At 33.8% G+C, this 57,671-nt stretch carries 54 protein-coding genes and 1 pseudogene (1 of these 55 running past the window's edge); 10 read left to right on the forward strand and 45 right to left on the reverse strand.

The genetic code is table 11. The annotated features are described in order from the left end of the window. Positions 1-256 precede the first annotated feature (256 nt). The gene (locus tag BN349_RS10140; protein WP_019242193.1) at positions 257-925 is read right to left on the reverse strand and encodes a hypothetical protein; all 669 of its coding nucleotides are present in this window, start codon (positions 923-925) and stop codon (positions 257-259) included. Then, entirely contained in the window at positions 926-1,897 is a 972-nt protein-coding gene (locus tag BN349_RS24880) for an HNH endonuclease (RefSeq protein ID WP_019242194.1), read from the reverse strand. A gap of 207 nt (positions 1,898-2,104) precedes the next feature. Between BN349_RS24880 and BN349_RS10150 the strand changes: the two genes are divergently transcribed. Further along, the gene (locus tag BN349_RS10150; protein WP_081591223.1) at positions 2,105-2,776 is read left to right on the forward strand and encodes a DUF1643 domain-containing protein; all 672 of its coding nucleotides are present in this window, start codon (positions 2,105-2,107) and stop codon (positions 2,774-2,776) included. A 178-nt stretch (positions 2,777-2,954) separates the two neighbouring features. Here the strand turns inward: BN349_RS10150 and BN349_RS23785 are convergent, their stop codons facing one another. Next, positions 2,955-3,131 (reverse strand): helix-turn-helix domain-containing protein, encoded by a 177-nt coding sequence (locus BN349_RS23785; RefSeq protein WP_019242196.1) that lies wholly within the window; start codon positions 3,129-3,131, stop codon positions 2,955-2,957. 161 nt (positions 3,132-3,292) lie between these two features. Between BN349_RS23785 and BN349_RS10160 the strand changes: the two genes are divergently transcribed. The 3 genes from BN349_RS10160 (at position 3,293) to BN349_RS26350 (ending at position 5,195) form a co-directional block, all read left to right on the forward strand. Continuing rightward, entirely contained in the window at positions 3,293-4,021 is a 729-nt protein-coding gene (locus tag BN349_RS10160) for a helix-turn-helix domain-containing protein (RefSeq protein ID WP_019242197.1), read from the forward strand. Between the two features lie 49 nt (positions 4,022-4,070). Further along, a complete protein-coding gene (locus tag BN349_RS24885; protein WP_019242198.1) occupies positions 4,071-4,391 on the forward strand; it encodes an Arm DNA-binding domain-containing protein in 321 nt (106 codons plus the stop codon). A gap of 255 nt (positions 4,392-4,646) precedes the next feature. Continuing rightward, positions 4,647-5,195, forward strand: coding sequence for a site-specific integrase (locus BN349_RS26350; protein ID WP_081591224.1), 549 nt, complete (start codon positions 4,647-4,649; stop codon positions 5,193-5,195). Positions 5,196-5,493: 298 nt separating this feature from the next. On the opposite strand, the gene BN349_RS10175 is transcribed toward BN349_RS26350, so the two are convergent. The 5 genes from BN349_RS10175 to BN349_RS10190 form a co-directional block, all read right to left on the reverse strand. Beyond that, positions 5,494-5,691, reverse strand: coding sequence for a hypothetical protein (locus BN349_RS10175; RefSeq protein WP_019242200.1), 198 nt, complete (start codon positions 5,689-5,691; stop codon positions 5,494-5,496). 251 nt (positions 5,692-5,942) lie between these two features. Beyond that, positions 5,943-6,233: a DUF3139 domain-containing protein gene (locus BN349_RS10180; protein ID WP_019242201.1), complete on the reverse strand. Its 291-nt coding sequence runs from the start codon at positions 6,231-6,233 to the stop codon at positions 5,943-5,945. A 165-nt stretch (positions 6,234-6,398) separates the two neighbouring features. Further along, positions 6,399-6,926 carry a hypothetical protein gene (locus BN349_RS10185; protein ID WP_019242202.1) on the reverse strand — a complete coding sequence of 176 codons (528 nt, stop codon included), beginning with the start codon at positions 6,924-6,926 and terminating at the stop codon, positions 6,399-6,401. A gap of 53 nt (positions 6,927-6,979) precedes the next feature. Continuing rightward, positions 6,980-7,045, reverse strand: a complete 66-nt coding sequence (locus BN349_RS26895; protein WP_425457718.1) for a CD1375 family protein — start codon at positions 7,043-7,045, stop codon at positions 6,980-6,982. After that, the gene (locus BN349_RS10190) at positions 7,045-7,344 is read right to left on the reverse strand and encodes a hypothetical protein (protein ID WP_019242203.1); all 300 of its coding nucleotides are present in this window, start codon (positions 7,342-7,344) and stop codon (positions 7,045-7,047) included. Before BN349_RS10190 ends, BN349_RS26895 begins: the two co-directional genes overlap by 1 nt. A gap of 105 nt (positions 7,345-7,449) precedes the next feature. Between BN349_RS10190 and BN349_RS26645 the strand changes: the two genes are divergently transcribed. Next, complete coding sequence (locus tag BN349_RS26645) at positions 7,450-7,584, forward strand: hypothetical protein (protein ID WP_269719699.1); 135 nt, start codon at positions 7,450-7,452, stop codon at positions 7,582-7,584. 213 nt (positions 7,585-7,797) lie between these two features. On the opposite strand, the pseudogene tnpA reads toward BN349_RS26645, so the two are convergent. From tnpA to miaA, 7 genes and pseudogenes are all read right to left on the reverse strand, one after another. Then, a pseudogene (gene tnpA, locus BN349_RS23795) lies at positions 7,798-8,279 on the reverse strand (IS200/IS605 family transposase). Between the two features lie 192 nt (positions 8,280-8,471). Then, entirely contained in the window at positions 8,472-9,806 is a 1,335-nt protein-coding gene (gene glnA, locus BN349_RS10200; RefSeq protein WP_019242205.1) for a type I glutamate--ammonia ligase, read from the reverse strand. Between the two features lie 41 nt (positions 9,807-9,847). Beyond that, a complete protein-coding gene (locus BN349_RS10205) occupies positions 9,848-10,225 on the reverse strand; it encodes a MerR family transcriptional regulator (RefSeq protein WP_087960625.1) in 378 nt (125 codons plus the stop codon). Positions 10,226-10,466: 241 nt separating this feature from the next. After that, positions 10,467-11,735 (reverse strand): methionine gamma-lyase family protein, encoded by a 1,269-nt coding sequence (locus tag BN349_RS10210; protein WP_019242207.1) that lies wholly within the window; start codon positions 11,733-11,735, stop codon positions 10,467-10,469. Positions 11,736-11,877: 142 nt separating this feature from the next. Continuing rightward, positions 11,878-12,822: a stage V sporulation protein K gene (gene spoVK / locus BN349_RS10215; RefSeq protein WP_019242208.1), complete on the reverse strand. Its 945-nt coding sequence runs from the start codon at positions 12,820-12,822 to the stop codon at positions 11,878-11,880. A 377-nt stretch (positions 12,823-13,199) separates the two neighbouring features. After that, entirely contained in the window at positions 13,200-13,433 is a 234-nt protein-coding gene (gene hfq / locus BN349_RS10220) for an RNA chaperone Hfq (protein WP_019242209.1), read from the reverse strand. Between the two features lie 25 nt (positions 13,434-13,458). Continuing rightward, positions 13,459-14,415, reverse strand: coding sequence for a tRNA (adenosine(37)-N6)-dimethylallyltransferase MiaA (miaA, locus tag BN349_RS10225; protein WP_425457711.1), 957 nt, complete (start codon positions 14,413-14,415; stop codon positions 13,459-13,461). A 227-nt stretch (positions 14,416-14,642) separates the two neighbouring features. On the opposite strand from miaA, the gene BN349_RS23800 reads away from it, so the two are divergent. The 3 genes from BN349_RS23800 to BN349_RS10240 are packed head-to-tail and all read left to right on the forward strand — an operon-like array spanning position 14,643 to position 18,398. Beyond that, positions 14,643-16,178, forward strand: a complete 1,536-nt coding sequence (locus BN349_RS23800; RefSeq protein ID WP_019242211.1) for a spore germination protein — start codon at positions 14,643-14,645, stop codon at positions 16,176-16,178. Further along, positions 16,175-17,296 carry a GerAB/ArcD/ProY family transporter gene (locus tag BN349_RS10235; protein WP_019242212.1) on the forward strand — a complete coding sequence of 374 codons (1,122 nt, stop codon included), beginning with the start codon at positions 16,175-16,177 and terminating at the stop codon, positions 17,294-17,296. Before BN349_RS23800 ends, BN349_RS10235 begins: the two co-directional genes overlap by 4 nt. Continuing rightward, entirely contained in the window at positions 17,286-18,398 is a 1,113-nt protein-coding gene (locus tag BN349_RS10240; protein ID WP_019242213.1) for a Ger(x)C family spore germination protein, read from the forward strand. The genes BN349_RS10235 and BN349_RS10240 overlap by 11 nt, the downstream gene beginning before the upstream one ends. A 133-nt stretch (positions 18,399-18,531) precedes the next feature. Here BN349_RS10240 and mutL read toward each other — a convergent pair whose 3' ends face one another. The 6 genes from mutL to miaB all read right to left on the reverse strand — a co-directional run bounded on the left by mutL (position 18,532) and on the right by miaB (position 27,727). Then, positions 18,532-20,460: a DNA mismatch repair endonuclease MutL gene (gene mutL / locus BN349_RS10245; protein ID WP_019242214.1), complete on the reverse strand. Its 1,929-nt coding sequence runs from the start codon at positions 20,458-20,460 to the stop codon at positions 18,532-18,534. Positions 20,461-20,549: 89 nt separating this feature from the next. Continuing rightward, complete coding sequence (gene mutS / locus BN349_RS10250; RefSeq protein WP_019242215.1) at positions 20,550-23,168, reverse strand: DNA mismatch repair protein MutS; 2,619 nt, start codon at positions 23,166-23,168, stop codon at positions 20,550-20,552. Between the two features lie 452 nt (positions 23,169-23,620). Further along, entirely contained in the window at positions 23,621-24,154 is a 534-nt protein-coding gene (gene cotE / locus BN349_RS10255; protein WP_019242216.1) for an outer spore coat protein CotE, read from the reverse strand. Between the two features lie 754 nt (positions 24,155-24,908). Then, complete coding sequence (locus BN349_RS10265; protein ID WP_019242218.1) at positions 24,909-25,556, reverse strand: DNA alkylation repair protein; 648 nt, start codon at positions 25,554-25,556, stop codon at positions 24,909-24,911. Between the two features lie 198 nt (positions 25,557-25,754). After that, positions 25,755-26,186, reverse strand: a complete 432-nt coding sequence (locus BN349_RS10270; RefSeq protein ID WP_019242219.1) for a RicAFT regulatory complex protein RicA family protein — start codon at positions 26,184-26,186, stop codon at positions 25,755-25,757. Between the two features lie 2 nt (positions 26,187-26,188). Further along, positions 26,189-27,727: a tRNA (N6-isopentenyl adenosine(37)-C2)-methylthiotransferase MiaB gene (gene miaB, locus BN349_RS10275; RefSeq protein WP_019242220.1), complete on the reverse strand. Its 1,539-nt coding sequence runs from the start codon at positions 27,725-27,727 to the stop codon at positions 26,189-26,191. 577 nt (positions 27,728-28,304) lie between these two features. Here miaB and BN349_RS10285 point away from each other — a divergent pair. Next, on the forward strand, positions 28,305-28,994 hold the full coding sequence (locus BN349_RS10285) for a YjjG family noncanonical pyrimidine nucleotidase (protein ID WP_019242222.1): 690 nt from the start codon (positions 28,305-28,307) through the stop codon (positions 28,992-28,994). A gap of 131 nt (positions 28,995-29,125) precedes the next feature. Here the strand turns inward: BN349_RS10285 and BN349_RS10290 are convergent, their stop codons facing one another. Continuing rightward, positions 29,126-30,301, reverse strand: coding sequence for a glycine C-acetyltransferase (locus BN349_RS10290; protein ID WP_019242223.1), 1,176 nt, complete (start codon positions 30,299-30,301; stop codon positions 29,126-29,128). Between the two features lie 26 nt (positions 30,302-30,327). After that, complete coding sequence (gene tdh, locus BN349_RS10295; RefSeq protein ID WP_019242224.1) at positions 30,328-31,356, reverse strand: L-threonine 3-dehydrogenase; 1,029 nt, start codon at positions 31,354-31,356, stop codon at positions 30,328-30,330. A 280-nt stretch (positions 31,357-31,636) separates the two neighbouring features. Between tdh and BN349_RS25885 the strand changes: the two genes are divergently transcribed. Next, positions 31,637-31,882 (forward strand): hypothetical protein, encoded by a 246-nt coding sequence (locus BN349_RS25885; RefSeq protein WP_157381027.1) that lies wholly within the window; start codon positions 31,637-31,639, stop codon positions 31,880-31,882. 99 nt (positions 31,883-31,981) lie between these two features. Here the strand turns inward: BN349_RS25885 and BN349_RS10305 are convergent, their stop codons facing one another. The 22 genes from BN349_RS10305 to BN349_RS10410 form a co-directional block, all read right to left on the reverse strand. Next, the gene (locus BN349_RS10305; protein WP_019242226.1) at positions 31,982-32,848 is read right to left on the reverse strand and encodes a 2-oxoacid:ferredoxin oxidoreductase subunit beta; all 867 of its coding nucleotides are present in this window, start codon (positions 32,846-32,848) and stop codon (positions 31,982-31,984) included. A gap of 1 nt (position 32,849) precedes the next feature. Next, positions 32,850-34,580: a 2-oxoacid:acceptor oxidoreductase subunit alpha gene (locus tag BN349_RS10310; protein WP_019242227.1), complete on the reverse strand. Its 1,731-nt coding sequence runs from the start codon at positions 34,578-34,580 to the stop codon at positions 32,850-32,852. A gap of 400 nt (positions 34,581-34,980) precedes the next feature. Beyond that, entirely contained in the window at positions 34,981-35,241 is a 261-nt protein-coding gene (spoVS, locus tag BN349_RS10315) for a stage V sporulation protein SpoVS (protein WP_019242228.1), read from the reverse strand. 295 nt (positions 35,242-35,536) lie between these two features. After that, positions 35,537-36,334, reverse strand: a complete 798-nt coding sequence (locus BN349_RS10320; protein ID WP_019242229.1) for a TIGR00282 family metallophosphoesterase — start codon at positions 36,332-36,334, stop codon at positions 35,537-35,539. 183 nt (positions 36,335-36,517) lie between these two features. Beyond that, complete coding sequence (rny, locus tag BN349_RS10325) at positions 36,518-38,080, reverse strand: ribonuclease Y (protein WP_019242230.1); 1,563 nt, start codon at positions 38,078-38,080, stop codon at positions 36,518-36,520. A gap of 405 nt (positions 38,081-38,485) precedes the next feature. After that, complete coding sequence (gene recA / locus BN349_RS10330; protein ID WP_019242231.1) at positions 38,486-39,532, reverse strand: recombinase RecA; 1,047 nt, start codon at positions 39,530-39,532, stop codon at positions 38,486-38,488. A 295-nt stretch (positions 39,533-39,827) separates the two neighbouring features. Next, a complete protein-coding gene (locus BN349_RS10335) occupies positions 39,828-41,072 on the reverse strand; it encodes a competence/damage-inducible protein A (protein WP_019242232.1) in 1,245 nt (414 codons plus the stop codon). A gap of 18 nt (positions 41,073-41,090) precedes the next feature. After that, positions 41,091-41,669 (reverse strand): CDP-diacylglycerol--glycerol-3-phosphate 3-phosphatidyltransferase, encoded by a 579-nt coding sequence (pgsA, locus tag BN349_RS10340; protein ID WP_019242233.1) that lies wholly within the window; start codon positions 41,667-41,669, stop codon positions 41,091-41,093. 145 nt (positions 41,670-41,814) lie between these two features. Beyond that, positions 41,815-42,717 carry a helix-turn-helix domain-containing protein gene (locus tag BN349_RS10345; protein ID WP_019242234.1) on the reverse strand — a complete coding sequence of 301 codons (903 nt, stop codon included), beginning with the start codon at positions 42,715-42,717 and terminating at the stop codon, positions 41,815-41,817. Positions 42,718-42,736: 19 nt separating this feature from the next. Continuing rightward, entirely contained in the window at positions 42,737-43,528 is a 792-nt protein-coding gene (locus tag BN349_RS10350; RefSeq protein ID WP_019242235.1) for a DUF3388 domain-containing protein, read from the reverse strand. Positions 43,529-44,087: 559 nt separating this feature from the next. Then, the gene (locus tag BN349_RS10355) at positions 44,088-44,342 is read right to left on the reverse strand and encodes a DUF3243 domain-containing protein (RefSeq protein WP_019242236.1); all 255 of its coding nucleotides are present in this window, start codon (positions 44,340-44,342) and stop codon (positions 44,088-44,090) included. Between the two features lie 134 nt (positions 44,343-44,476). Then, entirely contained in the window at positions 44,477-45,202 is a 726-nt protein-coding gene (gene ymfI / locus BN349_RS10360; protein WP_019242237.1) for an elongation factor P 5-aminopentanone reductase, read from the reverse strand. Positions 45,203-45,349: 147 nt separating this feature from the next. Continuing rightward, on the reverse strand, positions 45,350-46,639 hold the full coding sequence (yfmH, locus tag BN349_RS10365) for an EF-P 5-aminopentanol modification-associated protein YfmH (RefSeq protein ID WP_019242238.1): 1,290 nt from the start codon (positions 46,637-46,639) through the stop codon (positions 45,350-45,352). Then, complete coding sequence (gene yfmF / locus BN349_RS10370) at positions 46,639-47,919, reverse strand: EF-P 5-aminopentanol modification-associated protein YfmF (protein ID WP_019242239.1); 1,281 nt, start codon at positions 47,917-47,919, stop codon at positions 46,639-46,641. Before yfmF ends, yfmH begins: the two co-directional genes overlap by 1 nt. 263 nt (positions 47,920-48,182) lie before the next feature. Next, positions 48,183-49,106 (reverse strand): ABC transporter permease, encoded by a 924-nt coding sequence (locus BN349_RS10375; RefSeq protein WP_425457719.1) that lies wholly within the window; start codon positions 49,104-49,106, stop codon positions 48,183-48,185. 39 nt (positions 49,107-49,145) lie between these two features. Further along, positions 49,146-50,192: an ABC transporter permease gene (locus BN349_RS10380; RefSeq protein ID WP_019242241.1), complete on the reverse strand. Its 1,047-nt coding sequence runs from the start codon at positions 50,190-50,192 to the stop codon at positions 49,146-49,148. After that, a complete protein-coding gene (locus BN349_RS10385; protein ID WP_019242242.1) occupies positions 50,185-51,720 on the reverse strand; it encodes an ABC transporter ATP-binding protein in 1,536 nt (511 codons plus the stop codon). The genes BN349_RS10380 and BN349_RS10385 overlap by 8 nt, the downstream gene beginning before the upstream one ends. A 299-nt stretch (positions 51,721-52,019) precedes the next feature. Beyond that, positions 52,020-53,111 (reverse strand): BMP family lipoprotein, encoded by a 1,092-nt coding sequence (locus BN349_RS10390; RefSeq protein WP_019242243.1) that lies wholly within the window; start codon positions 53,109-53,111, stop codon positions 52,020-52,022. Between the two features lie 46 nt (positions 53,112-53,157). Further along, a complete protein-coding gene (locus tag BN349_RS10395) occupies positions 53,158-53,880 on the reverse strand; it encodes a GntR family transcriptional regulator (protein ID WP_019242244.1) in 723 nt (240 codons plus the stop codon). Between the two features lie 202 nt (positions 53,881-54,082). Further along, a complete protein-coding gene (locus BN349_RS10400; protein WP_019242245.1) occupies positions 54,083-56,461 on the reverse strand; it encodes a DNA translocase FtsK in 2,379 nt (792 codons plus the stop codon). 325 nt (positions 56,462-56,786) lie between these two features. After that, complete coding sequence (locus tag BN349_RS10405; protein ID WP_019242246.1) at positions 56,787-57,017, reverse strand: YlzJ-like family protein; 231 nt, start codon at positions 57,015-57,017, stop codon at positions 56,787-56,789. After that, a protein-coding gene (locus BN349_RS10410; RefSeq protein WP_019242247.1) for a ClpP family protease crosses the window boundary here: on the reverse strand, positions 57,014-57,671 show its 3' portion. Its footprint extends 83 nt past the window's final position; the window shows 658 of its 741 coding nt (coding positions 84-741); its start codon lies beyond the right edge, outside the window; the stop codon is at positions 57,014-57,016. The genes BN349_RS10405 and BN349_RS10410 overlap by 4 nt, the downstream gene beginning before the upstream one ends.

Genomic DNA, 57,671 nt, shown 5'->3' on the forward strand with positions numbered 1-57,671 from the left:
ATTTAATAGATTAGATATATACATGGAAAAGTTTAAAAATATGTAAATGTAAACGTAACAGTTTAGTGTTCATTTTCAAATGGTCAATTTTGATGAAAATTGAACGTGCAAATACTGTATCTTATTATGTATCTTATTATGTATCTTTATGTATCTTTAATATAACTTCTGCATTTCTTCCTCGTTTATTCTGCATTTTCATTTTTTTATTCTGCATAAAGAAGACTTAGACAAAACTCCCTTTTAACCAATGTTTTTAGAACATCGATTTATCCACATAATAATGGTTCTGGTATCGATCATATACAAGAGCGTCAAATTCATCATACTCAGATGTTGGTGCTAATTTGTGCTTTTTAATTTTGATTAATTTAGCTTTTTCTAACATCTCATTAGCTTCTGATATTTTGTCTTTTGATACCATCAATCTATCCGATAGTGTTTCAAAAGAAACGAAACAATAATCATTACCAGTTTTCCGATTAATATGACTCATATAGTAAAAAATCTGACGCAGTGAGTAGTCATCAATCTGACCATTCTTATAGTATGTAAGAATAGATCTACCCACCTTAGTAAAATTTTTCTCACATTCTTTGAGGTACTTTTCTTCATTAAAATGTATAACAATTGTACCTCTTGGAGGAACCCTTGTTATTTCATTTTTTATAAGATCAGCGTTATACAATTCATTTAATCGTCTTTTAAATGTACGAGTATCACTTATTTTACAATTAAGCATTATGCTTTTATGGTCTAGGATTAACTCTGATTTATTAGTAGATTTATTAATAAAATAGTTCCAAACTAAATTGACATATAATACAAACGCTCCGTTTTTTAGTTCATATCCGTCATTTCTTACAACATTAGTAGGTACTTTGATGAAAAAATTTGTGATTTTTTTTTGAACTATATCTCCCATTTAATCTCCCCTTTTAAATATATTGCTATTATGATAATTTATATTTTCTTGGTTTACTGTATGCTGCAAAGATATCTTTCTCATATTTAGCCGATTATTAGGATCAACATGGGATATTCTCATAGTTCTAGAATCAAACGTTATAGCTCCTCGATCAAACATGGCATGATGATTAGGACAAACTACAATCATATTGTCTACTGTATCAGAACCCTTATGTTTCCCTAATGGTCTAATATGATGTACTTCTGACATGTATTCATGAATTCCAACTTGAACTTTTTCACCACAAATTTGACATCTGTTAGCATACAATTTTTTCAACTTTTTTACTAATGATATATTACGGTTCGTAACACTAACGTATTTATCAATTTTAATAGGATTCATCGAACCTTCATTATACAAATTGTTTTTCTGATCTTTTGTGATTTTTGCTTTATTTTTTTCTTTTTTTATTTTTGATTTTTCAATTACACTATTTAGTCTAGCAATTTCATCATTAATAATGGAATCCATGTTATTTTCTTTATTTTTTGACGAAATATCACTTGAATAATATATTTCAACTTCTTCTTCCGGTCTTAATGTACGATTATATCTATCCAATTCTAAACGAAGGAGAACTTTTTCAATACCAAATCTACTTATTTCATTCGGAACCATGTATAAAAAATCGTACACAGAGATTTCAGATTTATACGGTATCCGCAAATAATTTAATCCTCGATAATATTCAAAAACATATTTCATACCACCAAATCTTGCATTTAAAATCTTTTGCAATTGTTTAAGTTCTATTTGATTAAATAAAGATAATAGTTTTTGTTTATCCTCATAAGAGATTTGTTTTTTAGTATTTTCCTGAGAAACAAAAACATATGGATATGTATAGACATTATTGTTTTTCAGATTCTTACCATTATTTCTTCTTACATTCGCTTGATGTATTTCTATATTGTCTCTTTTCATTGTATGAAAACACCTCATTCTAGTAATAAAGAAATTAACTTTAAATATTTATTGAATATTTAAAATAAAACCTAATCTCTTTATATATTAATATGTCATATAGGAATAAACAAAACTAATAGTTCATCAAAAATCATAATAAAAACCTCGTTCCAAGCAAAAATTTCCAACTGTGCTATAATAATAAAAAGAGAGGAATGATTATAAATGAATGAGACTTACCCCAGTTATGTAATAACACCGACTAATTGTAGTGTTAAAAAACTGAAAAATACTGATCTGAGGTATCGAGCGCTCCTCACAGCAAAATTCAAAAATAATTTTTCAAAGAAGATTCTATTCATAATGATGAATCCAAGTGCAGCTAATAAAAGCGAATCAGACAAAACTATTAACAAATGCGCTCATGTTGCCTATTATGATTTAAAGGATTATAAAATTGGTGAACTCAGTGTAGTAAATGTTTATCCTTATTTTCAATCAAAATCAGCTAAATTACAGGAAACATTAAGCATGGTTAAAAGTCTCTCATCTTCATATTATTATCGAAAAATATTGGATAATTTAAATTTAATTCGTAATCAAATTGTAAATAGTGATTATGTTTTTTTATGTACTGGTGGAATACCCGATAGTATAGATGATGTAGCTGAATATGAATTTATTTTGAATACTATTCATAGCTATGTTGAATCTATACATGGAGTTGCCTTTTTAGGTAAAGCTGATACATATAAAAGTTATGTTAATAATGATAAATACTCATATCATATATGTCCAAAAGGTATGCCAAGCAAGATTAATTCAGCTAAACTATTTAAATTAGTAAAAGGTAAATTTTTAGATAACCCAAATTATGATCCAATTCCATTAACATAATGTACTGAGAGTGATTTATTTCACTCTCTTTTGTTTTACAATAAAATGCAATTTTCATTTATTCGTTAATTTAATCTAACGACTGAAGCACCCGTACCTAACTCCACCTTAAAATATGTACTACCAAAAGCGTTACTTAATTATGTATTATATGAATCTACTAAACTACGTTATATAATTAATGCTCTCCATTTAGCCAAGATTCAAAGACTGGACGAGAAACTTTTATAAGTTTTCCAATCCTAACCACAGGAAACTCACCAGAATTAACAAGATCATATGCTTTTGATCTTCCGATACCTAAGTACTCTTGAATATCCTTTACATCTAAAACATTTTTATTTTCAAAAGCCATATATTTCACCTCCTTTACTTAATAATATAATATATAATTGTAACTTTCAATAAGTTTTTGTAACCTTTTTTAATCAAAAACACAAAATAATATCTTTTTTGTAACTTCCAACAATTTGATGTAACTTACTGTATATGTTAATATAATTTTGAGGTGATAAAATGCACAATCCTAGATATACTCTTAGTTTTGATGGTACGATTGGTGAATTTGTTAAATTAATGAGGAAACATAAAAAAATCAATTCGAAAGATTTATCGTTAAAGATAGGTAAAAGTAATGCTTACATTAGTCATTTAGAAAATAATCGCTACAAGAATTTGGATTATAATGTTCTCTATAAAATATTTTTAGAATTAGGAATTGAAGATAAGAGAATAGAAGATTATCTAGCTCATTTTGGTTATATATCACCAGAAAGATTAGAATCAGAAGCAATGTTTGTTAAAAGACAAATAGAAATTCTAGAAGATCCAAACTATCAAGAGCACGAATTACAAAGAAATATAGAACTTGCTGAACAATACGAAGAAGAAAAAAGACTAGGTTTTGCAACACCAGAATTTAAGTCTGAAATGTCAGCAAAGGATATTGAAAAACTCGAAGAAGACTTAGCTTGGTACGAATTACTTGAAGAATCAGCAAAAAAAGAAGCAAAGGACATTTACACTGAACTCATGTTCTTTCTCGAAAGAAATATAGATACATTTCCAGAAGTATTAAAGAATTTACATTCGCTAGTTTCTTCTATGAAAACTGATTTAGATAATTATAAATTTTTTACTAATATATTCAGATACGACATTTCAAGCATAAGCTCTGAGGGGAAAGAAGCGATTGTAAAATTAATAAAAAACGAAGCAAGAAAAGAATGGGAAAGAAATCATTAGAGTAAATCAACATAAAAATTTAAATGAAATTTCAAAGGAGGATTCATACATGGCTGGATCAATCCATAAATATAGCACTAAACAGGGCACAAGATGGATGGTCATGTTAGAGATAGGTACAAGTGGCAAAAGAAAACAAAAGAAAAAGAAAGGTTTTAAGACTAAAAAGGAAGCATCCGCTTATCTTGCTGAAAATCAAACGGCTATTAATAAAGGAATAAATGTAGAACCTTCTAAAATGTTGTTCAAAGATTACCTAGAAGATTGGTTTAAAATTAAAAAGACTGAACTTAGTGAACAAACTATAGATACCAACAGAAGAAACATAGATAATTGGATAATACCTCAACTTGGGGATTTAATTTTATAAAGTATTACTCCACTTGATTTAAAAGAATATGTAGCAAGTTTAATCGAAGAGGAATTAGCACCCTCTACAATTAAAAGGATATTCGTTATTGTAAAAAATTCACTTGAATACGCAGTAGATGAAGAAATAATATATAGAAATCCAGCGAAGAAAGTTAAACTACCTACGATTACTATAAATGAAGAAGCTGTATGGTCAGAAAATGAGGCTATTAATTTTTTAGCACAAGCGAAAAAAGGTAACCCTAATTTTTATATCGTTTACTATCTAGCGTTTTATAGCGGATGTCGTCAAGGTGAAATACTAGGACTCACATGGGAAAACGTTAATTTTGAAAACAATACAATTAGAATTAATCAAACTTTAATTAGTGGTGGGAAAATTTCAAATAAACTTAAAACAGAAAAAAGCAAGAGAACAATAACTCTTCCTAAATTCGTTATGGACGAATTAGAATCACATAAAAAATTAATAGAAGAATACAAAGAAAAACATGGTAAAGCATATTCTAATCTTGATTTAGTATGCTGCACTACACTAAGTACTCCACTTGATCCTACAGATGTTAGAAAAAAGATGAAAAAAATAATTGATGATAATGGTTTTAATAAGCTTAAATTTCATGGTCTAAGACATACACACGCTTCAGTTCTATTATCTAGGGGTGTTAATATAAAAATGATATCTACACGCTTAGGTCATGCAAGTGTAAAAATCACACTAGATACTTATTCGCACATCCTACCAACTATGGAAGATCAATTAGTAAATCAACTTGAAGAAATAAATAAAACAGACCACTAAATTACAAATAAAATAGTGGTCTGTTTTACCCTTAATATTCGCCAAAAAAGGTAACAAAAAAGGTAACGAATTAGTCAATTTTATATAAATTGCAATAACACCAGATAATAAACAAACGGCTTTATATCAACATATATAACATATCATAATACAAAAAAATATTAAATTCGTACACCAACAGTGTCAAGGGTTCTATTTCTTAATACATTGTCATATATAGATCGAATTCCCATGGGTGAACTTGCGTGCGGAACATGTATTATATATGCGATTAGCTTTCGTTAATTTTCCAATGTGTTTAACATCCGTAATGTCCATGATGATGATAACCATGATGAATTGGATAGCAACACTGACTATGATAATGATGGTGTGGGTAACCGCCATAGCCCATGCCGTATCCATGATGACCACCATAGCTCATTCCATAACCCATACCATAACTTGGATAACCACCATACCCCATGCCATATCCTCCGTATAATTGTGTATTCATCTTATATCTCCTCCTCAAATTGGTTCAAAATATTATATGTACCCGTGTTCAAGGAGGTATAGATATCTGCCTAATTGTAAAATAACACACTCTAACAACGACGCATAATAATCCTGATACACACTAAAAAAGCCAACATTAGGCTATTGGCTTCGTTAACATGTTAGAATCATACGCAAAAAATTTTATTATTATTTTTTATCTTCATGTTTTTGGTTCGATATCTCCATTATTCGCAAATCCAGCATGTATTACTTCCTTACTTTTTTTCGAATATGATAAATATATTCATTAGACGGTTCATCAGAATAAACAACATAAGCAACCCACTTATTGTTAATTCCTGTTGCTTTACCATCATATTTTAGTTTTATACTTTTTATATCATCTTTTTTGTATTCTTTATCCTGATAAAGAAAATGTTCTATTGCATTTCTAGCTACTTCTTTATCTTCCTTTTTTTCTTTATTTTCCCCATAAAAATACATTGATGCAATTCCAATTACAACTAGCACTGACAAAATTATTATAGTTTTTTTCAAAAAATCCCCCCTATATTTTCAAACTAAATTAAAATTCATCTAACACATTACTTCTCTATATAGTAAGGATTTTCCTATTTCCTTTCATTTCTTCAGTCGCATCATTTTTGCTCCAGATGTGAAATGAGTCAGAAACGTTTGATAAACTACTGACCTAAATTAAAATCAATCTACAAAATCATTTTTTGCTTTCAATAAAAACTCAATACCCGCATCTATTGCTTTGAAAATTTCATTACCCACAAGTCTTTCGTTGTATCTTTTCTTTTGGAAAACAAAATTTTTATTATCATCTAATTTAGAGTTAGGTAATGTGTCAACTTCAACCCACTCCACTTGGATTATTCCCATTTCAATACCTTCCTCCGGTATTTCTAATGGGAATTCAAACATTGGAACTGTGGTTACTTGTTGTACTTCGAAGCAAATTCTTTCATGCTTTAATAGATTCACAGCATATCTTAAACCATTTAAATATATACCTTTTTTGTCGTTGTCTCGTCGTTTAAAATATCCCTTTCTTTCAAAATGCATCTCATCAGCACTGAAAATTAAATCCAACAAACTTTTTAAAGCTATAAAGACCTCATCGCTATTATCGCTATAAAGTACATCTTTCAACTGTTGGTATGCGGTTCCAATTGAACGTTGATATAACTCTAACCTTTTAACCTTTCTTTCATCGATATTCATTTAACTCCCTCGGCCGCGTTTTGGTTTATCAATGCTTGTACATCTGCACGCCATCATGTAGGGACGTTATCAATTGACCACTGATCTGCTTTGATTAAATTGAAATAGATTTTCGCCATTATTCAACACCTCCCGTTACGATATTCGCAAGTTCTGCAATCGCTAGTTGAGTTTCAATTTTGTCTTGCTCTGCTGCTAGTCCTAATTCTGCGATTGCAATGTTTAATTCAACTACTTGTTCTTCTAAAGTAGGTTGTATTGGTTTATTACCTTCTTCAATAATTGTATTAATATGATTTTGTGCTGATTCTTCTAAGGTTGTACCAGGATAAGGAATATAAGCTTCTTGTACAATCCAAGGTATACCATTGTTTAGTATTGTGTATTTTTCCCCTTCTACTACATACGTTAAATTCATTATATTCACCTCTAGTTTTTAAATTTAATCCATTGTGAACCGTTACCATAATATGATGGAAGTTCTTTTATTTCTTGATTAGAAAATATCCAAGCATCCGCTAACATGAAATATGTACAAGAACGATTAGGCCATGGAAGTATGCAAATTACGGCAGATGTTTACTCACACATTTCTAAAAAAATCGAAGCAGATACAATGGCTAAATTTGAAAACTATACAAAAGATATCTTGAACTAAAAAAGATAAATGTGATTTTGTGTGGGTGTTTTGTGGGTGGACAAGCTATAAATTATTACTCACTAGTTTTTACCCACAAGGTCAAAACCACCCGTGAGAACGGGTGATTTGTTCTGCGGCTGAAAGCCTTTGTTACTGACCAAACCCTAAAGGGCTTCTGAATGGTTCGCCTTTTGTACTACTTTTACTGGCTTGACCTAAAAGGTCTTCCGCTCATTTTCTATTCTTTATCTTTACCTCTTCACCAGTGAATGGATCAATATATTCCATCATACTTAGCTGTTCTGCGACTATATCTTCTTGTATTTGATTACGTATATAATTTTCTATTACCTTTTTATTTCTTCCAACTGTATCTACCTAAAATCCTGTATACCAAAATTTTCGATTTCCATATTTATATTTCAGATTGGCATGACGATCAAATATCATCAAGCTACTTTTTCCTTTAAATAACCTACAAACGCAGACAAACTTAACTTAGTTGGAATGCATACTAACAAATGTACGTGATCTTTACACGCTGTTGCTTCAATGATTTCTACACCTTTTCTTTCGCATAAAGTGCGTAGTATTTGCCCAATATCCTTCTTTATTCTCCCATAAATAACTTGCCTTCTATACTTTGGTGCAAAGACGAAATGATACTTACAATTCCAAGTTGTGTGTGCTAAACTATTAGTGTCTTTTGACATAAAAAACTCCTCCGTATGCTTTTATTTTGGTTGGCGAACCAAAAATAGTTTAGCACCTCGGAAGAGTTTTTTAATACCACGCTATAAGCTTTTTAGAACCCTAGGCATAGCCCAGGGTTTTCTTTTTCACACAAACATAGGCGTTTAAAAGTAAAAAACCCTCAACGCTAATAACGTCAAGGGTTCTAGTTATTAATACATTGTCATATATTGATCGCGTTCCCATGGGTGAACTTGCGTACGGAACATGTCCCACTCAATTTCTTTTGCTTCGATAAAGTGTTCTAATAGGTGAGAACCTAGTGCTGATTTAATAACTTCGTCACTTTGTAATGCATCTAATGCTGCATATAAAGTAGCTGGTAAATCAACAATACCTGCTTCAATACGTTCTTCTTTAGACATTACATAAATGTTACGATCAACTGCTTGAGGTGGAGTTAATTTATTTTTAATTCCATCTAAACCAGCTTGTAAAAGTACAGCTACTGCTAAATACGGGTTAGCTGCAGGGTCTACACTACGCACTTCAACACGTGTACTTAATCCACGTGAAGCCGGGATACGTACTAGTGGACTACGGTTACGAGCTGACCAAGCTACGTAACATGGCGCTTCATAGCCAGGTACTAAACGTTTATATGAGTTTACAGTTGGGTTTGTAACAGCTGTAAAGTTTGGAGCATGTTTGATAATACCAGCAATAAATTGTTTTGCTGTTTCACTTAACTCAATATCACCTTTTGGATCATAGAATACATTTTCTTTACCATTAAATAGAGATACGTTACAGTGCATTCCTGAACCATTTACTCCGAATAATGGTTTTGGCATGAATGTTGCATGTAAGCCATGCTTACGAGCAATTGTTTTAACAACTAGTTTAAAAGTTTGGATATGATCACATGCAGTTACAGCATCTGCATATTTAAAATCAATTTCATGTTGACCAGGCGCTACTTCATGGTGAGAAGCTTCAATTTCAAAGCCCATTTCTTCAAGCTCAAGAACGATATCACGACGACAGTTTTCCCCTAAATCTGTCGGTGCTAAGTCAAAGTAGCCACCTTTATCATTTAATTCTAGAGTCGGTTCACCTTTTTCATCTAGTTTAAATAGGAAGAATTCAGGCTCTGGTCCAAGATTAAAATCTGTAAAGCCCATTTCTCTCATTTCTGCTAGAACACGTTTTAAATTCGTACGAGGATCTCCTTCGAAAGGAGTTCCGTCCGTGTTGTAAATATCACAAATTAAACGAGCAACCTTTCCTTTTTCAGCTGTCCATGGGAATACAACCCAAGTATCTAAATCAGGATATAAATACATATCTGATTCTTCAATACGTACAAAACCTTCGATAGAAGAACCATCAAACATCATTTTGTTATCTAACGCTTTACCTAATTGACTTACAGGAATTTCAACATTTTTGATTGTTCCTAGAATGTCTGTAAATTGCAAACGAATATACTTTACATTTTCTTCTTTTGCTAAACGAGTAATGTCTTCACGAGTAAACTTTGCCATGCCTTAAATTCCTCCCAATATTCTGATATTTTATCTATTATTTAATGAAAAAAGCGCGACATGTCACCTTGACGAAGTGACGCTCTATTTCTACTATTGTGTAAAAGTTCAGCCCTTAACAGCTTTCTAAGCTCTTCGTCAGAGAGATCAGGTTTTGTCTTTTCTTGTAGTTTTGCTGTTTCTGTCTGAAGCTTTACCTCTTCTTTAACTGAAAATACCTTTTTTATTCCTGCTAAGTTAACACCTTGTTCGAGCATTTCTTTGATTTCTAATAAAGTATCAATATCATTTAAAGAAAATAACCTTCGATTTCCTTCTGTTCTTGCAGGGGATATTAGTTGATTCTCTTCATAATATCTTATTTGTCTTGCTGACAATTCTGTGAGCTGCATAACAATACTAATTGGAAATAGCGGCATTGTTCTTCTAATATTTTTACTATTCAAACTCTTCTTTCCCCTCTCACTTAATTGTTAAACTTATTTTATTAGATGTTAGATTATTTGTCAACATGATGTTAGATTTTCTTACATTATTTTTTAAATGAATATTAAAAAAATTCACAATAGTAAGGGTAACAAATTATACTAATTAAAACAAATACAACTCATTAAAAAACCTAAAGTTTGCATAAACTTAGGTTTTTTAATGAAAAATATACTATAACGTAATTTGACCTTTTTCCAATAAAGAATTTAAAGCTGTTAAAATAGCTACCTTAACATGAGAATAAGTTAAACCACCTTGTACATATGCAATATACGGAGGTCTTATTGGACCATCTGCCGTTAATTCTATACTTGCCCCTTGAATAAATGTTCCAGCAGCCATGATGACATCGTCTTCATACCCAGGCATATAGTTTGGCAATGGTGTAAAATGAGAATTAATAGGGGAAGCAAACTGAATGGCCTGACAAAAGGCAATCATTAAATCTGCTTGATCAAATTGCACAGCTTGAATTAAGTCTGTTCGATTTTCATCCCATTTTGGAAAAGTGTTTAAACCAACCTCTTCAAGAATCGCACTTGTAAATTGTGCTCCTTTTAACGCTTGTCCTACAATATGTGGTGCCATAAAAAATCCTTGATACATTTCCTGCAAGGAATAAAGTGATGCCCCCGCCTCTGCTCCTATGCCTGGAGTAGTTAGTCGATATGAACAAGCTTCAACTAAATCGTGTTTCCCTACAATGTAGCCTCCAGTCTTCGCTAAACCGCCTCCAGGATTTTTAATCAACGAACCTGCCATTAAGTCGGCCCCTACATGACACGGTTCTTGTAGTTCAACAAACTCACCATAGCAATTATCCACGAAAACAATAACATCAGATTTAATTTCTTTAACGAAAGATATCATTTCTTTTATGTCTTCAATCGTATACGAAGGACGAGCAGCATAGCCTTTTGAGCGCTGAATACCTATCATTTTTGTTTTGTTTGTAATAGCATTCTTTACAGCCTCAAAGTCCACTCTTCCCTCATCTGTTAATTCTACAGCCTGATAACCAATTTGATATTCCTTTAATGAACCTGTTCCCTTGCCTCTAATACCAACAATTTCTTCTAAAGTATCGTATGGTTTTCCTGTGATATATAACAATTCATCACCAGGTCTTAAAATGCCAAATAGCGCAGTAGAAATGGCATGTGTCCCCGAAATAATTTGCGGACGAACAAGGCCTGCTTCAGCACCAAATACTTCAGCGTACACTTTTTCAAGAGTATCACGTCCAAGATCATCATATCCATATCCTGTTGATGGAATGAAATGCGAGTCACTCACTTTATTATTTTGAAAGCTCGTTAAAACTCTAAATTGATTTTGGTCGATTATATCATCCGCTTGTTTATGTAGCTTTGCGATTTTTTCTTCTATTGAATCACTCAAGATTTTTAATTGAGCTCCATACTTTAATTGCTTATACATGTTGCTTCTTCTCCCTTATACGGTAATACATAAATTATTTATCCTTTTTTATTCTAAACAAAATGAAAGAGTCTTTCAAAAAATTTTTTCTGTATAGAAAAAGGTATATGAAAAAGAGAGAAAATGCAATGCATTTCCCCTCTCAATCTTCAAATTGTAAATCTTGGCTTCGGATTGTAATTAATTCATTTTTATCGTACACATCATTTACTAACAATCGCATTGCTTGACTTCGTATAGACTTTTCTAACGTATTTCGAATATAACGTCCATTAGAGAAACTAATAGGACTCCATGTATTTTTTATGATCATTAAATGATTCTCTAACTTTCGTTCTGCTTCTCTACTTAAAATATATTCTCTTTCTTTTAACATCATGGCTGTGATGTCCATCAATTGGGTGACTGTATAGTCCGGAAAATCTATAACAATCGGAAAACGGGAATGCAACCCAGGATTTAAACTTAGGAAATACTCCATTTCTTTTGAATAACCAGCTAATATTAAAATAAATTCATGTTGTTTATCTTCCATATGTTTAACGAGTGTATCAATTGCTTCTTTTCCAAAGTCCTTTTCTCCCCCTCTTCCTAACGAGTATGCTTCATCTACAAATAAAATACCCCCTATTGCTTTTTTAACTAAATCACGAGTTTTTTGAGCAGTATGCCCAATATACTCACCTACTAAATCCGCTCGTTCAGCCTCAATTAAATGTCCTTTAGATAGTACATTCATTTTTACAAAAAGCTTCCCAATCAATCTCGCTACCGTAGTTTTTCCTGTACCTGGATTCCCTTTAAACATCATATGCAAAGCTTGACGACTAGCTTTTAATCCGGCTTCCTCTCTTTTTTTATTTACGTAAATCCAAGCATAAATTTGCATAATTGTTTTTTTCATTTCTTCCATACCAACTAAAGCTTCAAGTTCCTGTTCAATCTCTTTTAATGCTATATGTTGATGTGGCACTTCTTTCTGTTTACTTTCAAAGATTAAAGGATCTTTTTTTATGGATTTTCTTTTTTGATTACTAATTACAACGTTAATTTGTCCATTATTTCTTTTTTTATAGCCATCGGCCAACACACTCACCTCACATACTGCAGAGATTCGTATTCGAAAACACACTTTTGTTTACATTATGACTGTCGCTCTCCAAGTATGTCGGATGCAAAATTTAAGGATGTACTCATCACCCATACATCTCGTTCACTTTCACGAGAACAATTATGAATATATTCCATTGTTAAGCAAATAACATAAGCAATCTAGAATTCTGTTGCAAAATGCACATTCTCGAAAATATCTCATCTATCTCATATATATTCAACTAAACCTCTAAACATTCGATAAGATAACTAGTGCCACATCCCAATTAACAAGTTAGAAGACATAAATAAAAAAGGATATCTATCAAAAGCTACGCTTCTGAGATATCCTCTTCTTTGTATCTTAAAAGTTTATTCTTTTCCTTCGAAATTAACTTGTACATTTCTTTGCGGAGCGAAAGTAGAGATAGCATGCTTGAAAACTAACTGTTGCTTTCCTTCACTCTCCAACAAGACTGTAAAGTTATCAAACCCTTTAATTTGTCCTCTTATTTGGAAACCATTTAATAAGAATACTGTAACATAAATACCTTCTTTTCTTAATTGATTTAAAAACTGATCTTGAATATTAACAGATGTTTTCATTACAGCTAATCCTCCTCATTTATCTCTATTGTTTATTATTCGCTGTCAATGACAGCTTTCCTTCTATAAATTCAGATATTTCAAGAACTTTTTTTTCATAACTATCTTGGTCCATGGCAAACCACTCGATATTCATCTTATTTCGAAACCAAGTTAATTGTCTTTTCGCATAGCGTCTAGAGTTTTGCTTTAACTGTTCTATCGCCATGTCTAATGTCATGTTCCCATCAAAATATTCATAAAGCTCTTTATAACCTATAGCTTGGATAGACTGACAGTCCCTAAGTCCAGCTTGATAAAGATGCTGCACTTCTTCTAATAAACCTTGTTGCATCATGAGATCCACCCTAAGATTAATTCGTTCATATAAGGTTTCACGATCCATAATAAGGCCAATCAAAGCCACATCATAAACATATTCTTTTGCTTGCTTTTGAAGTTGTTCACTCATCTTCATTCCAGTACAATGAAAAATTTCAAGGGCTCTAATAACTCGTCTAACATTATTAGGATGTATATTTTTCGCGCTCTCTTCATCAACGGTTGCTAACATCTGATGTAATGCATCTACACCTTGCTTCACTGCCAATTGCTCTAATTCTGTTCGATAAGCCTCATCACTCACCGCTTCCGAAAAAGAGTAATTTTGTAAAACCGCTTCTATGTATAATCCTGTACCGCCTACTATTATTGGTAACTTTCCTCTTGATGCTATGTCTTGGATGCAAGCAGTCACTAACTCTTGAAATTGAGCGACATTAAAGGCTTCGTCTGGTTCTTTAATATCCAGCAAATGATGCGGGACACCTTCCATTTCTTGTTTGCTTATTTTAGCCGTCCCAATATCCATCTTACGATACACCTGCATCGAATCCCCACTAATAATTTCTCCATTATACTTTTTAGCCAGATCAATGCTAATCTTTGTTTTTCCTACAGCTGTAGGTCCAACAATACAAATTAATTTTTGCTTGTTACTCACTTTTTTCAACTACCTTATTCCTATTTCTTTAATAGTATCACAAGTTATAAAGATAAAGGTACACATCCTTAAAGAATACATAAAAGGTTACTTCTTCTTTTTCAAAAACGTAACAAATACCAATTCAGTTATTCCCATTAATTATCTTTTTAAACCTAAATTAATTATTATATTTTTTCACAAAAGAAACATACTAAAAAAAGAAATTGTAAAGAAGGTGATGGTAATTGCTATCGTTTTTTTCAAAGAAACACCGAAAACAAAAGCAAAATAATCAAACGAAACAAAAGACTCCCGTTATTGATGAAGTTCATTTAACAATTTCTCTTGATTTAGAGGAAAATATTGAATCCATAAAAAAAGCACTTGGGAATAGCGACGATATACTTGTTAGAGACTTACATATTCAAAATAAAAAAGCAAAATTAATTTATTTATATAGTTTAGCTGATAATGTAACTATCCAATCGGTTTTAGATGATTTGCTTAGTAGCAACTATTCAATCGAAGAATCATCAAATTTTAATTTAGTAAAAATAAAAAGCGAAGACGACCAGAAGACAATTATTACAAATCTACTAACTGGTTTTGTTTTATTGTTTTTAGAGGGTCAAAAGGAGCCGTATAGCTTCATGGCATTAAGATCCGATGGGCGTCAAGTTACCATCCCAACAACAGAAAATGTTGTCAGAGGATCTCATGAAGGATATGTGGAATCATTACAAACCAATTTATTCTTAATTCGTAAAGGTGTTGTATCTCCAAATTTAACAATAAAACAATTGAAAGTTGGAAAAGAAGCTGAAAAAACAGCTGCCATAGTATATTTAAATAATGTAGCTGATTTAGACTTAGTAAATAAAATTGAAGAAAGAATAAAAAGTATAGACGTCGATTCTGTTTTTAGTCTTTCTGTATTAGAAGCCTATATAGAAGAATACTCAATAACTCCATTCTCACAAACTCTAACTACAGAACGTATCGATCGATCTGCAGGTGGTCTTTTGGAAGGTAGAATAGTCTTATTGTTAGATGGAAATCCTTGCGCATCCATTTTACCTATATCATTTATCTCGTTTTTCCAATCTCCAGATGATTATAATTTGCGCTTTTTAGTTGCATCTTTTAACAGAATTATACGATTTACTTCCTTTTTCACTGCCATTTTATTGCCAGCTTTTTATATTGCAATCGTAGGATTTCATTATGAAGTAGTTCCTCAAAGAATTATTTTCACAGTTCAAAAATCGGTAGAAAGCATACCCTATGGGCCATTAGTCGAAGCCGGCATTGTGGAAGTTTTTATTGAGCTTATACGAGAAGCAACATTAAGACTTCCAACTAAAATCGGTCCCACCATTGGGATTGTTGGAGGGCTTGTCATTGGTGACGCTATCGTAAAAGCTGGATTAGTTTCTAATATAATGGTTGTTGTCGTGGCACTCACAGCTATTTCTTCCTTTGTTATTCCTAGTTCCGAAATGAGCGCTACAGTACGCATTCTAAGATTTCCTTTTATGTTTCTTGCATCCATTCTTGGCATCTATGGAATTGTGATAGGAATTGTCCTACTAGTAGGGCATTTATGTAAGTTACGTCCTTTTGGAGTTCCTTATTTAACTCCATTCACTCCTTTAAAGTGGAAAGATCTCAAAGATACTATCATCCGAGCACCTATTTTCACTTTAAATACCCGACCAACCGATTCATTAGCAAGAAACACTGTACGTGAACGATTTTCTAGGTGGTGGAAGAAGAGATGAAATTTTTACCTTCTAATCAAATTTCAAAATCACAGTTTTTTTTCTTTATGATTCATTCACAAGTTGGTTTAACAATTTTATCATTACCACACATTCTCGGTAAGACAGCTGGACATGATGGATGGATTTCTTTATTAATATCAGCTACTTATGTACAAATGTTGATATTAATCTATTACTTCATAATCAAGAATTACCCAGAATTGACCTTTTATGATATTACAATCAAAGTATTTGGTTCTTTTATCGGTAAATGTATAAACGTAATTATGATTGTTTACTATGTGATGTATAGCGTTCATTTTGCCTATCAAACCACTTCCATTTTAAAATTATGGAATTACTACCGAACTCCTTTTTGGTTCATGTTTTTATTGCTAATTTTAGTAGGTTTTTATATATTAAATGGCGATCTTGCTACAATTGGGCGATTTTTAACGATTGCTGTGATGGTCATTTTATTGATGATTTACTTTCTTTTTTGGGATCTGAAAGAGTTAAATTATCATTACCTACTGCCAGTTGGCGAATCAAATATATGGGAAATATTCAAAGCTTCAAAAGATGGATTAATAGCTTTTACAGGATTTGAAATTTTTCTCTTTATCCATCCTTTTGTTTGTGCCCCGAAAAAAAAGGTATTTAAGATTGCGAATATAAGTATTTGGCTTGTATGCTTATTATATTTAACGGCCACAACTTTTGTTTTTATGTACTTTCCAAATGCAGCAAAAAATATTGTGGATGCTGTTATTTATTTTATTATCCCTATGCATTTCACCATATTGGAACGAATTGAAGTTTTTTTCATTGCCGCTTGGACAGTTTTGATGACAACTTCTTATATTTGTTTCTTATATATAGGGTGTCTAGGTATGAGTCGTTTGCGCAATAAAGATCATCATAATTATTATTTAAAATGGCTTACTCTCATTATTTTCGTTATTTCCATAATTGTCCATAAGTTTGCTAATAAACAATTCTTTATTTCATTTGCATACTTCAGAGATTATTACTCTCTATTTGTTATAATTCTCATTCCAACACTAACAGCCATACTTCTACTTTTTAAAAGAACTAGAACTAAACAAAAAGGATCATCAGCAAATGAAGCATAAAATTAGTCGTATACTCGTAACTATTACTTGTTTAATTCTTCTGTCTGGTTGTTGGGATGAGAAATTAATAAAAGAAACTAGATTTATTCTATCTGCAGCATATGATAAAAATGATAATGACAAAATAATAGGAACTTATTCTACTCCTAACGACGCGGTGTATCCTCAGTCTAGCATTATTACGACCGTTAAAGGTGATACCGTTCGTGAGATTACATTACGCATAAACGATAAAGTTGCAGAGACATTAGATACATCAAAATTAAAAGTCGTATTTTTTGGTGAAAAGCTAGCAAAAGAGGACGGGTTATATCCTTATTTAGATATTTTTATAAGAGAACCTAATAATCCCATTAATCCATATCTCGTTATTGTAAAAGGAGATGCAAAATCTTACTTTTCTAATCCGATTCCAAATGAAAGTGAACCATCAGAATACTTTAGAGAACTTTTACTGGCCCACGTTGATAAAGGTGTGCTTCCTAATGTAAATTTATTGAAAGGATCAAGGATATTTGAAAATAGAGGATTTGATATTCTAGTTCCTTACATCACCACATCCCCAGACAAAACACCCAAGATAGATGGTTTAGCCATTATGGATGAAGATAAATTTACTGGTGAAACCTTATCAATGCAAGAAAGTATATTGTTTAATTCATTGAAAAGATCCATTGTGAAATATCAGCCTAATTTAGTCATAAAACTAAGAGATAATGAACAGCCCAAAATTGAAGGTTATATAACCATAAATTTATTAGAATCAAAGCGAAAAACCAAGGTAAACATTAAAAATGGAAAGGCTACAGCAGATATCAAGCTGAACATTAAAGTTGAAGTAATCGAATCACCCAAAATGAATGTAAAGAAGAATAGAGAATTCATAACTAACAAAATGGAAAAACAATTAACTAAAGAAGTAAATACAATCATAAAAAAATTACAAAAAGCAAATTGTGATGGTCTAGCAATCGGACAACAATTGCATTCTTTTCATAATGAAGAGTATGAAAAATTAAATTGGAAAGATGAGGCCTATAAAAACGCTGATATTAAAGCCAAAGTTAAGATTGAAATAGTTAAGCATGGATTAGTTGACTAACTAAAATGATTTCACACGCATAACGCTTCTTATCATTTTAAATCATGTATAAGCATAATAGATGAATGACTACTAAACAGAAAAGCAGGATGATTTTTAAGCTATACTTGTAAAATCACCCTGCTTTTCATTATTACATAATTCTTTTAAACATTTTTTCAATATCATACGTTGAAAAATGGATAATAATCGGTCTACCGTGTGGACATGTAAACGGATCAGAACTGTGACGCAATTGTTCAAGCAGTGATGTAATTTCATCATGTCTCAAATGATGATTCGCTTTAATAGAAGCTTTACAACTCATCATAATAGCTGCTTCTTCTCGCAATTTCTTAATATCCACTTTTTTCATCTTCAATAACTGATTAAGAATATCTTCAATTAATTCTTGTTCATCACCACTAGGAAACCATTGAGGGTGAGATCGGACGATAAAAGCATTTTGACCGAATTCTTCTAAATAAACCCCAACCTCTTGCAGGAGATCTATATTTTCTTGTATTTTTATCGTTTCATCTGTTGAATACTGTAATGTAATTGGAACTAATAAATCCTGTAACTCATTACCTACTTGACCAACATGTTCGCGGAAGAATTCATATTTTATCCTTTCTTGGGCAGCATGTTGGTCAATCATGTACATACCGTTTTCATTTTGAGCAATAATGTATGTCCCATGTAGCTGACCAATAGGATATAGAGTTGGAATTCTACTTGTAACATTAACTGGCTCTTCTTCTTCATAAGTTGAAGATTCCCCGTCTCCAACTTCAATCGCTTCTTCTTCCGATTCATATACTTCTACATCTTCCATATCTTTTGAAATACTTTCAGGATCTTTCGTTTCAACGAAAGGACGTGTCATTTCAAATGACGATTCTTTGATTACAGGAGAAGGAACCTCTATTTTTTCACCATCTTTTTGACCGTCTTCTCGAATGGATTGCATAAAAGCAGAAATAATTTGTGGATCTGGTTTTTTCGGTTTATCCACTCTTCCTTCTAGTTGAAAACTTACCTGTTCTGATTGTTGCTTAACTTTTGGTTTCTTTTCAACATTGGAAGGAATTAAAGTTTCCTTCTTAAAAATAGAAACTATCGTTTTAGAAATTAACTCCATCAGCTCTTGCTCTTTACTTAAACGAACCTCTAGTTTAGCTGGATGAACATTCACATCTACTAAAATAGGATCCATTTCTATATCTAATAACACAATTGGGTATCGACCTATTGGTAAAAGTGTATGATATCCATCAAGGATGGCTTTAGATAATAAGTAGTTCTTTATATAGCGGCCATTGATCATTAAAGACATATAGTTTCTTGATGCTCTCGTACATTCAGGTAAAGAAATATATCCCTTCAATTTAAAATCGAGCGATTCCGCCTGAATGGGCTTCATATTTTTCGCAATGTTAAACCCATAAATTGCCGCTAATACAGCTCTTACATCTCCGTTCCCATTTGTATGCAAAATCGTTTTACCATTATGAGAAAGCTTAAATGATATATCGGGATGAGACATGGCTAAACGATTGACTACATCCGTAATATTCCCAAGCTCTGTATGAACTGTTTTTACATATTTCAAACGAGCTGGTGTGTTAAAAAACAAGTCTGAAACAGTAATGTCTGTACCTTTTCTTGCAGAACTTGATGTAGAAGAAAGAAGCTTACCTCCTTCTAATACAACATGGGTCCCAGCCTTGTCTCCTGTACTCGTTTTAATTTCTAACATAGAAACAGATGCTATACTTGGAAGAGCTTCCCCTCTAAAACCGAGTGTTCGAATACGGAATAAATCATTTTCATTTTTTATTTTACTCGTAGCATGTCGGTCGAAGGCTTTTAATACATCTTCTTCCTCAATTCCATCTCCATTGTCAATAATACGAATACTTTTTAAGCCCGCTTCTTCAATTTCAATTTCAATGATAGTGCTATTCGCATCTATACAGTTCTCCGTAAGTTCTTTTACAACCGACGCAGGTCTTTCTACTACTTCCCCTGCAGCGATTTTATTCGATAAATGGTCACTTAGTTGGACGATTTTCCCCAAGATGTTCACCTCTTTCATTCATAAAGTACAGCTTTGAGCGATACAAGATTTGGATCTTCCAGCATGATCACAGATTCACAGTACGTTCTTTATTGATTAGCTTTCTTCTGAAGTTCATAAAGAGCATTCATAGCATCTAAAGGTGTCATCTCTAAAATATTTAAAGCTTTAAGCTGCTGAATACATTTATGCTCATTTGCATGTAGCTTGTCTTTTTTCGATTCAATTGCTGGTTCAAAAAACGAAAGCTGTGCTTCAGCTTCTTTACTTTTTTTAGCACTCGCTATTTCGATTTCCCCATTTGCTACCACTACTGAAGTAGTGCTCGGCTTATCAGACTCAAATTGCTGTAATAATTCGTTAGCTCTTTGAATTAAATCATTTGGAAGATCTGCAAGCTGTGCAACATGAATACCATAACTTTTATCTGCTGCACCCTCTTTAATTTTGTGCAAAAATACAACTTTTCCATTTTGCTCTATAGCACTTACATGTACATTTTTCAACTGATGCAAGCTATTTTCTAATGTCGTTAATTCATGATAATGGGTTGAAAATAGTGTTTTAGCACCGATTTTTTCATGTATATACTCTATAATCGCTTGTGCTAATGCCATACCATCATAGGTTGAAGTACCTCTACCTATTTCATCGAATAAAATTAAACTATTTTGTGTTGCATGCGCGATGGCATGATTCGCTTCTAGCATTTCCACCATAAAGGTACTTTGACCAGAGATCAAATCATCCGCTGCACCTATTCGAGTAAAAATTTGATCAAAAATAGGTAACTCTGCTCGTTCAGCCGGTACAAAACATCCGATTTGAGCAAGCACTGCCATTAAAGCGACTTGTCTCATATACGTACTTTTACCTGACATATTTGGCCCTGTTATTAAGAGCATTTCTCTTTCCGTATTCATAAAGCAGTCGTTAGGTACATATTGTTGTTTTTGCATAACTTTTTCAACGACCGGATGTCGGCCTTCGACAATATGAATTTTACGATCATCTGAAAATAATGGTTTTGTATAATGACGATTTTCACTAACTGTTGCAAAGCATTGAAGAACATCGAGACTGCTTATACACTTTGCTAAAGCCTGAAGTCGTGGAATATATTCTTTTACATGTTCTCGAATCGTAGTAAAAATAGAATATTCAAGCTCGACCATTTTTTCTTCAGCTTCCAATATTAACGACTCTTTTTCCTTTAATTCCGGAGTGATGTATCTCTCGGCATTCGTTAATGTTTGTTTTCTCTCATATCTTCCTTCTTCAAGTAAATGAATATTAGCCTTCGTTACTTCGATATAATATCCAAATACACGATTGTATCCAATTTTTAATGATTTAATGCCTGTCAAATCACGCTCTTGCTTTTCTAATGAAGCTATCCAAGTTTTCCCGTTTCGACTAGCATCTCGATATTCATCTAATTGTTGATCATAACCATCTTTAATCATATTTCCTTCTTTAATTGCTAAAGGAGGATTCTCTAAAAGAGATTGTTCCAGAAGATCCGCTACTTCTTCACACGGATCTAGTTGTTCAATAATCTCTTGTAGTTTTGAGTTATTCATCTCTGCCAGAATGTTTATAATATGAGGTACTTGCTGTAATGATTTTTTTAACGCTATTAAATCACGTGCATTCACATTTCCGAATGCTACTCTTCCAGAAAGTCTTTCTAAATCATAAACTTCCTTTAGACTTTCTCTTAATTCCTGACGATTAAAATAATTTTCGAGTAATACTTCAACAATACCATGTCGATTTGCAATACTCTCTTTTGACAGCAACGGTCGATCAATCCATTGCTTTAACATTCTAGCTCCCATGGCTGTTTTTGTTTCATCTAACAGCCATAATAATGAACCATTTTTTCCTTTTGAACGGATCGTTTCCGTTAATTCAAGATTTCTTTTTGAATGATAATCTATTTTTAAGTAATGATCTGTTTCATAGGTTACTGTAGGTTGTATATGGTCCAAACTGCGCTTTTGCGTTTTGAACAAATAATGAAGAAGTCGAGAAGTTGTAATGATCAGTTTTTCTTGATTTAATTCAGTCGTAATCTTTTGAATGTCCTCATTCATAAAAATGTCATCTTCCATTGAAAAGACAATTTGATGTCTTTCTTTTAACTGATCTCTTAATTCTTCTGGAAATTCATTAGAAATAACTACTTCCTTTGCAGCTAACGCTGTTACTTCATTTAAAACATCCTGAAATGAATTTGATAGAAGAGTTACTTTGTTCTCACCTGTAGAAAGATCTGCAAACGCAAATCCGAATGTATGATCCTCAAATAACGTAATGGATGTTACATAATTATTCTCTTTTTCATCTATACCACGTCCTTGCATAACTGTACCTGGCGTTACTAGTTGCACGACTTCACGTCTAACTACGCCTTTTGCTTGTCGCGGGTCTTCTACTTGTTCACAGATGGCTACTTTAAAGCCTTTTTCAATTAATGTATCAATATAATTAGCAGCAGAGTGATAAGGAACACCGCACATCGGAATTTTTTCCTCAGTGCCACCCTCTCTACTAGTCAATGTAATTTCTAATTCTTGTGATGCTTTAATTGCATCGTCAAAAAACATCTCATAAAAATCGCCTAAACGAAAAAATAAAAAGGCATCTTGATAATCTGCCTTCACCTGCAAATATTGCATAATCATTGGCGTATAAGTGGCCATACCTTTTCAAAACCTTTCCAACATTAGAATCAACATCACTCATTATATCATTTTATAAGAGAGATTATAAGAAAAACCGTCACTGGTCCTTTTTGGTTTTACCTTACCTTTAAAAAACATTTTATCTAAAAACTTTTGCTTGCTATAATTTGATATCAATCAAAAAGGAGACATGCGGCAGCAATTAGCCCAGCCTTCTTTGGAGGAGTGGGGTACTCCTCTAATAAGGTCTAGCTTATTGCCGAGCATGGCAAGTGAAAGGTTAGACAGAAGAAAAACCGTCACTGGTCCTTTTTGGTTTTACCTTACCTTTTAAAAAACATTTTATCTAAAAACTTTTGCTTGCTATAATTTGATATCAATCAAAAAGGAGACATGCATCAGCAATTAGGTTTAATTGTTAGAAATAAAAAAACTAGGAAGGTTCCTCCCTAGTTGTGTAACAACTTCTATTATTGTTCAACAATGAAATCTGGATTAATTTCTTCAAATTCTTCTTCATCTACATCATTGTACCAATCGTCGTCGTTACATTGCCCATTTGGACTTACTGCAACACATACTTTTGTTTCTCCAATTACTTCTACGAAAAATTCTTTTTCTACTTCTACATCTATTTTTTGCCCATCAGCTAATATACACGCTTCAATGCAATTTGGTTGTTGAACCACTTTAACGATAATTTCACGATCATCATGGCAATCTACATCACGATATTTTAAATTTACCGAGTCAGTGTATTGTACTTTTTCTGTCTTAACACCAGTTTTCGTATTTTTATTGTACGAATACCAAATGCTTACATCATAGCTTCCACTGATTTGTATTTTTTTGCCAACCTTTTTAGCTGTGTAATGATGATTGATAATCCAACAACCAAGAATGCTGGAAGGATGATGATCAGGACAAATGGTTTCATTGGACTTTGTAAATTTACGTCCTTTTGCCACCACAGCCTTCGTAATAATTTCTCTAAAGTGTGACATGTAGCGTACCCTCCTCATTCAGTTTCATTTCATCCTATGCGGGTTAAATGACTAGTGTGATAATATTTTAATTCAACAAGATTATTAGGCATTTTTTATAATTCATTGTATGCACATTATATCTGTATGTGCTTTTCCAACTTAAAAAGGCGTCATTAATCCTTGATAAATAAACTGGAACGGAAGTCAACTAATACTCACTGCTAGTTTATATACAACAAAGTTAAAGGAATGAACACTTTAATTAACTTGATTCGTAATTTCGAAAATAGCTACTTACACCCAAAATATAAGAGAATTAAATAATGTAAGTCCAACGAAAACAAAACCAACAAATCCTGCTCCGATCCCATTGATCGTTGAAAAAAGGATAAAAGGAGATAAAAGGAATGCGAACATTATAAACAAAGCCTTAATACCCCCATTTAATTAGAAAACTAATCGCTTATTCTTCTCTGTGGCTCGTTAACTATTGTTTTTTACTTTTACTAAATAACGAAACTAATAACACGAAAGTTGCAAAAGTCATTTTCACAGATTATAACAATAACCTTTTAGAAAAGAATCTAAATAAAAAGAACTCCTAAGCTTTAATGACGAAAGCTTAGGAGACTCGATTTTACGGTCCAATCAACCGAACTCTTTATCCACCAATTTTTTGAACGTATTAAAAAAAATACCTTTTTGAAAGCAGCCTTTCAATAAGATTGTTGTTAACTCTGTACGATTTTTATTAGAATTCACTTCATCAGTGTTAGCGAGATAAATATTTGCTAGCTTCTCTAACACTTAATTTATCAAGTGTATGCTGTTCTAAGAAAGCTATTACCCAATCTTTATTTGTTTTGGAATATTCCCTTAGTGCCCAACCAATCGCTTTATTTACGAAGAATTCCTTCGTATTTGTATTTGATGTAATTGCCTTTGCTAAAAAGGTAGTATCTGTTTGTTCTTTAAATTTCAACTGACAAATTATCGAAACACGCTTTAACCAAATGTTTTCTGCACGAATCCAAGTTTCAACTTCTTCTTTCACATTTGGAAATTTTAAAAACAAATACCCGACAATTGGATTGATGGCATCCACTGAATCCCACCATGAATTAGTCGTTATCAGCCACTTAACTCGCAATAAATCATTTTCGTTAAGCTTCGCTTTCATCGCATCCAAATATGTTATAGCTAGATAATGAAGCTCTCGGTAGGGTTGTTTATAGCATTCCTCTATAAAAGCCCAATCTATCTTGACATCCTGTTTTTTTTCCTTTATAAACTCTTTATTTAAAATCGTTCTTTCAGGTTTTTGAATACCTAAAAACAAGAAATGATTTTTCATATACGCTGCCATTTGAATCGCTTTTTCTTCATTTTTAGCATCCTTATACCTTTGAAATATATCCATTATGGTTTAACACCTCACTTATTATTAAACATTATTGCCTATTGGGGGTATAGATTGCATTCTGCTCCCACGATGCCTATATCCCGCTCTCCAATCGCGCACTATTTTTTCCCTTAGACAATCACATTGATAAATAACCATCTTTTAGAAAATAGCCTTAAGAAAAGAGGATGCCCTTTAAGACATCCCCTTTTCTCATTATGAGCAACTATTTTTAGAGCTATTTTTTATTTGTGCACCTGTTTCCCCACGTAAGATATCTCCACCAGTTGATTCAACAATTAAATCCGTAACTTTATTAGATATAGCTGAGGATACTAATTGTAAAAGTTCATTCACATCAACCTGAGATTGTTTAAACTCTTGCACTACTGGTATTTCACTTATTTGCTCTTCAATTGCTGTTATTTTATCTTGTACTTGCTTATACGCTTTTTCTTTTCCGTAATGTTCAAAGTTGATAGATTGTTTTTGCAAACTTTTAAGACTTGCTATTAATTCACGTACTTTTTGATTTTCATGAATTTGTGCTTCAGCTTTCTTGAAGAAATTTACCTCTTCAGTTTCAGCCATCATTGCTGCAAGTTCTTCCGCCTTTTGAATAAGATCGTCTTTTGTATAATTTGCCACTCTTATTTCACCTCTATCGTTTGATCCACCATTTCTCCGTTTAATGACCAAGTTTTTGCATCTGTAATTTTGACCTTAACAATTGTTCCAATCGCAGATTTTGGCCCTTTGAAGTTTACCAGCTTGCTTTTCTTTGTATATCCCGCTAAAACATCTGGATTCTTCTTACTTTCCCCTTCAACTAACACTTCAACAGTTTTTCCTAGATATGATTTCATTTTTTCAGCACTGATTTCATTAACTACTGCATTTAAACGTTGTAAGCGTTGTTTCTTGACCTCCATAGGTACGTTATCTTTCATCTTAGCAGCAGGTGTTCCTTCTCGAGGTGAATAAATATACGTATAAGCCGTGTCAAACCCTACTTGTTTATATAATGAAAGTGTTTCTTCGAATTGTTCTTCTGTCTCGTTTGGATATCCAACAATAATATCAGTCGTTAACGACAGATTTGGAATCGCCGCTTTAATTTTATCTACTAGTTCTAAATATTGTTCACGATTATATTTACGAGCCATAATTTTTAATACTTCAGAGCTTCCTGATTGTACTGGAAGATGAATGTGATCAACCAAATTGCCACCTTTTGCTAATACCTCAATAAGATGATCATCAAAATCACGAGGATGACTCGTTGTAAAGCGTATACGAGGAATATCAATTTTTCTGATTTCGTCCATTAGGTCTCCTAATCGATACTCAATGTCGGTAAAATCTTTACCATAAGCATTCACATTTTGACCTAATAATGTGATTTCTTGATATCCTTGTGCTGCTAAATGGCGTACTTCTTGAATAATTTCTTCTGGACGTCGACTTCTTTCTTTACCACGTGTATAAGGAACGATACAATACGTACAGAATTTATCGCAGCCGTACATGATGTTTACCCAAGCTTTAATGTTCCCTTTGCGTACCTTAGGAAGATTTTCAATAACATCTCCTTCTTTAGACCAAACTTCAATCACCATTTCTTTTGATAGATACGCTTCTTGTAAAATATTTGGCAAACGATGAATATTATGTGTACCAAAAATCATATCTACGAAATGATGCTTCTGAAGAATTCGATTAACTACTGATTCCTCTTGAGACATACATCCACATACACCTATTAATAGGTCCGGCTTTTCCATTTTTAATGGTTTTAAATGACCAAGCTCCCCAAATACTTTGTTTTCTGCATTTTCTCGAATCGCACAAGTATTTAACAAAATAACATTTGCTTCCTTAACATCTTCAGTCGGCTCATATCCTAATGCCATAAAAATTCCCGCCATCACTTCTGTATCATGCTCATTCATTTGACAGCCATATGTGCGGATTAAGAATTTACGTCCTTGACCCATTCCTCTAAATTGTTCAGAAATAGTAAAGTCACTATGATATTGTACGGCTTCTTTCCCACGTTTTTTTGCATCTTTTAGAGATGGTGCTACATAGGTTTTCTCAAAATATTTGCTATAATCCTTTTCGGATTTTTTGTCCGCTGGATTTTGAGTGGTTACTTGTTGAGATTGTTCACGTTGTTTTTCATTCATACGCTAATCTCCTTTCTTTCATATTTATACTCTTTTTATTGAATTGTTTTATATACCACATAAACCAAATAATGTATATAAAAGCTTTATACACATTACAATAGTATAAAGCTTTTAAGGGCATTAAACAATAGTCGCTCCTTTGTCCTATATAAGATTCATAGAAAAAATAAAAGACAGTCACACTTTTGCCTTTTATTTCCTATTCATATAAGAATGTATATTTTAGCAAATCAACTTATTTCATTTAGGCTGTTTTTTACATACTTTGTTGCCTCAGGATGCCCGCTTTCCTCGGAGTTGGTGGTGAGCATTTTCAGCACATAGCCCCTGGAGCCAACTCCCCTGTTGGAGTCTCAATCTTACTCTCCCATTATAAAATCTTTTAGAAAGAGTCTTCTTATAAAATGATAGCCCATTCAATCAAGTATTCGGATTATTAATTTTTGGTATGAGATTTCTCCTATTAAGTTACAACTAAAAATGATATTATTCTTTCATACTTTTCAATCTATTAAAAAACATATCAGATTATGTCATACCGTAAAATAGATTGTAAGAAAGCGGGTGTAGAGTTATGAATACATATGAGACTTTATTATTTGATGTCGATGATACATTACTAGACTTTGGTGCAGCAGAAAAAAATGCGTTACGTTTGCTGTTTCAAGAACAACAAATTCCATTAACTATAGAAATCGAACAGCGTTATAGAACACTAAATCAAGAACTTTGGGCTCGTTTTGAACAAGGCAAAATACAACGTGATGAAGTAGTTAACACACGTTTTTCAACACTGTTTAAAGAATACGACAAGCATGTAGACGGATATTTCTTCGAGCAAAAATATCGTTATTACTTAAATGAAGGAAATCAGTTAATAAATGGAGCATTCGAACTAATAAAAAACTTACACTGTTCATATGATTTATATATTGTCACGAACGGAGTTTCAACAACTCAGTATAAACGACTTAAAGATTCAGGATTATTCCCGATGTTCAAAGATATTTTTGTGTCAGAAGATATTGGCTATCAAAAGCCTATGAAAGAATATTTCGATTATGTAATAGAGCATATACCCAATTTTACAATTGAAAAAGCATTAATTATTGGTGACTCGCTAACATCTGATATAAAAGGTGGCCATTTAGCAGGTATAGATACTTGCTGGTACAATCCAAAAAGAGGTGCTAGTCATAGTAACATACAGCCGAACTATCAAATACATCAACTAGATGATCTTTATACCATTTTAGGTCAATGAAATAGTATTTTTCATGTAAAAAATACTATTTTACAAAAAAGTAGTTAAAAATTCATTCATCAAAGAATTAATACGTTTAGTAGGCTACCTCAAATGATATTTAATCACATATGAGATAGCCTCTCTTCAAATTAAATCAGTTTTAATTCTTTACCTACTTTTTCAAAAGCGTCTAACGCAAGTTGAAGTTGTTGTTTTGTATGCTGAACTGTTACAATTGTCCGAATACGAGCCTTACCCTTAGCAACAGTTGGAAATACAATTCCTTGAGCAAACACACCATACTGTTTTAATCGGTTGGAAAACTGTAAAGCTAGCGCTTCATCCCCTAAGATAATCGGTATAATAGGTGTTTGACTAGCCCCAGTATTAAAGCCAAGCTGATGTAGTCCTTTTTTAAAGAAAGTAGTTTTTTCCCATAGCTGATCTATAAGATATGGTTCATCCAACAAAACATTAATCGCTTCCATACACGCCATTGTAACGGCAGGTGGATGCGATGTACTAAATAGAAATGGTCTTCCTCTCTGTATCAAATAATCAATCAAAGAGTGACTGCTTGCTACATACCCTCCTAACACCCCGATTGCTTTACTTAAAGTCCCAACTTGAATATGAACTTTCCCATCTAGACCAAAATGATTAACTGTACCACGCCCATTATTCCCCAACAGACCCGATGCATGAGCATCATCTACCATTACCATAGCATCATATTTTTCCGCCAATAAAACAATCTGAGGCAATGGTGTAATATTTCCATCCATTGAAAAGACACCATCTGTAACAATTAACCTCTTACGATATTGAGTGGATTGCTGTAAGATTCTTTCCAAGTTCTGCATATCGACATGTTTATATACTTTTCTTGCAGCTTTTGATAAACGAATTCCATCAATAATCGAGGCGTGATTTAGTTCATCAGAGATAATCACATCTTCTGAAGTGAGTATAGTTGATAATATAGCTTGATTCGTTGAAAAACCTGATTGAAAAACTAGGGCAGCCTCTGTATGCTTAAAATGAGCTAATTTTCGTTCTAAATCTTCATGTATCGATAAGGTACCCGCAATCGTTCTAACAGAGCCCGTTCCCACCCCATACTTTTCTATAGCTAGAATAGCTGCTTTCTTTAACCGAGGATGCGATGTTAATCCTAAATAATTATTTGAAGATAGTTGAATGAATTCTCGTTGATTAATCTTAACGATAGAATCCTGTTGAGATTGGAGAGGCTCAATTTCTCGAAAAACTCCCTTCCCCTTCATCTCATCTATTTCAGTTTGTAAATAATCGAACTCGATCATTGCTTATCTCCTCCTTATTTCCCTATCTAAGGATATAAAATAACCTTCCCACAATTACCTGATAGCATTAAATCAAATCCCTTTTTAAATTCTTCCAAAGGATACGAATGAGTTAGCAATGGGAGAACATCCACTTGTTTTGATCTTATTAAACGTGAAACTTGATTCCATGTTTTAAATAATAATCGGCCTGTAATACCTTGTACGTTCAGTCCTTTAAATACAATTTGATTTGTAATATCTAATGCTACTGGCTCTTCAGGCAAGCTCAAAATCGAAACTCTTCCACCATTCGCCACCATCTCAAACCCTTGTTTGATAGCTTGTGGATGACCACTCATTTCACAAATAACATCTACTCCTTGATTATGCGTGATTTGTTCGGCCTTTTGTACGGCATCCACAGTTAAACTATTAATTAAACTTGTAGCGCCCATCTGTTTTGCTAATTGCAGTCTATATTCATTCACATCAATAGCCAATATTTGAGATGCACCTGCTGCCTTACTTATAGCTATTGCCATTAAACCAATTGGACCACACCCAATGATAGCAACTGATTTTCCGACAATTTCACCAGTAAGTACCGTATGTGCAGCATTTCCCATCGGCTCTTGAATGGATGCCACTTCAAACGTTAAATCTTTCGGGTTTTTCCAAACATTCTGTTCAGGAACTGCAATATATTCTGCAAAACATCCTGGTTGATCGACTCCAATGATTTTAGTATTACGGCATATATGTCCTAGACCTTCGAGACATTGAAGACAGTTATGACAAATGATATGGGTTTCTGCCGATACATGATCACCGACCGACACTGATGACACACTACTTCCTATCTCAATTACTACACCAGAAAATTCATGCCCAAATATATATGGCGGTTTAACACGCTTGTTTGCCCATTGATCCCATTTGTAAATATGAACATCTGTCCCGCAAATCGAAGTAGCTTTAACTCTAATAAGAACCTCATTTTTTTTTATGATTGGTATGTTTACATACTCTAGACTAGCCCCAAAACCTCTATGATGCTTCACAAGCGCCTTCATTTTTCCCTCCAAGGTGAACACACCTCTCTTTCCATAAATATATCTATATAAATAGTTTATTTTTTATAACAGATATATTTACTTAGCTGTACGTTTATCGTGTACAAATGATAACGAGAAAAAAATTTATTTTTTTCTTCATTAGTCTTAACCAATCTCAATAGAGATTTGTCGAACCATTATATATACACATTTTTTGATTTCTAGGTACTAGCCTTTTCATCTTGTCCGCGGATTACATACATTACATTGAACTTACTTTTAAGGAGAGTGTTTATAAATGGGAAAAGGTGAAAGCAGTTCAAGACGTAGAGAAAGTAGCTCAAGACGTAGAAACAGACGTTCAGAAAGCAGTGATTGCTTCAGACGTGAACGTAGATTCTGTAGACGTGTAAGAAATTGCCGTTGCTTCGAATCTAGCTCATTCCGTAGACATCGTCGTCGTAATGAGAGTAACAATTTTAATCGCGGTTGCGGTTGTAGAAGAAGATGCTGCGGTGGATTTGGCGGAGGATTCTTCTTTTAAGATCCATTCATAAATAGATCCTTCTATTTTTTGTGATCGACTTAAAAAGCCTCATGGACTATTTCCATGAGGCTTTTTATTATCTGTTATTTATATAGATTACATAAACTCCGCTACTAGCTTATCAAAGCTTTCTTGACTTAACTCGAGGCTTGATTTTGCTAATGCCTCTTCTCCATAACCAGGTACTAATTCTTGATACGATTTACGCTCATTATTTTGATAAATAATACCTGTAACTAGACCATCATGCTCCATTAATGTTTGCATGGCTTGCTCACGATTAGTAGGATCATAGTCTTCTATAGTAGCTAATTTTGTTAAATTTTCTTTGAACCAATCATACGTGTTAATTTTATTATAGGTCACACAAGGACTAAATACGTTAATTAATGAAAATCCTTTATGATTGATTCCAGCTTCTATTATACTAGTTAAATCTTTTAAATCTGTTGAGAAGCTTTGAGCAACAAATGTTGCACCCGCAGAAATCGCTAGTTCCATTGGTGAAATCGCTTGTTCAATTGAACCTTGTGGTGTTGATTTCGTTTTAAAACCAGCAGCTGAACGAGGTGATGTTTGCCCTTTTGTTAATCCATAAATTTGATTATCCATAACAATATACGTAATATCAATATTTCTACGGATGGCATGAACGGTATGTCCCATACCAATAGCAAAACCATCGCCGTCTCCGCCTGATGCAATGACTGTTAATTCACGGTTTGCCATTTTCACACCTTGAGCAATTGGTAGTGAACGGCCATGAATACTATGAAATCCATAAGATTTGATATATCCAGAAATACGTCCAGAACAGCCAATACCCGAAATAACGGCTAATTGTTCAGGCTCTAATCCGACATTAGCTGCCGCACGTTGAATAGCTGCTTGAACAGAAAAGTCTCCACAACCAGGACACCAGTTTGGTTTTACATTATTACGAAAATCTTTAAATGTAGCCATATCAGAACAACTCCTTGCATTTTGAATGAATTTCATGTGGTAAAAACGGGTTACCATCATACTTTAGAATGCTCTTAATTTTATCGACATGGCCTAAATTCATTTTTATAATATTTGCTAATTGTCCAGTAGCATTATTCTCAACGACTACAACTTTCTTAGCCGAAGTTACAAGTGGTAGCATTTCCTCAATAGGGAATGGATGAATTAAACGCATATGCGCATGGTTCACCTTCAAGCCATCCTCTTCTAAACGGGTAATACCCTCCTCGATTACTCCACGAGTAGAGTTAAAACCAACAATTAACAAGTCTGCTTCTTCATGTTTTGCATATTTATGAACCGGATTAGGAAATGAAATGTTTTTAATCTTTCTCATTCTCTTATCCATTTGAGCAACACGATTTGTTGCTGCTTCAGAAGGTTTACCAGTTTCATCATGCTCTACACCTGTAACATGATGGATTCCATTTAACATACCAGGAATGACCCTAGGTGAAACTCCATCTTCTGTTACTTCATAGCGTTTAAAATATCCGTCCACTTCTGGTAATTCACCTTGTACAAGTTTACCACGACGAATCTCTACTTTATTTATATCTAAAGGCTGTACAGTTTGTTTCCCTAACGATAACTGTAAATCAGACAAAACAATAACAGGTACTTGATATTCCTCAGCTAAATTAAATGCTTCAGCCGTATCATAAAAAGCTTCCTCTACTGTACTTGGAGCCATAACAATCTTAGGAATTTCACCATGTGTTCCATATATCATTGCCATTAAATCCGATTGCTCTTGCTTTGTAGGAAGACCAGTAGAAGGGCCTCCACGTTGTGTATCAACGATAACAAGTGGTGTTTCTGTTATTCCAGACAATCCGATTGCTTCCATCTTTAAGGATAATCCTGGGCCTGCAGACGCTGTAATTGTTCTCACACCTGCATAGTTAGCTCCTATTGCCATAGTTACGGCTGCAATTTCATCTTCTGTTTGAATAACAGTACCACCAACTGCCGGTAGTTTTTTGATTAAATACTCCATAATTTCTGAAGCTGGAGTAATCGGGTAAGCTGCCATAAAACGGCAACCACCAGCTAGAGCTCCTAGAGCAATAGCATCATTACCAATCATAAATAGGCGTTGTTTTCCATCGCCTTTTTCCAATTGTAATGAACCTACATTTTGACCTAGCTCATTTACCATATATTCATAGCCTGCTTGAATAGCATCTAAGTTCTTTTTAACTACTTGTTCTCCCTTACGACCAAAGATTTCTTCTACAACTTCTTCAAAAATAGAAATATCTAAACCTAATATTGCGGAAGAAGCACCGATCGCTACCATATTCTTCATTAATGATGTACCTAATTCAGTAGCTATTTCAGAAAACGGAACACTATACATCACAGCCTTAGAATCTTCAGGGCACTGTGGCTTTATTTTAGAATCTGCAATAATGATCCCTTTTTCATGCAGTTCTTTGTAATTCAATTCAATTGTTTCTTGGTCAAAGGCGACAAGAATATCTAAGTCATCTGATACAGAACGAGTTTGTACAGTGCTTACACGGATTTTGTTATTTGTGTGTCCACCCTTTATTCGTGAAGAAAAATGGCGATATCCATATAAATAATATCCTAAACGATTTAAAGCTATACAAAAAATTTCTCCTGTACTTTCAATACCTTCACCTTGCTGCCCTCCAACTTTCCACGAAAGTTGATTGATCATTACTTACACCCCTTTAGTCACACTATAAATGGAAACTTATCTTGGATTATCTAGTACTCTCTCAATAAACTAGAATACAATTTTTTTATAATATTAAGACATTTCGAAGCGATCCTACAGCGAGATGTACTAAACGACTTTAATTCTAGCCTTAACAATGAAAAAATGCAAGCCTCTCAACACATTAAATACAGAAAACAGAAAGAATTTTTCAATAATTCGTATGATTTGATTGATAAACCCATTATATCTTGAACAAAGGAGATTATACTTTGAGAAAGGTTGTCCCAAAAGCCTTCACTAACATCGGTTATCCTTTTTAAAACATGATTTTCTACAAAATAAAGAGGCTTACCAAAAGTTTTACTTTTAGATTGCCTCTTCTTTACATTCTCTCTGTTTAACGTGGTTCCACTATAAGCTTTATAGCAGTTCTTTCTTCGCCATCAATCATTATGTCTGTAAAAGCAGGAATACATATCAAGTCCACTCCACTAGGTGCCACAAATCCTCTTGCAATTGCTACTGCCTTAACGGCCTGATTTAACGCCCCTGCTCCGATTGCCTGAATCTCAGCGGCTCCTCTTTCACGTAGGACACCCGCAAGTGCGCCTGCTACAGAATTGGGATTAGATTTTGCTGAAACCTTTAATATTTCCATTCCTAGCTCCTCCTTGTGTATTTCCTTCTCCATCGTCTTACGATGATGTGACAAATATATTACTTCCATTGCTACTATATTCAACATTTGTCCTAGTTATTACAAATTTATATAAGAGGTTTTCTTTCCTTAGGACAGTTTTCAACTAATCGTAACACAGCTGTTTGTTTCTAGGAGAAGAAAATCCTAATCTCCTAAGTAATTAACCATAGATATATCAGGTTAGCCTATACCCAAAAAAGAGCATCCCCTAAAATAGGAAGATACTCTCTCAACTAATATGATATTTTAGCGCTTATTCAAAAAATGGATGGTCTTCATTAATAATCAACGGCTGAATTTTCTTAGCTACTCCACTTTTTTCATCAATATCAATAAGTACTGCACTTAACTGTGCTCGCCCATCTTTAGGCACAGTAAAACGCGCAGGCATACTGTTTAAGAACTTTTGAATAATCGGCTCCCTAGTCATTCCTAAAATCCCATCATAAGGACCTGTCATACCAACGTCAGTCATATAAGCTGTTCCCTTCGGTAAGATACGATAGTCAGCTGTTTGAACATGTGTATGCGTACCAATTACAGCAGAAACCTTCCCATCTAAAAACCAAGCTAGAGCTTGTTTTTCACTTGTTGCTTCAGCATGAAAGTCTACAAATATGATTGGTGTTACTTTTCTAGCCTCTTCTACTAACTGCTCCGCTTTAACAAACGGACAATCTAATGGCGGCATAAAAGTTCTTCCTTGCAAATTGATAACAGCAACTTGAAGAGCATTCCATCTTATATAAGTAATTCCTGTCCCTGGTGCTCCTTCTGGAAAATTAGCTGGTCTTACTAAATTATTCGCATCCTCAATAAATTCAAAAATCTCTTTATGATCCCAAGCATGATTACCTAGTGTTACTGCATTTGCTCCAGAGCTTAAAAACTGACGATAAATTTTTTCTGTAATTCCTCTTCCAGCTGCTGCATTTTCACCATTTATTATCACGATATGTGGTTTATATTTGTCTTTTAGTTTTGGTAAATATTCTTCCACCATATCTCTACCTGGAGAACCTACAACATCTCCAACAAATAGTAATTTCATTTTATAACCCTTTCTACTTTCAAAAAATACGTTCTTTTAGACTTTGAAAATTATAGCATATAATATTGTTTCATTTAAACAATTAGTCAAAACAAACATTTACTTACTACTTTATTATACCCAAATAAGAAAGAAGAGGGACCCTAAAAGTATGTCTTTTAGGATTCCCTCTTCTATTACACTCTATTTTGCATATTCTACAGCTCGAGTTTCTCGAATAACAGTTACCTTAATATGTCCAGGGTAATCTAATTCTTTTTCAATACGCTTACGTATATCTCTCGCTAAACGATGAGCCTCTAAATCATCAATTTGTTCTGGTTTAACCATAATACGAACTTCACGGCCAGCCTGAATCGCAAATGATTTTTCAACACCATCATATGACTCTGAAATTTCTTCAAGTTTCTCTAAACGACGAATATAATTTTCAAGAGTTTCACTTCTTGCTCCAGGTCTTGCTGCAGATAAAGCATCCGCTGCTGCTACTAGAACTGCAATTATCGATGTTGGTTCTGTATCACCGTGATGCGAAGCAATACTGTTAATGACAACAGGATTTTCCTTATACTTAGTGGCAAGTTCAACACCAATTTCAACATGGCTTCCTTCCACTTCATGGTCAATAGCTTTACCAATATCGTGAAGCAAACCAGCTCTTCTAGCAAGCATTTCATCTTCACCTAATTCAGCAGCAAGTAATCCTGATAAGAAGGCAACTTCCATAGAATGTTTTAGAACATTTTGTCCATAACTTGTTCGGAATTTCAAACGTCCAAGAATCTTAATTAAGTCTGGATGTAATCCATGAACCCCAACTTCAAAAGTTGTTTGTTCTCCAATTTCACGGATATGCTCATCAACTTCTCTTCTCGCTTTATCCACCATTTCTTCAATACGTGCCGGATGGATACGACCATCTTGTACTAATTTCTCAAGTGCTAATCTTGCTGTTTCACGTCTGATTGGATCAAATCCAGATAAAATAACTGCTTCAGGTGTATCATCTATGATTAAATCAATACCTGTAAGCGTTTCAAGTGTTCTTATATTACGGCCTTCGCGGCCAATAATACGTCCCTTCATTTCATCATTTGGCAGAGTAACAACAGATACTGTTGTTTCAGCTACATGATCAGCCGCACATCTTTGGATAGCAAGTGAAAGAATTTCTTTTGCTTTCTTATCAGAATCTTCTTTCGCACGGTTTTCATTTTCTTTAATCATAATAGCAATATCATGTGATAGTTCCTTTTCAACACGATCCAGAATAATGGCTTTTGCTTCTTCTCTTGTTAAGCTAGAAATTCGTTCAAGCTCTGTTTGTTGCAGACGAACCATATCGTCCACTTTGCTTTCCTTCTCTTCAATATGCTGTTGTTTTTGGTTAAGAGAATAATCTCTTTTCTCTAAAGCGGATTCACGTTTATCAAGAGTATCGCTTTTTCGATCAAGATTCTCTTCTTTTTGCAATAATCGATTTTCTTGTTTTTGTAATTCAGATCTTCGTTCACGAATGTCACTTTCAGCATCAGTTCGAAGTTTATGGATTTCATCCTTGGCTTCAATAAGGGCTTCTTTTTTAAGAGCTTCACTTTCTCTAATGCCATCTTCAATGATACGTTCTGCTTCATTCTTTGCCCCTGCTATTTTGTTTTCAGATAATTTCTTGAATACAAAATAACTAACAACTGCACCGACGAACAGAGCAAGCAAAATGGAGATGATAATAATAATTAGATCCATCTTTTCACCTCCTCTTGCTATGAAATTATTTTTAATCATGTCATGTCGGCATGTACATTGTTACTTTTCTTCAATATACAGCACATAGGCTTTTTTTTTTACAAATGTTAAATTTAAAAACATGTAAAATATACATATTAATTGTATAGGTGCAAATTTGGGTTGTCAAGGGGTTGTACCTTTGGGCGCCTATGAATTTTCAGACATTGGTACCATTCAGCCCATACATGTTAACGTACAGTCCTTTTCCAGCTATAGGAAACCACATATTTAAATGACCATAACCTATATTCAACTTTCACAAAGTCAGTATACAACTCCTAATCCTAATATATTATGGTGAAATACCCTTAAAAAGATAAAAAGACTTAGCATTCTAAAGAGTGCTAAGTCTTTTTATATTGCTTATTCTTCTAGAAAATCCATTTCTTCCTGAGCCGAATCTTCTTCTGGAGCAACATGTTCTCCATCTAACTGATAGTGATCACGTATTTTCTTCATAATTTCTGTACGAATAGCATCGTTTTCTTTTAAGAAAAGTTTAGCATTTTCTCTACCTTGACCTAAACGTTCATCATTATAAGAATACCATGCCCCACTCTTAAGGATAATATCAAGATCAGAAGCCATATCAACAATTTCTCCTTCACGAGATATTCCTTCTCCATACATAATATCCACTTCTGCTACACGGAATGGTGGCGCAACTTTATTCTTTACAACTTTAATTTTAGTTTTATTCCCTACAATGTCATTGCCTTGTTTCAATTGCTCTGCACGACGTACTTCTAAACGGACCGTTGAATAGAATTTCAACGCTCGTCCTCCTGGTGTTGTTTCAGGATTTCCAAACATAACTCCTACTTTTTCACGGATTTGGTTGATGAAAATAGCAATTGTATTTGATTTATTAATAGCTCCAGATAACTTACGTAGTGCTTGAGACATTAAACGTGCTTGTAAGCCTACATGAGAATCTCCCATATCTCCTTCAATTTCTGCTTTAGGAACTAAAGCAGCAACTGAGTCAATTACAATAATATCAATTGCACCGCTTCGTACAAGTGCTTCAGCAATTTCTAAAGCTTGCTCTCCAGTATCCGGTTGTGATAACAATAATTCATCAATATTCACACCCAACTTTTGAGCATAAACTGGATCTAAAGCATGCTCAGCATCAATAAAAGCTGCTTGTCCACCAGATGCTTGTACTTCAGCTATCGCATGTAATGCTACAGTTGTTTTACCTGAACTTTCAGGACCATACACTTCAATAATACGACCTCTTGGATATCCACCAACCCCAAGCGCTACATCTAAAGCTAACGAACCACTAGGAACTGCAGAAATTCTGCGGTCAGATTGTTCTCCTAGTTTCATAATGGAACCTTTACCGAATTGTTTTTCAATTTGTTTCAAAGCCATTTCTAAGGCTGCTTGACGATCACTCACTAGAGTTCCCCCTTTTAAATACATGCTAATATCTATTCATTAAAGCGTACTGCTTCTTTGTTTGTTAATAACTATATTTACTATATACTTTTTTCTTTCGTTTGACAAGTAAAAAGCGAACATTTATTCGCTTAATTTCATTGTTAATTTTTCTCTAAAACTTTCATTTTACTTATGTAAATTTTTTTTAATCACAATTCGTTAAGAAAATACCTTTATAAAAAAATAGAAGGTATCTATCAAATATAACGTAAATTGATAAACACCTTCTATTTTAAAATGATATCTAAAACTTCTATTCATGACTTTGTAAGCTTTGTAGAATAATATGACAGCCATTTTTAAAACTTATTACTCTATTAACCTGTCTGCTTCTCTGTAGTTGTAGCTTAACTACTTTTGTAGTAAATTTCGAACTAGACAAGCCAATATAAACAGTGCCCACTGGTTTACCTTCAAGTGGTTCTGGTCCTGCAACACCAGTAAAGCTAATTCCAATATCAGTACCTAGTAAAGAACGTACTTGTTCAGCCATTTCTTTTGCACATTGTTCACTCACTGCGCCATATTTTTCAATCGTTTCTTTGTTTACTTTTAAGACATTTATTTTTGCCTCATTACTATAGCTAACAATTCCACCTTTAAATATTTGGCTCGCACCTGATATTGTCGTTAATTCCTCTTGAAACATACCACCTGTTAAACTTTCTGCACTAGCAATTGTAAGACCTTTAGAAGTTAACAGCTTCACAACTTCTTTCATTAAAGACGTATCATCTTTTCCATAACAAAATTGCCCAACTCGTTGATTAATCTTTTCTTCTACTTCATCAATCATTCTATCAGCCTCATCAACTGAAGAGTGTTTAGCTGTTATTCTTAACGTAACTTCTCCATCAGAAGCTAAGGGAGCAATTGTAGGGTTAGATTGTTCATCTAATAAATCTTCAACAACTGTTTCCAAATATGCTTCACCAATACCAAAAAATCGAAGAACTCGAGAATGAATTCTTTCAATCGTATTCATTTTATCTACTAATGCAGGAATCCCATATGTCGAAAACATCGGTTCCATTTCAGACGGTGGTCCAGGTAAAAGCATATATGTATGACTAGGAGATGAGTATATCATTCCAGGGGCCATTCCGTGATCATTCACTAAAACATGAGAACCGTCCAAAACAAGCGCTTGCTTTTTATTGTTCTCCGTAACAGGTCTTCCCGTTTTTGCAAAATAAGCAGAGATGCTAGCTAACGCATGCTCATCCATAACTAACTGAGTATTTAAATGAGCTGCAATCGCTTCTTTTGTTAAATCATCTTTTGTTGGTCCGAGTCCGCCAGTAAAGATAACAATCTGAGAACGCTTCTCTGCTATTTCAATTGCACTCTTTAAGCGAGACGAATTATCGCCAACTACTGTATGAAAAAAAACATTTACCCCTATTTCGGCAAGCTGTCTAGAAATGTAACGAGCATTACTATTCACGATTTGTCCAAGTAATAGCTCAGAGCCGACAGCAATAATCTCTGCATTCATCTAAAAACTCCCCCGTGTTTATTTAGAATTTTTAAATACATCTTTATTAATAGCGAAGTATTCCCAACCAGACCATATGGTAAAGAACATAGAAACCCATAATGCAATTGTTGCAAATGGAATAGAGATTAATTCAAATGGTAAGTTATGCAGAAGTAAAGCAGATACGGCTATGATTTGGGTCCAAGTTTTAATTTTCCCTAACATATTTGCAGCTACAACTTCACCTGTTCCTGCAAGAATTAATCGTAATCCTGTAACTGCAAATTCACGGCTTATAATGACAATAACAATCCATGATGCAGCAAGCTGTAACTCTACTAACACAATTAAAGCTGATGATACTAATAATTTATCCGCTAACGGATCTAAAAACTTTCCAAGATTTGTAACAAGATTATACTTCCTAGCATAATGCCCATCGATCCAATCAGTTACTGAAGCAACGATGAAAATCAATGCACCAACTAAATGTTCAATAGGAAGATACTCACTACCAATTTTTAAATCTCCCCAATGAAAGTCAACCAGCATAAAAATTAGAAATACTGGGATTAAACATATTCTCGATACCGTTATTTTATTAGGTAAATTCAAAACAAAAACCTCCAGATGAAAAACTTCTTTAATATATACTATATTCTATGTTACCCAAAATGAAAAGACGAAGAACCCGGCTATGCCGAGCTCTTGATTGAAGACTAAAAGGTAAGAACTTTCTAGTCTTCATTATTAACTAAAATTACTCTGTTTTTGAAAAGTTAATGGTAATATTTTGATTAACTCTTTCAGTAGGAGAAATGGCATAAGTTAATTGCTCATCATTAATATATATAGTCGTTCCTGCTGTATTACCAATTACTAGCTCTGCCTTTGTTTCATTTGTTAAGTCAATTTCTTGATTATCATTTTGTTTCATTAGACCTTGAAACATAGATTTACCATTAGCGTTCTTAACATTTACCCAAGTATCAGCACTAGCAACTAACTTTAATTTAAATACATCTGTATCTTTTAATTCATACGTAGAAAATTTACCGGAAGAATTAACTACTGATACAGTTTGTTTAACATCATTATTTTGCTCTTTATCTTGATCATTCTCTTGATCTTGATCATTCTTGTCGCCATTATCTTGAGCCTTATCTTTGTCTTTTGATGCTTCACCATCTTTTAAAGGAGAATTTTTTTCTGATTCAACGGTAATCTGGTCACTTCCAGTATCAGACTTTTTCTCTCCATCTGTTTGTATATTTTTAGAAACAAGCACCCAAATTAAAACTGCCGCTCCGATAACGAAAACAGCTACTAATATTTTCGGTAAAAGATCTAGTACTTTAGATTGAGTAGGAGAGATAGTTCTCTTTGACTGCACTCTTGATAGTTGCTCTGGTAACTCATCTTCTCTAACTGCTGGAACATCACTCTTAAATTGTTCAAAAATTTCCTCTGGCTCAATTCCAACAGCCTCAGCATACTGCTTAATAAAGGCACGCACATAAAATTTACCTGGCATCATTGCGTAATCGCCTTTTTCTATACCAATTAAATATCTTTTTTGAATTTTCGTTAATTGCTGTAAATCATCTAAACTAAGACCTTTCTCTTCACGTGCAGCTTTTAACGTTTTTCCTAATTCCGTCATTTATAACACCTTCTATACTTTAGAAATCAAAGGAGCCAAAATCTGATCCCCCAAATAAATCATTTTGATGTACAACTTCATATGTAATTTCTTCTTCTGGATTATTTCTTAACTCGATAATATAATCAAAGTCATCCATCGTATATTCTGAATTTCTCACAAATGCATCAGGATGTTCGATCACTTTAACTGAATTAAGTCTCATAATTTCTCTAACAAGTTGCCAATGCTTTTCATTAGCCGATCTTGTAGAAACAATTCCGTCTATAATAAATAGATTGTTTTCATTATATTCATCTTCTATAAGCTGGCTTCTAATTGTTTGCTTCAATAGCGTTGAAGAAACAAATAACCATCGTTTATTGGCACAAACACTTGCTGCTACAATAGATTCTGTTTTTCCAACTCGAGGCATACCACGAATCCCAATCATCTTATGTCCATCTTGTTTAAATAATTCAGCCATAAAATCGACTAATAATCCTAATTCACTTCTAACAAAGCGAAAAGTTTTTTTGTCGTCAGCGTCTCGTTGAATATATTGTCCATGCCTAACAGCTAATCGATCTAACATCTTAGGCTCACGAATCTTAATTACTTTTATCGTATCCATCGTAGATAGTATTGATTCTAAACGTTCAATATTTTTACTGTCATTAGCCTTTAATAGTAATCCTCTTCGACCTTCATCAACACCGTTAATTGTAACTATGTTTATGGATAACATACCTAGAAGAGAAGAAATATCACCTAATATCCCCGGTCGATTTTTCTGAATTTCATACTCGAAATACCATTCTTTTCGATCCATTTGAAAAATCCCCGCCCCTCAAGACAAAATTCAACAATTTTATACTAGCATCTATAATAATAAATGATTTACCCTTAATATTAAAGGGAAAACATCATAAAAAATTATGAGTTTGCCTATTTTCTTATCTTTCTTTGCTTTTCAATCACAATTTCCCACACTTTTTTTCATAAAGGCCCTATTATACGTAATTGCCGACTTTTAAAAAGAAAAATTCGCGGAAACTCCCGTAGGTGTTTTATACTCGAAAGCAAACGGAGGATTTCTTAACCTATCTCTTTAAACAAAATTTGTTACCCATTAATAAGAAATTGAAAATGCATCCAGGATGCTCACTTTCTTGCATAATGACGATAAGAGTCTTTCTTGTCGTACTTAACACTTCGTTTGAATCTCAACGCAACTTTCAAAAAAATAGGATGCCAAAAAGTTTCCTTTTGTTTGGCATCCTCTAGCAATTGAAATCCTCAGTTAGTCATCTAAATAATTCAGAAAGATCCCATACTAACTGATGTTAATAGAAGTATTGTTATGAACATTAATTTTCACTATATTTCCATCATGAGTTTGAATTACTAACCATTTTCACCATTACATTCGCTATAGCATGCTTTTCTTCATCGGAGGCAACAGACCATAGTTCTGCGAGAATTTTTTCTTGATCATTTTTGGGTTGAACTTGCTTTGATAAATAATCTCCAATTTCAAAAGCAAGTTCAGAAATAACACCTTTAGAAAGCCCTTCAGCCTCAGCTGTATGCAGACGATCTCCCAAAAAGTCTTTCCATTGCTCCCAATTATCTAAAATGGACATTCATATCACCCTTTCTTATTATATAAATTGTGTATGAATGACCTCTTCTATACTGACAATTTATCCCGTTCAAATTATCACTTAGACTTTTCGTTAAAAATAATTTAAGGAATTGTAATAGGAATGGTTTCACATTAGGTGTACCATCCTCCGTTTACTTTTAAAATATGCCCTGTAATATACGATGCACGATCAGATAGTAAATAGGCAATGCTGTCAGCTATTTCTTTTGGCTCAGCAAGTCTTCCTATAGGAATTTCATCCGTCAGCTCAAACTTTTCTTCTTCAGTTAGATTGGCCACCATCGGGGTATTCACTATCCCTGGAGAAACAGCATTCACACGCACGCCCATAAGAGCTAATTCTTTACTTAATGCCTTAACAAAGGAGTTTTGACCACCTTTAAGCATGCTATATAGAACTTCACAAGAAGCACCTGTATCTCCCCATATAGACGTAACAGCAACAATTGAAGAAGAAGCGTTTCGTGTTAATTTCGAAGTTAGCTTTTGTACGATTAAGTATGGACTAGTTAAATGAAGCTGAATCATTTCTTGCATCGTATCGAGATCGACATCAGAAACTAGTCCATAATGCGCTTTTCCACTATTTAACACTATACTATTAAGAGAAAATATATTCGAACATAATCGCTCTACTCCCTCCATCGTACTTAAATCAGCTTGAATAGGAATAACTTCAATATCATACTCTTCTAAAGCTTGAATGAGATCCCGAATACCTAGTTCGTTCCTATTATAATGTATGTATAGTGAATAACCTTGTTTTGCAAGTTCAATAGCCGTTGCACTACCTATTGCTCCACTTGCTCCTGTTATAAGTACAAATTCTTTCCTCACTTCATTTCCCCTCATTTCATATAAAAGAGGCATCTTCTTAACAAGTACGATTATAGTACCTTTAAGTCAGCCTCTTCTAGAAAACTGTAATCAGTCTCAATTTTCTTATAGTTTTTTTACCCCAAAAAACTAAATGGTTACTTCAATTCACTTCTTCGGTACGACCTGACATATAGTCATTCGTTCTTCAGAGATTAAATCTGTGGCTACTTGTTTCAAATCTTGTAACGAAATACTTTCGAGTACAGGTACAACATCAAAAAGACTCGTTTCTAAAAAGGCATATCGAGTGAACGAATTGGCAATGTATTCTGGAGAGTTAAGAGAACGTAAAAAGGAACCGATTTTCTTTTTCTTTGTTCTTTCTAACAGTTCTTCAGAGAAGCCTTCTCCTGTTTTCATTTTAAGAAGATAAGCAATAATCTTATCAGCTAATTCATCAGGATTTTCAGTATCTCCACCAATCATAGCAAATCCAAAATCTTTTTCTTGCGTATAATCGAAAGAAAAAGATCCATCAATTAAACCTTGAGAATATAATTCTTCATACATAAGAGAGCTTTTTCCAAATAATAAATCCAGTAGTAAATTTATTGTTAATTCATTCTTTAACATCTCTCGACCTGTTTGATGGAGCTGAGCCGCTTTTATTCCAACTAAACATTTCGATATTTGAACATTCATTGGTAAAATTTCTTTTTTCTTATATACACTGTCGGGTTCTTGCTCGAACTGTCTCTTAATTTCCGAAGCCTGATCGAAGCTTTTACTTAGTTGATTTTCTCTTATTAAGCTCATCGTTTGAACAGGATCTACAGAGCCGACAATAAACAATAGCATATTACTTGGATGATAGAACGTTTCATAGCACTCATAAAGTAAATCCTTTGTAATTTGATCGATACTTTCAACAGTACCTGCAATGTCTATTTTCACTGGATGATTCTCATACATATTCGCAATAGTTCCAAAATACAAGCGCCAATCTGGATTATCGTCATACATATTTATTTCCTGACCAATAATTCCTTTTTCCTTTTCAACAGACTTCTCTGTAAAATAAGGTTCTTGAACGAAGTTAATTAAAGTCGTTAAATTTTCTTCAAATCTAGATGTACTAGAGAATAAGTAAGCCGTTCTCGTAAAGGATGTAAAAGCATTAGCTGATGCTCCTTGCTTAGAAAACAGCTGAAATACATCACCATCTTCTTTTTCGAATAATTTGTGCTCTAAAAAATGGGCGATTCCATCTGGAACTTTCTTGACTTCATTCTTTCCAAAGGGGTGGAACCAATTATCAATTGATCCATATTTGGTCGTAAAAGTCGAAAATGTTTTATTAAATTCCTTTTTCGGTAAAATATACACTTCTAAACCATTTTCTTGTTTTTCATAATATAGAACTTCATCAATTTGAGCATATTTTATGGTTTTCATTATTGAGACACCTCCGATCCTGTCAAAAAGTATATGGTGTCAAGTTGAATATGTTTACCCACCTGGACAATATCATCTTTATTTACTTTTTTAACTTCCTCTAACCATGTATGAATACTAATATTTTTAGGTGAGATGACATTGTGATACAATACTTCAACCAACCCTATCGCACTATCAATTGTTTCAAGTAGTTGATTTTCGATAACTGCTTTAGTTTGATTAATAATCTCTTCCGAAAAATCTCCTTTTTTCATTGCTTCCATTTGCTCTTCGATAATCGTAATAGTCTTTTTATAATTTTCCGATTGAATGCCTGAAATAACCATCAATAATCCTTTATGACTTTCTATACGAGAAGCAGCAAAATAAGCTAAACTATTTTTTTCACGTACTTCCATAAACAATTTAGAGTGTGCAAAACCACCGAAAATCCCATTAAAAACTTGGAGAGGAAAATAAAGCTCATCTCCATAAACAATTCCCGTTCTATAACCAATATTTAATTTTCCTTGATTGACATCTTGCTTTTCTACGATTTCTTTCACTTTTATATCGGCTGCTGGTCTTTCAAATGGTTGTTGATTTGGATTACGTTTTGATAATGAAATAAATTGATCACAAATTGTTTCCACCTGCTGGCGATCAATATCACCTACCACATATAAATCTAATTCATCTGTTTCCATTGCATGCTGATAATAATCATATAAGGAACGTGACGTAATTTCGTTTACTTGCTCGATTGTTCCATTTACTTCTAATCCGTATGGCTCATCATTACACATCTCTTCTACAAGTCTAACGGAAGAATATTTCATTTTATCATCATTCAGAGATTGAATTCTTTGTTTTAATGCTCTTTTTTCTTGGTCAAAAGACTTTTGCTGGAATGAATCATTCTCCGTATTTGGATTAAAAAGAATTTCCGTTAGTAATTCCATCCCTTTAGTCAGTAGAGATTCACTCTCAGACAAAAATTTCTCATTAGCTATTTCTATCGTGAATGTGATAATATGATATTCACCTTTTTTTCCTACATTAGCATATAAGGTAGCACCATATAAATCTTCTAAGTAAGACCTTAAAGCGGTCGTTGTCGGAAATTTCCCACAACTACTTTGCATTACATGTGGTAAAAGTGCACGAAAAGCAACTGTATCTTTGGTCAAAGGTGCTTTCATTTTCCAGACTATTGTATTCGTTTTATATTTATGTGTGGGAACAATATGAATATTATAACCCTCTTTTTCTATGACAACTTGATTTTCTTGGGACATTTTTGAACCCCCTCGCTTTATGTAATTAGGCAGTACAATAATTATTGTAGCTAATCCATAAAAAAATAAACATCTACTTAAAATATACCTATTTCAGAAATAATCATGCAACAAATTTTAAGAAAAACCATTAACTATACCATTTTTCTCTAAAGTTGTTACAAATTTATATGTAGAGAGTCTAGGTGGAATTATACCCCTAGATGCTTTCATTCAATGATAAAAACGCCCTACACAAACGCGTGTAGGGCATAGGAGGAAACTTATCTGCTTCCTTTAATATAAGGCTCACCAGAAGCTTTCGGTGCAACTGCGCGACCAATAAATCCTGTTAGAGCAATAATTGTTAATACGTATGGTGCAACTGTTAAGTAGAAAGAAGGCAGATCTTTAAAGAACGGAAGTTGCGCCCCTACTATACTTAAACTATTCGCTAATCCAAAGAATAGTGCGGCACCTAACGCACCAAGTGGATGCCATTTACCAAAAATCATAGCTGCTAATGCCATGAAACCTTGACCATTAATTGTTGCATGACTAAAATCTAGTGTTACAGTTGTTGCATGGATACCACCACCGATACCAGCAAGGGCTCCAGAAATAACAACACTTAGGTAACGAATTTTTGAAACATTTACTCCCATTGTATCAGCAGCCATAGGATGCTCCCCTACAGCACGAATTCTTAGACCAAATGGAGTTTTAAATAGGACATACCAAGCAATAAATGGAATAATTAAAGCAATATATGCGATAGCGTATTGATGAGAAAAGAAGATATCTCCAATCACCGGAATTTTGCTTAATATAGGAATATCAATTTTACTAAAAGTCTGTTGGATAAAGTCTGTTTGACCTTTTCCATCATATAAAAGTTTTACTAAGAATAAACATAAACCTGTTGCTAGAAAGTTAATAGCAACACCACTTACAACTTGATTTGCACGGAAAGTAATAGAAGCTACTGCATGCAAAAGTGAAAATACCATACCCACTACCATTGAAACTAACATAGCAACCCAAGGTGTTAAACCACCCAATTGGTCAGCAAATGTTAAATTGAAAACGATAGAAGTGAATGCTCCAAATACCATTAATCCTTCAAGTCCGATGTTTACAACACCTGAACGTTCTGAGAAAACTCCACCTAATGCAGTAAAAATAAGAGGAGCAGCTAAAGCAATCATAGAAGGAACTACAATTTGCAGGATTTCAACTATACTCACTTATTTCGCCCCCTTACGATTTTTTCGTTCTAAAAACATACGAATAGCATAGCTTGATGCAACAAAGAAAATAATTAACGCAATAACAATATCAACTAATTCTAGCGGAACACCAGCTTCAAATGGCATATTGATTGCACCCATTTTCAAAGCACCGAATAATGTTCCAGCAAGAACAATACCAATTCCAATATTTCCTCCAAGTAAGGCAACAGCAATACCGTCAAAACCTACGCCTGTAAATCCACCTTTAATTGCTGCATATTCAAATGTTCCAAGCCCTTCCATCGCACCTGCAAGTCCTGCAAACGCACCTGAAATAGCCATTGATAGAATAATATTTTTATTAACGTTCATACCAGCATAACGTGACGCTTCATCATTAAAACCAACTGATCGCAGTTCAAATCCTGTTTTTGTTTTTTCTAAGATGAACCACATTAAGAAAGCACCGAATAGAGCTAACAATATTCCCCAATGAACACGTGAGTAATCCGTTAAGCTTTCAAGCCATGGTGAACGTAGAGATGCCGTACTAGCAATATTCTCTGTTTTGTCTTTATGATCCGTTAACACATTTACAATTAAAAAGTTCGTTAAGTGTAATGCAATATAGTTCATCATAATGGTTACAATTACTTCATGTACACGGAATTTCGCTTTTAACAATCCTGGTATAAAAGCCCAAAAAGCACCTGCAACAACAGCAGCTATAATCGCTAAAGGTAAATGAATGATTTTTGGTAAATCAAAGGCAGTACCAACCCAAACGGCAGCTAACCAACCCACAATTAACTGACCTTCAACCCCAATGTTAAATAATCCTGTTCTAAAAGCGAATGCTACAGCTATACCAGCTAAAATTAAAGGGGTGATTTGACGAATGGTTTCTCCAATGTAAAAAGACTCTCCAAATACACCTGAGATCAGAGCAGAATATCCTTCAATTGGATTATAACCACTAATTAACATAATAATAGCACCAGCTATTAATCCTAATAATACCGCTATAACGGGTACTAAAATATTGACCATACGTTTAGACATGGTTTAAATCCCCCGCTTCCTTACGTTTACTACCTGCCATCAATAGTCCAAGTTCTTGTTCTGTTGTTTCTTTAGGATCAACGATATCAACGATTTGGCCTTCGTACATAACTGCAATTCGATCACTAACATTCATAATCTCTTCTAATTCAAATGAAACAAGTAAAACAGCTTTTCCATTATCGCGTTGTTCAATTAATTTTTTATGAATAAATTCGATTGCCCCTACATCTAATCCACGTGTTGGTTGTGCTGCAATCAATAAATCTGGATTTCTATCAATCTCTCTACCGATAATTGCTTTCTGTTGATTTCCACCCGAAAGAGCTCTTGCCAATGTTTTCTCACTTGGCGTACGAACATCGTATTCAGCTATTAATTCTTTAGCCTTCTTCTCAATCACTTTATCATTTAAGATTCCATATTGAGAATAAGGTTTTTGATAATACGTTTGTAAAACCATATTTTCACTCATTGAAAAATCTAATACTAATCCATGCTTATGGCGATCTTGTGGAATATGACCTAAACCTGATTCTGTTACTTTTCGTGGTGTAAGTTTCGTAATATCTTTATCGTTTAATTTAATCGATCCAGATTCAATTTTCTTTAAACCTGTTATAGCTTCAATTAACTCCGATTGACCATTACCATCTACCCCTGCAATACCAACTATTTCTCCTGCTCTCACGGTTAGATTTAAATTATTTACAGCCACGACGTTTCGTGTATCTTTCACAACTAAATTTTGAATTGAAAGAACTTCTTGTTTTGGCTGAGATTCAACTTTTTCTGTGGTAAACACTACTTCTCGTCCAACCATTAAACTAGCAAGATGATCTGGATTTGTATCAGAAACATTTACTGTTCCGATTCCTTTACCCTTACGTATAACTGTAACACGATCACAAACTTCCATAATTTCTTTAAGCTTATGTGTGATAAGAATAATGGATTTTCCTTCAGCAATTAATTTTTTCATTATGGAGATTAATTCTTTAATTTCTTGAGGTGTTAATACCGCTGTAGGTTCATCAAAGATTAATATTTCTGCTCCACGATATAACGTTTTTAAAATCTCTACTCTTTGTTGCATACCGACAGAAATATCTGCAATCTTTGCATTAGGATCTACTTGTAAACCATATTGTTCAGAGATTCTTCGAACTTCCTCACTAGCTTCTTTAAGTTTAATTTTTCCTAGTTCAGTCGGCTCTTTACCTAAAATAATATTCTCCGTAACTGATAGTGTATCAACAAGCATAAAATGCTGATGCACCATTCCAATTCCTAAATCATTTGCAATATTAGGATTTGTTATCTTAACTTCTTCTCCTCTTACTCGTATCTGCCCTTTTTCTGGCTGATATAAGCCGAAAAGTACATTCATTAAAGTAGACTTCCCTGCACCATTTTCACCTAATAATGCATGAATTTCACCTTTTTTCAATTGCACTGTAATATCATCATTAGCTACAATACCCGGAAATTCCTTTCTGATATTTAGCATTTCTATTACATACTCCACTATTTTCACTCCCTTGTGTACAACGCAAGTTAAATTCACATACCTTTTTACTTTATTGTAAATATCTTGCTTTTTTAGAAAAATCAAAGGAAAACTTGTAAGAAGTCTTACAACTTAGAACCTTTCATTTAATTTTTCTATTGCTCTGCTTCAACCGTCTATTATAACTAGAGCCTATAAGGGCATCCTATCAAAAATCTCTTAACCTAATAAACTTTCTTTATTTTACAAAACTCTCTCCTAATCAGTAATTGAAGGAATACCACAAGAACGGCATTCCTTCAATTGTTGTAAATATATTAGAATTTCATTTTTTTCAATTCATCACGAGTTGATGGTACTTCTACTTCACCATTTTTAATTTTCTCTGTCCACTCACCAACTACTTTAAGAGTGTCTGCAGAAAGATTTCCACCAGATTCAGAGACAGAAACTGCATTTTCACCAAGACCATATTGGATTTCTTCTCCACCAGGGAATTTTCCATCTTTAGCTTTTGTAGCTAAGTCTTTAACAGCGATATCTACACGTTTAACCATTGAAGTAAGAGTGATTGTTGTATCTGTTCCAGGAACTTTACCTTCTTCAACTTGGTCACGGTCAACACCGATAACCCATACGTTAGCATTTGGATCTTTTTGCTTTCTCTCTTTAGCAGCTGTAAATACACCATTACCTGTACCACCTGAAGCGTGGTAGATTACGTCTACACCTTGAGAGTACATAGCGTTAGCAATTTCTTTACCAAGTTCTGGTTTACCAAAGTCACCAGCGTATTGAACTTTAACTTCTGCATCAGGTTTTACAGATTTAACACCTGCTACGAATCCTGCTTCAAATTTATTAATTAGAGCTCCATCAACTCCACCAACGAAACCAATTTTATTTGATTTTGTTGTAAGTGCAGCAGCAACACCAACTAGGAAAGAACCTTCATGTTCTTTAAATGTAATACTTGCTACGTTTGGTTGGTCAATTACTGAATCAACAATTGCAAATTTAGAATTTGGTTGTTGTTTTGCAACTTCTTCAACTGCAGGTTGTAATAGGTAACCAATACCGTAGATTAAATCAAATTTATTACGAACAAGGGTATTTAAATGTGGCACGTAATCTTGATCACCAGTTGATTGTAGGTACTCATATCCGCCTTTACCCTTTTCCATTCCATTTTCTTTACCAAATGCTTGAAGACCTTCCCAAGCAGATTGGTTGAATGACTTATCGTCAACTCCACCAACGTCTGTAACCATCGCTACTGAAAAATGTTTCTTATCAGCATCTCCAGACCCAGCATTTTCTTTTTTGTCATCGCTTTTACCACATGCTCCAAGCATTGTACCAGCAGCCAATACTAGAGATAGCGCTAACCCCATTTTACGCTTTTTCAAGGTAAAACCTCCTAATATATGTTTTTGATTAGTAGAACTCAACTTACTATACTCTTTTTCTTAATACATGAAAGCTAAATTTATTAGACTTAAAATAATTAAGTGAATATAGGACTGGGCGATCATTTTCATCATAATGCATTTGTTTCAGTACCAGCAAAGCGGTATCTGTTTCACATTGTAGAAGTGGTGAAATCTTCTCATGGTATCCGATAGGTTCTATTTGTGATACTGCGTATGTAACTTTAATTGATGAATAGCTCTCTAAAAAATTGAAAAGAGATTCTTGGTGCAAGTATCCATCAGGCAAATGTTTTTTCAAAATTTTATCAAGGCAGTACACAACAGGTTCATCATTTGCAGTACGAAGCCTTTCAATTACTACAAGAGAATCATCTTCTTGACAATGAAATAAACGCATCGTTTCGTCCGAAGGAGGCTGAGTAGTTGAACTCAAAAAAATTGTACCAGGTTTCATGCCAGCTTGTTCAATCATAGACGTCACACTAGAAAGTTGTTCAATACCTGAACTAAACATCGGTTTAGAATTGATGAACGTTCCAACACCGTGCTTGCGAATGATCACATGCTCCTCCTCTAAGATACGTAATGCCTCTCTTAGAGTTGCTCTGCTAACACCTAACTGTTTAGCCAACTCAAATTCCGATGGTAGTTTTTCCTTTTCTGTGTATACTCCGTCTTCTATATCTTTTTTTATTTTTTCAATAACTTGAAGATATAGATGACGATGATCTAATTTTATTGACATGATGTTACCCCCAAAACAATTACACCTAAGACTTCAGACCTCAGATGTGTGATCTTCCTACTAATCGTTTATAGATTATCATTTTTTAAAAAATAAATAAATAGTCTAAACTGAAATTTTGAAGAAACAATGAAATTCTTATACTTTTTTTCAAACATTAGTCATTATTACCTATAAAAATCCATTCGTTTCTTCAAAAACATTACGAATGTTTTACATTTTGTTCAAATTGCTCTTTATCTACTAATACAGACCGAGGCTTACTACCTTCATAAGGTCCTACAATACCTCTAGCTTCCATTTCATCAATTAATCGTGCTGCACGTGAGTAACCAATTCTAAATCTTCTTTGTAGCATAGAAACTGAGGCCGTTTCCATTTCAATGACTAACTGAACAGCAGAATCATATAAGGCATCTTCTACTTCTCCTTTAACTTCTCCTGCTTCATCTGGAATCATATCTTCATGATATTGAGCTTGTTGTTGTGATATCACAAAGGCTACAATATCCTCTACTTCTTGATCAGATAAGAACGCTCCTTGAACCCTAATTGGTTTAGATGCACCTACAGGTAAAAATAGCATGTCTCCTCTACCTAACAATTTCTCCGCACCACCCATGTCCAATATTGTTCTAGAATCTGTCATGGATGAAACACTAAATGCTATACGTGAAGGAATATTTGCTTTAATAACACCCGTAATTACATCTACAGAAGGTCTTTGTGTGGCTATGATTAAATGAATACCTGCAGCACGAGCCATTTGTGCTAGTCTCGTAATAGCATCTTCTACATCGGAAGATGCAACCATCATTAAATCAGCCAACTCATCTACTATGACAACAATAAAAGGTAAGGAAGATTGCTTCTCTTCATTTTCCATATTATGAAGTCTTATATAATCATTGTAGCCTTCGATATTTCTAGTCCCAGTATGGGCAAATAGTTCATAACGTCTTTCCATTTCATTTACAACTTTTTTCAACGCCTGTGAGGCTTTTTTTGCATCTGTGACAACAGGCGCTAATAAATGAGGAATCCCATTATACATATTCAATTCTACCATTTTAGGATCAATCATCATTAATTTCACTTCATGCGGCTTTGCATTTGTTAGAATGCTTGTAATAATTCCGTTTATACAAACTGATTTTCCTGAGCCTGTTGCCCCAGCTACCAACAAGTGAGGCATTTTGTTTAGCTCAGCCATTACAGCATTTCCATATACATCTTTTCCAAGTCCAATTAATAATTTTGATTGATGCTTATTCGCTGGTTTGGATTCAAGAACCTCTCTTAATGAGACCATAGCCACTTCTGAATTTGGCACTTCAATACCAATAGCAGAAATACCAGGTATAGGAGCCTCAATACGAATTCCTTTAGCTGCTAATGCTAAAGCAATATCATCAGATAAGCTGACAATTTTACTCACCTTTACACCTGCCCCAGGAACAACGATATACTTTGTAACCGATGGACCACATTGACCTTCTTTCACATTGACATCCACGCCAAAACTTTCAAATGTTTCTTGTAATTTCATAATATTTTTTTCTATGCGCTTGTTTTCGTTTGACTGATCCGTTTTTTTAGCGGAACGTAATAACGTTAGAGGGGGTAACTCATAGTCCGTATTGTCAGTATCTACAAAGTTCATCGTTTCAATAGGATAGTGTTCGACAGCACTCATATCTTCTTGATTATTCGAAGTCCGCTGTAAGATTATTTTAATGTCACTAGATTCTTCTACTTCATTCGGCTCATTAGGTTTACTTTTTACGTTTGATTCATTCGCTTGATCGTAGATATTTTCAGCATATGATCTTATGATTGGTGTATTACTAGATTCTATGTATTCTTCTTCATTTTGATGCGGTTCGTCTAGATTTTGTTTTTCTTTTTTAGGCTTCTTCTTCTCACTATTCTCTTTTTTATTCTTTAATTCTTTAACATCTTGAACAAAGGCACGCCACTGCTTTCCAAGAAATGTCGCAAGGCTTGTCATGGTTTTTGAGAATACATCACCAAATGTTCTACCAGTTAGTAAAATGATTCCTACTATAATACAAATAAAAGCTGCTATTTTTGCGCCTGCTTCAGCGAATAGAAAATTGAAAGTAGCAAATAGAATTGCCCCAAACATTCCGCCACCTAAATCACTAGAAGTTACTTTCCCTGTGGCTTCCAGCCAAAAAAGTTCCCATGTATTAAGCAAAACACTAGGCTTTGCAAATGGACCACCTTCAGATAATAAATCAAATAAGGTAACATGACTTAATAAAAGGATGCTTGCAATAATTAAATATATCCCTATAAGCTGTCTAGTTAATAAATATGGTAGAGCTCTTTTCACCATAAAATATAACCCTAGTAAAAGAATACCTACTAGCAATATAATGCTCCATTCCCCCATAAAAAACCGAGAAAATAAAGATAATGCATGGCCGAAAGCTCCTAATTGAGCAATGGCAATAATAGACAATCCAACTAAGATAATACCTATAATTTCAAATTGTAACGTTTTCTTTAATGCGGTAGAGCTTTTGCTCTTTCTTCTTCTTTTTCTTTTTGCCATTTTTTCACCCAAACTTTCTAATAAAACTATTGCTACTTATCTTCAAACATGAAAATGACAACATAATGATAAAGAAAAGCACAAGCTCCTTTCTAACCCCAACTAGCAGAATGTAAGCCATCCAGAAAATTATGAACGGATTGACTTAAAAACTTAAAGGGTCTATGGCACTGGAGTTAAACATCGAACTAGTCCCCAAATTATATGCTTTCTTATCTTATGAAAAAGGTTATAACCTAGTTAAAGCAGCCTTACCGGCTGCTTATTTCATTTTGTCCAAAAATTTTATACTTTGTATTCTATTCGTATTATAACATGAAATAGGTCACTGGTTGAACTCGAAGTTGGACGCCACTATACAACTTCCCGGCTGAAATTCACTATTCAAATAGTCATTTGGATCTGTACTAGAGATTTGAACAATCCGATATCGACTAGTAGAAGTACGTTCAGCTGTAACTAAAACACCCTTATAATAAAAGCTTTCATATTGATTATAGCTGTTTTCATCTGCTGGAAAAACCGATTCTTGAGGCATGATAGTATACAATATCATTGCAATTCACCCTCAATAGGATTATTCGTTTTCCTTTCTTCTATCAGACTGTTTAGCTTTCGCATTGCCTCACCTACACCTCCTACACCATCTATCAACCCTATTTCAACAGCATCTTTCCCTACCACATTTGTACCTATATCTCGCGTTAAATTCCCTTTAGCAAACATCAGCTCTTTAAAATCTTCCTCAGAAATATTACTATGCTTTGTTACAAAATGAATCACTCTATCCTGCATTTTGTCCAAGTATTCAAAGGTCTGTGGGACTCCAATGACTAACCCCGTTAATCGAATAGGATGAATCGTCATGGTAGCCGTTTCAGCAATAAAGCTATGGCTACAGCTAACCGCGATAGGCACCCCAATCGAATGACCTCCACCTAGCACAATGGAAACAGACGGTTTCGACAAAGATGCTAACATTTCAGCTAATGCAAGACCTGCTTCCACATCTCCGCCTACTGTATTTAATATAACGAGTAAACCTTCTATTTTTGGATTTTGTTCAATCGCTACAATTTGAGGAATGACATGCTCGTATTTCGTAGTTTTATTTTGTGGTGGCAATGCCATATGGCCTTCTATCTGACCAATAATAGTCAAACAGTGAATTTTCGAATCTGACATTTGTGGAATATTGGTTTGCCCTAAT

The sequence above is a fragment of the Bacillus sp. AP8 genome (assembly GCF_000321185.1).
Taxonomy (GTDB): Bacteria; Bacillota; Bacilli; order Bacillales; family DSM-1321; genus Bacillus_AD; species Bacillus_AD massilioanorexius.

Bases quoted from the DNA above. Each gene is read 5' to 3' on its own strand.
- BN349_RS10185 (WP_019242202.1), bottom strand. From the start codon at position 6,926: ATGAATATCGATGAAAGAAAGGTTAAAAGGTTAGAGTTATATCAACGT.
- BN349_RS10375 (WP_425457719.1), bottom strand. From the start codon at position 49,106: ATGATTGCTTTAGCTGCTCCTCTTATTTTTACTGCATTAGGTGGAGTT.
- BN349_RS10400 (WP_019242245.1), bottom strand. From the start codon at position 56,461: ATGGCAAAAAGAAAAAGAAGAAGAAAGAGCAAAAGCTCTACCGCATTA.
- BN349_RS25885 (WP_157381027.1), top strand. From the start codon at position 31,637: ATGGGAAAAGGTGAAAGCAGTTCAAGACGTAGAGAAAGTAGCTCAAGA.
- miaB (WP_019242220.1), bottom strand. From the start codon at position 27,727: ATGAATGAAAAACAACGTGAACAATCTCAACAAGTAACCACTCAAAAT.
- hfq (WP_019242209.1), bottom strand. From the start codon at position 13,433: ATGAAAACATCTGTTAATATTCAAGATCAGTTTTTAAATCAATTAAGA.
- BN349_RS23785 (WP_019242196.1), bottom strand. From the start codon at position 3,131: ATGGCTTTTGAAAATAAAAATGTTTTAGATGTAAAGGATATTCAAGAG.
- rny (WP_019242230.1), bottom strand. From the start codon at position 38,080: ATGGATCTAATTATTATTATCATCTCCATTTTGCTTGCTCTGTTCGTC.
- BN349_RS10335 (WP_019242232.1), bottom strand. From the start codon at position 41,072: ATGAATGCAGAGATTATTGCTGTCGGCTCTGAGCTATTACTTGGACAA.
- BN349_RS10150 (WP_081591223.1), top strand. From the start codon at position 2,105: ATGAATGAGACTTACCCCAGTTATGTAATAACACCGACTAATTGTAGT.
- BN349_RS10395 (WP_019242244.1), bottom strand. From the start codon at position 53,880: ATGTCAATAAAATTAGATCATCGTCATCTATATCTTCAAGTTATTGAA.
- BN349_RS10240 (WP_019242213.1), top strand. From the start codon at position 17,286: ATGAAGCATAAAATTAGTCGTATACTCGTAACTATTACTTGTTTAATT.
- spoVS (WP_019242228.1), bottom strand. From the start codon at position 35,241: ATGGAAATATTAAAGGTTTCAGCAAAATCTAATCCCAATTCTGTAGCA.
- BN349_RS10355 (WP_019242236.1), bottom strand. From the start codon at position 44,342: ATGTCCATTTTAGATAATTGGGAGCAATGGAAAGACTTTTTGGGAGAT.
- BN349_RS10235 (WP_019242212.1), top strand. From the start codon at position 16,175: ATGAAATTTTTACCTTCTAATCAAATTTCAAAATCACAGTTTTTTTTC.
- BN349_RS10285 (WP_019242222.1), top strand. From the start codon at position 28,305: ATGAATACATATGAGACTTTATTATTTGATGTCGATGATACATTACTA.
- mutS (WP_019242215.1), bottom strand. From the start codon at position 23,168: ATGGCCACTTATACGCCAATGATTATGCAATATTTGCAGGTGAAGGCA.
- BN349_RS10380 (WP_019242241.1), bottom strand. From the start codon at position 50,192: ATGTCTAAACGTATGGTCAATATTTTAGTACCCGTTATAGCGGTATTA.
- BN349_RS10345 (WP_019242234.1), bottom strand. From the start codon at position 42,717: ATGACGGAATTAGGAAAAACGTTAAAAGCTGCACGTGAAGAGAAAGGT.
- glnA (WP_019242205.1), bottom strand. From the start codon at position 9,806: ATGGCAAAGTTTACTCGTGAAGACATTACTCGTTTAGCAAAAGAAGAA.
- BN349_RS10350 (WP_019242235.1), bottom strand. From the start codon at position 43,528: ATGGATCGAAAAGAATGGTATTTCGAGTATGAAATTCAGAAAAATCGA.
- BN349_RS10140 (WP_019242193.1), bottom strand. From the start codon at position 925: ATGGGAGATATAGTTCAAAAAAAAATCACAAATTTTTTCATCAAAGTA.
- BN349_RS24880 (WP_019242194.1), bottom strand. From the start codon at position 1,897: ATGAAAAGAGACAATATAGAAATACATCAAGCGAATGTAAGAAGAAAT.
- BN349_RS24885 (WP_019242198.1), top strand. From the start codon at position 4,071: ATGGCTGGATCAATCCATAAATATAGCACTAAACAGGGCACAAGATGG.
- yfmF (WP_019242239.1), bottom strand. From the start codon at position 47,919: ATGTCCCAAGAAAATCAAGTTGTCATAGAAAAAGAGGGTTATAATATT.
- BN349_RS10205 (WP_087960625.1), bottom strand. From the start codon at position 10,225: ATGCCGCTATTTCCAATTAGTATTGTTATGCAGCTCACAGAATTGTCA.
- BN349_RS10305 (WP_019242226.1), bottom strand. From the start codon at position 32,848: ATGGCTACATTTAAAGATTTTCGTAATAATGTAAAACCAAACTGGTGT.
- BN349_RS10190 (WP_019242203.1), bottom strand. From the start codon at position 7,344: ATGAATTTAACGTATGTAGTAGAAGGGGAAAAATACACAATACTAAAC.
- BN349_RS10160 (WP_019242197.1), top strand. From the start codon at position 3,293: ATGCACAATCCTAGATATACTCTTAGTTTTGATGGTACGATTGGTGAA.
- yfmH (WP_019242238.1), bottom strand. From the start codon at position 46,639: ATGAAAACCATAAAATATGCTCAAATTGATGAAGTTCTATATTATGAA.
- BN349_RS10210 (WP_019242207.1), bottom strand. From the start codon at position 11,735: ATGTATAAGCAATTAAAGTATGGAGCTCAATTAAAAATCTTGAGTGAT.
- BN349_RS10310 (WP_019242227.1), bottom strand. From the start codon at position 34,580: ATGATCAATCAACTTTCGTGGAAAGTTGGAGGGCAGCAAGGTGAAGGT.
- tdh (WP_019242224.1), bottom strand. From the start codon at position 31,356: ATGAAGGCGCTTGTGAAGCATCATAGAGGTTTTGGGGCTAGTCTAGAG.
- cotE (WP_019242216.1), bottom strand. From the start codon at position 24,154: ATGTCACACTTTAGAGAAATTATTACGAAGGCTGTGGTGGCAAAAGGA.
- BN349_RS10290 (WP_019242223.1), bottom strand. From the start codon at position 30,301: ATGATCGAGTTCGATTATTTACAAACTGAAATAGATGAGATGAAGGGG.
- BN349_RS10175 (WP_019242200.1), bottom strand. From the start codon at position 5,691: ATGAATACACAATTATACGGAGGATATGGCATGGGGTATGGTGGTTAT.
- BN349_RS10405 (WP_019242246.1), bottom strand. From the start codon at position 57,017: ATGATATTGTATACTATCATGCCTCAAGAATCGGTTTTTCCAGCAGAT.
- BN349_RS10320 (WP_019242229.1), bottom strand. From the start codon at position 36,334: ATGAAATTACTATTTGTTGGAGATGTTGTAGGTTCTCCAGGTAGAGAT.
- BN349_RS26645 (WP_269719699.1), top strand. From the start codon at position 7,450: ATGAAATATGTACAAGAACGATTAGGCCATGGAAGTATGCAAATTACG.
- BN349_RS10265 (WP_019242218.1), bottom strand. From the start codon at position 25,556: ATGGATATATTTCAAAGGTATAAGGATGCTAAAAATGAAGAAAAAGCG.